Origin of the sequence: Phytobacter palmae (genome assembly GCF_039409775.1) — a bacterium.
GTDB lineage: Bacteria > Pseudomonadota > Gammaproteobacteria > Enterobacterales > Enterobacteriaceae > Phytobacter > Phytobacter palmae.
Window position 1 is genome coordinate 1 of sequence record NZ_JBCIVJ010000029.1, and the last position, 46,264, is coordinate 46,264.

The 46,264-nt window shown below is 53.3% G+C and carries 42 protein-coding genes, 2 tRNA genes and 1 pseudogene; 19 read left to right on the top strand and 26 right to left on the bottom strand.

Annotation, left to right across the window (positions count from 1 at the left end):
- Nucleotides 1-983: 983 nt before the first annotated feature.
- The 3 genes from AAIG39_RS22825 to proB all read right to left on the bottom strand — a co-directional run bounded on the left by AAIG39_RS22825 (nt 984) and on the right by proB (nt 3,545).
- A tRNA-Thr gene (locus AAIG39_RS22825) sits at nt 984-1,059 on the bottom strand.
- A gap of 117 nt (nt 1,060-1,176) precedes the next feature.
- Nucleotides 1,177-2,430, bottom strand: coding sequence for a glutamate-5-semialdehyde dehydrogenase (gene proA, locus AAIG39_RS22830; protein ID WP_343194788.1), 1,254 nt, complete (start codon nt 2,428-2,430; stop codon nt 1,177-1,179).
- An 11-nt stretch (nt 2,431-2,441) separates the two neighbouring features.
- Nucleotides 2,442-3,545: a glutamate 5-kinase gene (proB, locus tag AAIG39_RS22835; RefSeq protein ID WP_090082850.1), complete on the bottom strand. Its 1,104-nt coding sequence runs from the start codon at nt 3,543-3,545 to the stop codon at nt 2,442-2,444.
- A 297-nt stretch (nt 3,546-3,842) separates the two neighbouring features.
- Here proB and AAIG39_RS22840 point away from each other — a divergent pair, with 297 nt between their 5' ends.
- Nucleotides 3,843-4,922, top strand: a complete 1,080-nt coding sequence (locus AAIG39_RS22840) for a porin (RefSeq protein WP_090082853.1) — start codon at nt 3,843-3,845, stop codon at nt 4,920-4,922.
- A gap of 155 nt (nt 4,923-5,077) precedes the next feature.
- Here AAIG39_RS22840 and AAIG39_RS22845 read toward each other — a convergent pair whose 3' ends face one another.
- From AAIG39_RS22845 to AAIG39_RS22870, 6 genes are all read right to left on the bottom strand, one after another.
- Nucleotides 5,078-6,349: an alanine racemase gene (locus tag AAIG39_RS22845; RefSeq protein ID WP_249572538.1), complete on the bottom strand. Its 1,272-nt coding sequence runs from the start codon at nt 6,347-6,349 to the stop codon at nt 5,078-5,080.
- Nucleotides 6,350-6,360: 11 nt separating this feature from the next.
- On the bottom strand, nt 6,361-7,098 hold the full coding sequence (locus tag AAIG39_RS22850; RefSeq protein ID WP_090082858.1) for an amino acid ABC transporter ATP-binding protein: 738 nt from the start codon (nt 7,096-7,098) through the stop codon (nt 6,361-6,363).
- Nucleotides 7,095-7,739, bottom strand: a complete 645-nt coding sequence (locus tag AAIG39_RS22855) for an amino acid ABC transporter permease (RefSeq protein WP_343194789.1) — start codon at nt 7,737-7,739, stop codon at nt 7,095-7,097. The genes AAIG39_RS22850 and AAIG39_RS22855 overlap by 4 nt, the downstream gene beginning before the upstream one ends.
- The gene (locus AAIG39_RS22860) at nt 7,736-8,473 is read right to left on the bottom strand and encodes an amino acid ABC transporter permease (protein ID WP_343194790.1); all 738 of its coding nucleotides are present in this window, start codon (nt 8,471-8,473) and stop codon (nt 7,736-7,738) included. The genes AAIG39_RS22855 and AAIG39_RS22860 overlap by 4 nt, the downstream gene beginning before the upstream one ends.
- Before the next feature lie 54 nt (nt 8,474-8,527).
- Nucleotides 8,528-9,352, bottom strand: coding sequence for an ABC transporter substrate-binding protein (locus AAIG39_RS22865; protein WP_090082864.1), 825 nt, complete (start codon nt 9,350-9,352; stop codon nt 8,528-8,530).
- Nucleotides 9,353-9,463: 111 nt separating this feature from the next.
- Entirely contained in the window at nt 9,464-9,856 is a 393-nt protein-coding gene (locus AAIG39_RS22870) for a RidA family protein (protein ID WP_047371700.1), read from the bottom strand.
- A gap of 414 nt (nt 9,857-10,270) precedes the next feature.
- On the opposite strand from AAIG39_RS22870, the gene AAIG39_RS22875 reads away from it, so the two are divergent.
- Complete coding sequence (locus tag AAIG39_RS22875) at nt 10,271-11,023, top strand: IclR family transcriptional regulator (RefSeq protein WP_090082867.1); 753 nt, start codon at nt 10,271-10,273, stop codon at nt 11,021-11,023.
- 141 nt (nt 11,024-11,164) lie between these two features.
- Here the strand turns inward: AAIG39_RS22875 and crl are convergent, their stop codons facing one another.
- The 3 genes from crl to gpt all read right to left on the bottom strand — a co-directional run bounded on the left by crl (nt 11,165) and on the right by gpt (nt 13,432).
- Complete coding sequence (gene crl / locus AAIG39_RS22880; protein ID WP_090082868.1) at nt 11,165-11,563, bottom strand: sigma factor-binding protein Crl; 399 nt, start codon at nt 11,561-11,563, stop codon at nt 11,165-11,167.
- A 57-nt stretch (nt 11,564-11,620) separates the two neighbouring features.
- Nucleotides 11,621-12,865, bottom strand: coding sequence for an esterase FrsA (gene frsA / locus AAIG39_RS22885; protein WP_343194791.1), 1,245 nt, complete (start codon nt 12,863-12,865; stop codon nt 11,621-11,623).
- 108 nt (nt 12,866-12,973) lie between these two features.
- Nucleotides 12,974-13,432, bottom strand: a complete 459-nt coding sequence (gene gpt, locus AAIG39_RS22890) for a xanthine phosphoribosyltransferase (RefSeq protein ID WP_041852629.1) — start codon at nt 13,430-13,432, stop codon at nt 12,974-12,976.
- A gap of 258 nt (nt 13,433-13,690) precedes the next feature.
- On the opposite strand from gpt, the gene pepD reads away from it, so the two are divergent.
- Entirely contained in the window at nt 13,691-15,148 is a 1,458-nt protein-coding gene (gene pepD, locus AAIG39_RS22895) for a cytosol nonspecific dipeptidase (RefSeq protein WP_343194792.1), read from the top strand.
- 78 nt (nt 15,149-15,226) lie between these two features.
- Here the strand turns inward: pepD and dinB are convergent, their stop codons facing one another.
- Complete coding sequence (gene dinB / locus AAIG39_RS22900; RefSeq protein ID WP_090082876.1) at nt 15,227-16,285, bottom strand: DNA polymerase IV; 1,059 nt, start codon at nt 16,283-16,285, stop codon at nt 15,227-15,229.
- A 304-nt stretch (nt 16,286-16,589) separates the two neighbouring features.
- Here dinB and dpaA point away from each other — a divergent pair, with 304 nt between their 5' ends.
- Nucleotides 16,590-17,330 carry a peptidoglycan meso-diaminopimelic acid protein amidase gene (gene dpaA, locus AAIG39_RS22905; protein WP_041852632.1) on the top strand — a complete coding sequence of 247 codons (741 nt, stop codon included), beginning with the start codon at nt 16,590-16,592 and terminating at the stop codon, nt 17,328-17,330.
- On the opposite strand, the gene AAIG39_RS22910 is transcribed toward dpaA, so the two are convergent.
- A complete protein-coding gene (locus AAIG39_RS22910; protein WP_090082878.1) occupies nt 17,301-18,068 on the bottom strand; it encodes a class II glutamine amidotransferase in 768 nt (255 codons plus the stop codon). The genes dpaA and AAIG39_RS22910 overlap by 30 nt on opposite strands.
- A 47-nt stretch (nt 18,069-18,115) precedes the next feature.
- Nucleotides 18,116-18,697: a D-sedoheptulose 7-phosphate isomerase gene (lpcA, locus tag AAIG39_RS22915; RefSeq protein WP_090082881.1), complete on the bottom strand. Its 582-nt coding sequence runs from the start codon at nt 18,695-18,697 to the stop codon at nt 18,116-18,118.
- A gap of 250 nt (nt 18,698-18,947) precedes the next feature.
- Between lpcA and fadE the strand changes: the two genes are divergently transcribed.
- Together fadE and AAIG39_RS22925 are read left to right on the top strand one after the other, a co-directional pair.
- Nucleotides 18,948-21,392, top strand: coding sequence for an acyl-CoA dehydrogenase FadE (gene fadE / locus AAIG39_RS22920; RefSeq protein WP_090082884.1), 2,445 nt, complete (start codon nt 18,948-18,950; stop codon nt 21,390-21,392).
- Nucleotides 21,393-21,502: 110 nt separating this feature from the next.
- On the top strand, nt 21,503-22,273 hold the full coding sequence (locus AAIG39_RS22925) for an amidohydrolase (RefSeq protein WP_249572541.1): 771 nt from the start codon (nt 21,503-21,505) through the stop codon (nt 22,271-22,273).
- 220 nt (nt 22,274-22,493) lie between these two features.
- Here AAIG39_RS22925 and hpxK read toward each other — a convergent pair whose 3' ends face one another.
- The 3 genes from hpxK to AAIG39_RS22940 all read right to left on the bottom strand — a co-directional run bounded on the left by hpxK (nt 22,494) and on the right by AAIG39_RS22940 (nt 26,015).
- Nucleotides 22,494-23,738, bottom strand: a complete 1,245-nt coding sequence (gene hpxK / locus AAIG39_RS22930; protein WP_343194793.1) for an allantoate amidohydrolase — start codon at nt 23,736-23,738, stop codon at nt 22,494-22,496.
- Entirely contained in the window at nt 23,735-24,973 is a 1,239-nt protein-coding gene (locus AAIG39_RS22935; protein ID WP_343194794.1) for a pyridoxal-phosphate-dependent aminotransferase family protein, read from the bottom strand. The genes hpxK and AAIG39_RS22935 overlap by 4 nt, the downstream gene beginning before the upstream one ends.
- Nucleotides 24,974-25,175: 202 nt before the next feature.
- Complete coding sequence (locus tag AAIG39_RS22940) at nt 25,176-26,015, bottom strand: MurR/RpiR family transcriptional regulator (protein WP_090082892.1); 840 nt, start codon at nt 26,013-26,015, stop codon at nt 25,176-25,178.
- 114 nt (nt 26,016-26,129) lie between these two features.
- Between AAIG39_RS22940 and AAIG39_RS22945 the strand changes: the two genes are divergently transcribed.
- The 4 genes from AAIG39_RS22945 to hpxZ are packed head-to-tail and all read left to right on the top strand — an operon-like array spanning nt 26,130 to nt 29,664.
- Complete coding sequence (locus tag AAIG39_RS22945) at nt 26,130-27,713, top strand: gamma-glutamyltransferase family protein (RefSeq protein WP_343194803.1); 1,584 nt, start codon at nt 26,130-26,132, stop codon at nt 27,711-27,713.
- A gap of 9 nt (nt 27,714-27,722) precedes the next feature.
- Nucleotides 27,723-27,911 (top strand): oxalurate catabolism protein HpxX, encoded by a 189-nt coding sequence (gene hpxX / locus AAIG39_RS22950; RefSeq protein WP_090082894.1) that lies wholly within the window; start codon nt 27,723-27,725, stop codon nt 27,909-27,911.
- On the top strand, nt 27,908-29,281 hold the full coding sequence (locus AAIG39_RS22955) for an AtzE family amidohydrolase (protein ID WP_343194795.1): 1,374 nt from the start codon (nt 27,908-27,910) through the stop codon (nt 29,279-29,281). Before hpxX ends, AAIG39_RS22955 begins: the two co-directional genes overlap by 4 nt.
- On the top strand, nt 29,281-29,664 hold the full coding sequence (hpxZ, locus tag AAIG39_RS22960) for an oxalurate catabolism protein HpxZ (RefSeq protein WP_343194796.1): 384 nt from the start codon (nt 29,281-29,283) through the stop codon (nt 29,662-29,664). The genes AAIG39_RS22955 and hpxZ overlap by 1 nt, the downstream gene beginning before the upstream one ends.
- 77 nt (nt 29,665-29,741) lie before the next feature.
- Here the strand turns inward: hpxZ and puuE are convergent, their stop codons facing one another.
- From puuE to AAIG39_RS22975, 3 genes are read right to left on the bottom strand one after another with little or no spacing between them, the layout of a single operon-like run.
- Entirely contained in the window at nt 29,742-30,686 is a 945-nt protein-coding gene (gene puuE / locus AAIG39_RS22965; protein WP_343194797.1) for an allantoinase PuuE, read from the bottom strand.
- A gap of 29 nt (nt 30,687-30,715) precedes the next feature.
- The gene (locus tag AAIG39_RS22970) at nt 30,716-31,453 is read right to left on the bottom strand and encodes an aspartate/glutamate racemase family protein (RefSeq protein ID WP_343194798.1); all 738 of its coding nucleotides are present in this window, start codon (nt 31,451-31,453) and stop codon (nt 30,716-30,718) included.
- Nucleotides 31,450-32,169, bottom strand: coding sequence for a GntR family transcriptional regulator (locus AAIG39_RS22975; RefSeq protein WP_090082908.1), 720 nt, complete (start codon nt 32,167-32,169; stop codon nt 31,450-31,452). The genes AAIG39_RS22970 and AAIG39_RS22975 overlap by 4 nt, the downstream gene beginning before the upstream one ends.
- 146 nt (nt 32,170-32,315) lie before the next feature.
- Between AAIG39_RS22975 and AAIG39_RS22980 the strand changes: the two genes are divergently transcribed.
- Entirely contained in the window at nt 32,316-33,788 is a 1,473-nt protein-coding gene (locus AAIG39_RS22980) for an NCS1 family nucleobase:cation symporter-1 (RefSeq protein ID WP_090082910.1), read from the top strand.
- Between the two features lie 605 nt (nt 33,789-34,393).
- Here AAIG39_RS22980 and AAIG39_RS22985 read toward each other — a convergent pair.
- Both AAIG39_RS22985 and dnaQ read right to left on the bottom strand, forming a co-directional pair.
- A tRNA-Asp gene (locus tag AAIG39_RS22985) sits at nt 34,394-34,470 on the bottom strand.
- A gap of 132 nt (nt 34,471-34,602) precedes the next feature.
- Nucleotides 34,603-35,334, bottom strand: coding sequence for a DNA polymerase III subunit epsilon (gene dnaQ / locus AAIG39_RS22990; RefSeq protein WP_090082919.1), 732 nt, complete (start codon nt 35,332-35,334; stop codon nt 34,603-34,605).
- On the opposite strand from dnaQ, the pseudogene rnhA reads away from it, so the two are divergent.
- Nucleotides 35,288-35,870 (top strand): annotated as a pseudogene (rnhA, locus tag AAIG39_RS22995) (ribonuclease HI). The gene dnaQ and the pseudogene rnhA overlap by 47 nt on opposite strands.
- On the opposite strand, the gene AAIG39_RS23000 reads toward rnhA, so the two are convergent.
- On the bottom strand, nt 35,861-36,577 hold the full coding sequence (locus AAIG39_RS23000) for a class I SAM-dependent methyltransferase (protein WP_343194799.1): 717 nt from the start codon (nt 36,575-36,577) through the stop codon (nt 35,861-35,863). The pseudogene rnhA and the gene AAIG39_RS23000 sit on opposite strands and share 10 nt — an antisense overlap.
- A gap of 32 nt (nt 36,578-36,609) precedes the next feature.
- Between AAIG39_RS23000 and gloB the strand changes: the two genes are divergently transcribed.
- A complete protein-coding gene (gene gloB, locus AAIG39_RS23005; RefSeq protein WP_343194800.1) occupies nt 36,610-37,365 on the top strand; it encodes a hydroxyacylglutathione hydrolase in 756 nt (251 codons plus the stop codon).
- A 71-nt stretch (nt 37,366-37,436) separates the two neighbouring features.
- On the top strand, nt 37,437-38,804 hold the full coding sequence (gene mltD / locus AAIG39_RS23010) for a murein transglycosylase D (RefSeq protein WP_090082928.1): 1,368 nt from the start codon (nt 37,437-37,439) through the stop codon (nt 38,802-38,804).
- A gap of 46 nt (nt 38,805-38,850) precedes the next feature.
- Here the strand turns inward: mltD and AAIG39_RS23015 are convergent, their stop codons facing one another.
- Together AAIG39_RS23015 and AAIG39_RS23020 are read right to left on the bottom strand one after the other, a co-directional pair.
- Nucleotides 38,851-39,621, bottom strand: coding sequence for a class I SAM-dependent methyltransferase (locus AAIG39_RS23015; RefSeq protein ID WP_343194801.1), 771 nt, complete (start codon nt 39,619-39,621; stop codon nt 38,851-38,853).
- A gap of 78 nt (nt 39,622-39,699) precedes the next feature.
- The gene (locus AAIG39_RS23020) at nt 39,700-40,500 is read right to left on the bottom strand and encodes an endonuclease/exonuclease/phosphatase family protein (protein ID WP_090082932.1); all 801 of its coding nucleotides are present in this window, start codon (nt 40,498-40,500) and stop codon (nt 39,700-39,702) included.
- 229 nt (nt 40,501-40,729) lie between these two features.
- Between AAIG39_RS23020 and yafC the strand changes: the two genes are divergently transcribed.
- The 5 genes from yafC (at nt 40,730) to fabF (ending at nt 46,200) form a co-directional block, all read left to right on the top strand.
- Nucleotides 40,730-41,614 (top strand): DNA-binding transcriptional regulator YafC, encoded by an 885-nt coding sequence (yafC, locus tag AAIG39_RS23025; RefSeq protein WP_090082934.1) that lies wholly within the window; start codon nt 40,730-40,732, stop codon nt 41,612-41,614.
- A gap of 144 nt (nt 41,615-41,758) precedes the next feature.
- Entirely contained in the window at nt 41,759-42,310 is a 552-nt protein-coding gene (locus tag AAIG39_RS23030; RefSeq protein ID WP_090082937.1) for a winged helix-turn-helix transcriptional regulator, read from the top strand.
- Nucleotides 42,300-43,343: an HlyD family secretion protein gene (locus AAIG39_RS23035; protein ID WP_343194802.1), complete on the top strand. Its 1,044-nt coding sequence runs from the start codon at nt 42,300-42,302 to the stop codon at nt 43,341-43,343. The genes AAIG39_RS23030 and AAIG39_RS23035 overlap by 11 nt, the downstream gene beginning before the upstream one ends.
- Nucleotides 43,340-44,899 carry a DHA2 family efflux MFS transporter permease subunit gene (locus AAIG39_RS23040; protein WP_090082940.1) on the top strand — a complete coding sequence of 520 codons (1,560 nt, stop codon included), beginning with the start codon at nt 43,340-43,342 and terminating at the stop codon, nt 44,897-44,899. Before AAIG39_RS23035 ends, AAIG39_RS23040 begins: the two co-directional genes overlap by 4 nt.
- 23 nt (nt 44,900-44,922) lie before the next feature.
- Nucleotides 44,923-46,200, top strand: coding sequence for a beta-ketoacyl-ACP synthase II (fabF, locus tag AAIG39_RS23045; protein WP_249572555.1), 1,278 nt, complete (start codon nt 44,923-44,925; stop codon nt 46,198-46,200).
- The last annotated feature ends 64 nt before the right edge of the window (nt 46,201-46,264 follow it).

Genomic DNA, 46,264 nt, shown 5'->3' on the forward strand with positions numbered 1-46,264 from the left:
AGGGCGTATTGTGCTCCAAAATCATTGTTATCAATCAGAACGCAAATCAGGCCGGACACAGCAGCACCGATGAAATTATTACCAGCGATATTAAATCCGTAAGATAACAGCAAAGAGATCCCTCGCCATTCTGTTGCACCACCATTGCAACGTATATCAGCACCGAAAATACAACCGTCAATAATGTTTTTGATGTTGAAGCAGTAGTTAAGACAATTATACTGTCCGCCACTTACCTGTAATCCACTTTCCGCAGTATCAGAGATCTACCTTACGCCTTGTTTGACACCCCCATCCACAGCACAGTTTGTGAGATAAACACCTTCGGTGTAGATGGACAGGACAATGCCAGCATCACCATAGAAAAATTCACACTCTGTGAAATAAAACCACCGCAAACCTGCGAGTTAGTTCCATCAAGTTGATTCAACCTGGCATAAAAACCAATGCCATTACCATTTTGCAGACTATTAAAATATCGGCAACGGCTTTGAAAAACATACGTTGTATTAATTAAATTAACATCACGTGCAAAACATTGTGTCAAGCCGCTTTCACCACGGAATGTTACACGGTCGAGATATGTTCCGCGAGTAGGCCTTCCGGTCAGCGCCCCCGTTTATTATTAAACCATACCCGGCGTTTGCCGGGTCAGTAACCACCAACATACCACAAAAAGTAACAGAGTTAGCCGACGATGCGTCTATCCACCACCCGCTTCTGGTATAGGTGAAATTAAACAGGCTGTTTGTGCCAGTGACGCTGGTTTTAAGTTGGGTAATGTCGGTTCACTGCCCCTCAAAACGAAGCCCCTGTAATCCAGTCAGGGTTGTAGTAACAGTGTTTGTACCATATACCCCTTTACCGTGTGGCATTACAATCGTTGCACCATATGGAAGAGTCAGCGCAACATTTACAGCAGATTACAATGCTGCCCAATACAGAGAATCAGAACGAGATGTTACAAAAGGGAATAGATAGGATGGTGCCGATAATAGGAGTCGAACCTACGACCTTCGCATTACGAATGCGCTGCTCTACCAACTGAGCTATATCGGCCCTGAAAGGACGGGATTCACGTCGGTGAACCACGGTGCAAAAGGTTAGATCTAACGAGGTGATGCGTCAATGCCCTTTGGAATCAAACGGCTACTTTTGCATCACCCTCGTTGTTATTTACGCACGAATCGTATCGTCGCCAAAGCCGATCCACTTGTAGGTCGTCAGGGCTTCAAGGCCCATCGGCCCGCGCGCATGCAGTTTTTGCGTGCTCACCGCCACTTCCGCGCCAAGGCCAAACTGACCGCCGTCGGTGAAACGCGTTGAGGCATTAACATAAACGGCAGAAGAGTCGACTTCGTTGACAAAACGGTTCGCATTGCTGAGGGTACGCGTCAGGATAGCATCTGAATGCTGCGTGCCGTGCTCACGGATATGGGCGATAGCATCGTCCAGGTCGGCAACGATTTTCACATTCAGATCCAGCGACAGAAACTCATTGTCGTACTCTTCCGCTTTAACCGGCACAACCACTGCCGGGCCAGATTGCAGCGCCGTCAGCGACCGGGCATCCGCATGCAAGGTGACGCCGCTTTCCGCCATCTGCTTACTCAACGCAGGCAGGAAGGTATCCGCAATATCCTGGTGAACCAGCAGCGTTTCGACGGTGTTACAGGTACTCGGACGCTGGGTTTTCGCATTCACGATAATTTTCAGCGCAGGCGCAAATTCGGCAGTGTTATCAACGAAAATGTGACAGACGCCGATGCCCCCGGTGATCACAGGAATAGTGGACTGTTCGCGGCACAGCTTGTGCAGACCAGCGCCACCGCGGGGGATCAGCATGTCGATGTATTTATCCATCTTAAGCATTTCATTGACTAGCGCGCGATCCGGGCTTTCAATCGCCTGTACCGCACCGGCAGGTAAACCGCACTCTTCCAGCGCCTGCTGAATCACTTTTACCGTTGCCGCATTGGTGCGCCAGGTCTCTTTACCGCCGCGCAGAATCGCCGCGTTGCCGGTTTTCAGGCACAGGGAAGCCACATCCACGGTGACATTTGGGCGTGCTTCGTAAATGACGCCAATCACGCCGAGCGGCACACGGCGACGCTCAATGCGCAGTCCGCTGTCCAGCAGACCACCATCAATCACCTGCCCTACCGGGTCAGCCAGCTTACATACCTGGCGAACATCGTCAGCAATCGCTTTCAAACGCGCTGTCGTCAACGCAAGGCGATCAAGCAGCGCTTCGCTCAGTCCATTACGGCGAGCCTCCAGAACGTCCTGTTCGTTGGCGAGAATAATCTCGTCGGACTGCGCTTCAAGGTAATCGGCGATTTTTTCCAGCACGCGATTTTTTTCACGGCTGGAGAGCAATGCCAGCTTGTATGACGCTGCTTTTGCAGCGATGCCCATCTGTTCCAGCATACATCTGCTCCTTAACGGATGATCATATCGTCGCGATGCACGGCGACCGGGCCATATTCATAGCCGAGAATGGAATCAATTTGCTGCGAATGATGGCCGGCAATGCGACGCAGCGCGTCACTGTTATAGCGGGTAACGCCATGTGCAATATCGCGACCTTCGAGGTTACGGATGCGGATCACTTCACCACGGGAAAAGTTGCCTGTCACGCTTTTAATCCCTTTTGGCAGTAAGGAGCTACCGCGTTCCAGGATAGCGGCAGTCGCGCCTTCATCAACGGTAATTTCACCAGCCGGAGGCGCGCCAAAAATCCAGCGTTTACGGTTTTCCAGTGGTGAAGCCTGTGCATGGAAAAGCGTCCCAACCTGAACCCCTTCCATCACATCGCCAATTACCCCCGGCCTGCTGCCTGCAGCAATGATGGTATCGATACCCGCACGGCAGGCGACATCCGCCGCCTGTAATTTGGTTCCCATACCGCCGGTGCCCAGGCCTGATACGCTGTCACCCGCAATAGCGCGCAATGCGTCATCAATACCGTAGACATCTTTGATTAATTCAGCGTCCGGGTTGTTACGCGGGTCAGCGGTAAAAAGACCTTGCTGATCGGTAAGAAGAAGGAGTTTGTCTGCGCCCGCCAGGATAGCGGCCAGCGCCGATAAATTGTCATTGTCGCCAACTTTGATTTCCGCCGTCGCAACGGCGTCATTTTCGTTAATGACCGGCACAATATTGTTGTCGAGGAGCGCACGCAGGGTGTCACGCGCATTAAGGAAACGCTCACGGTCTTCCATATCTGCGCGGGTTAGCAGCATTTGCCCAACGTGGATACCGTAAATCGAGAACAGCTGTTCCCATAACTGGATCAGACGGCTTTGCCCGACAGCGGCAAGAAGTTGTTTCGATGCGATGGTGGCGGGCAACTCCGGGTAGCCCAGATGCTCGCGCCCGGCGGCAATAGCGCCAGAAGTCACAATAACAATACGATGCCCTGCTGCATGCAGCTGTGCGCACTGGCGCACGAGTTCAACAATGTGGGCGCGGTTCAGGCGGCGGGATCCGCCCGTTAAAACACTGGTGCCGAGTTTCACTACCAGCGTCTGGCTGTCGCTCATGATTTCTGCCGTTCAACGTAGAAGAAAAAAATTAAACAGTCTTTGTAACAGGATCAGAGCCAACTTCCAACTGTGAGTTTTAACAGCTTAAGAAAATCCTTGAAGGCAATCAGAAAACCTACTTACAAAACTTGACGTTTTCATGACACGACCTGTAAAACCTGCTTTGTAAAAAAATAAATAAGAATTGTCATAAAACTTTAATTCGCAGACGTTAAAACCCTACGTGAATTTTTCACTTGAGCGGCGACGTTCAGCGATCTAAAGCGCGTTAATTACAATTAATCAGGAAACATAATGAAAAAAACTACTTTGGCATTAATGATGATCGGCCTTGGTGTTGTTTCTGCTTCTTCCAACGCTGCGGAAATCTACAACAAAAATGGTAACAAACTGGATCTGTACGGCAAAATCAAAGCCATGCACTACTTCAGCGATGATACCACTCAGGATGGCGACAAAACTTACGTGCGTCTGGGCTTCAAAGGCGAAACTCAGATTAACGATCAGTTGACCGGTTTCGGTCGCTGGGAATCTGAATTCGCGGGCAACACCGACGAAAGCAGCTCCACCCAGAAAACCCGTCTGGCGTTCGCCGGCCTGAAAGCAAAAACCTACGGTTCTATCGACTACGGTCGTAACCTGGGCATCCTGTACGATGCAGCGTCTGTAACCGATATGTTCCCGGAATTCGGCGGCGACTCTCTGACCCGCACCGATAACTTCATGACCAAACGTACCACTGGCGTGGCTACCTACCGTAATACCGACTTCTTCGGTGCGGTCAATGGTCTGAACCTGGGTCTGCAGTATCAGGGTAAAAACGAAGCTGGTCGTGTTGCTTCCAAACAGAATGGCGACGGCTTCGGCACCTCCCTGTCTTACAACTTCGGCGGTAGCCCGGTTACTCTGATCGCTGCCTACGCAAAATCAGACCGCACCGATCTGCAGAACACTCAGGCTCTGGGTAAAGGCGCTAACGCGGAAGCGTGGATCAGTGGCGTGAAATACGACGCTAACAACATCTACCTGGCGGCTATGTACAGCATCGCGCAGAACATGACGCCAATCGGCAGCCGTGGTTTTGCTAACAAATCTGAAAACTTCGAAGCCGTTGCTCAGTACCAGTTCGACTTCGGTCTGCGTCCGTCCATTGGTTACGTACAGACCAAAGGTAAAGACCTGGAAAACGGTTGGGGCGATCAGGACCTGGTTAAATATGTTGACGTGGGCGCAACCTACTACTTCAACAAAAACTTCTCTGCAATGGTCGATTACAAAATCAACCAACTGGACAAAGGTGATTTCGCGACTTACGTAGGTTCCAGCTACGTTACCGACGACATCGTTGCTGTTGGCGTGACTTACCAGTTCTAAGTCTTAAACGCACGTTGACTTAAGTACTGAATATAAAGCACCGAACGATAACCTCGTCGGTGCTTTCTTTTTTCGTCAGTGCGCGCAACAAAACGCAAGAATGGGAAGTATGGAAAAGCCTTTTAAGCAGTCGCCGTTATGACTCAATGCTTTACTCAGAATGCTGTTTCCAGTGAATCAGTGACGCAATAATCATCATCCACCAGTGGCAAATAGCGCCACTTATCAAACGCAGTACAGGGATGTGAAATGCCACAGCCCACCCAGTCGCCGGGCTTTAACGCATCATCTTCTGGCAGCAACAAATAGGCATGTTGATCGTTCACCTCACTGATACGCATGCCAGAAGCGGCACGAGGGGCGCTACCATCCACATTTCGCACCCACAATGGGTTTGGCAAATCCTGATCAAAGGGCACATCGCGGCGGCCGAAATCAACAAACGCCAGGCCTGGCTCAGGTCGTGATAATACCCTACCCCAGATCTCCAGCGCGGGTTCAAAATGATGCCGGGCGCCCGGTTGAGCAAACGGGGCGATGCGGGCATATAACCCGTTATCGTGTGCCATATAGGCACCTGATCGAATCAACGGTGTGATCGGGAGCGGCAGCTGCGCCCCGGTAAAACAGGCGCTGACCACATCAAACCATGCGCCGCCGCCAGCGCTGAGAATAATGGTCTCGCTGCTGAATAGCTCTTTCTCAGCCAACAGTGCAGCCGTAGCGATTATCATCTGGCAATAATCGCGCACCCTGGCGATACCGGCTGCATCACGCCCCGCCCCCAGTGCGCCTTCATAGCCTGCCACCCCTACCAGTTGCAGAACCGGACTTGCCGCAACCGCCTCGGCAATTTCCAGAGCTTGCGAGGATGAACGACAGCCAGTTCGCCCGCCGCTAACCGACATTTCCAGCAGTACCGCAATGTGGCTGTCGCCAAGATGCTGTTCCAGCAAACGAACTCCCTGCACCGAATCAACGTAGCAAAGGAAGCCGTGGTCAGGATGTTGCTTTTGCCACTCTCCTGTCCAGCGAATGCCAGCAGGATCAACCAGTTGATTAGCGAGAAAGACGTTACGAATACCAAACTGACGCAACGCGCGAACCTGTGCAGGGGTTGCTGCACTCAATCCCCAGGCGCCGCCTTCGGTGATGGCACGACGCAGGATCGCCGCAGACATTGAGGTCTTGCCGTGTGCCGCCAGCATTACGCCCTGTTCACGGCAAAAATCTGCCAGTTGGCGCAGGTTATTCTCCAGCGCCGATTGCTTCATTAGCATCAGTGGGGAAAACACGCTATTGCTGGCCAGGACCGGGGTACCAGGCGGTAATGGCGCATCGCCACGGCCTGCAACAGATTTAAAGCGCGGCGCAGGTTGCAGCGCATCCAATAACCCATCGGCCACCAACGGAAAATGAATCGACATAACGCCTCCGGTCAATGTTCAAGAACACGCGATAAAAACTGCTGGGTGCGCGGATTTTGTGGATTCACGAAAATCTGCTCAGGCGATCCTTGTTCAGCAATCACCCCCTGATCCATAAACACCACACGGTCTGCGGTTTTGCGCGCAAACCCCATCTCATGGGTGACCACGACCATAGTCATCCCTTCACGCGCCAGGCTGCGCATCACCTCCATGACTTCACCGACCAGTTCGGGATCGAGCGCGGAGGTGGCTTCATCAAAAAACATAATTTTCGGTTCTACCGCCAGCGCCCTGGCGATCGCCACTCGCTGCTGCTGACCGCCGGAAAGTTGTGCCGGGTAATAGTGTGCACGCTCAGCCAGCCCAACGCGAGTCAGGGCTGCCATGCCGCGTTTATTGGCTTCGGCCTCAGACAGTTTCTGCGCTTTTATCAGCGCCAGCGTCACGTTACCGAGCGCGGTTTTGTGGGGGAACAGGTTGAACTGCTGGAATACCATCCCGACATGACCACAAATTTCGCGGCTGCGTTTATGGTCGTGCAAAGGCACATTGTTGACCCAGATTTCGCCCCCGTCGGCCGTTTCCAGCCCGCTCATGATGCGTAACACGGTACTTTTGCCGGAACCTGATGCGCCAATCAGCACCAGTACTTCGCCGGGCGAAACATCAAGGCTGATCTCTTTGAGCACCTGGGTGCTACCAAACGATTTGGTAATACGGCTCAGCGTAATGGCGGATTTGCTCATAAGGCCTGGCTCCTGGTTTGATGATGTTGAACCCAACGGGAAAGCGGAAAGCAGACAACGAAGTACAGCACGGCCACCAGCGCATAAATCACCACCGGCTGGCCGATACGATCAACGATCGCCTGGCCCTGGTGCATCAGTTCCGACATGCCAATCATGCTGACGATGGAGGTATCCTTAATCAGAGAAAGATACTGCCCCACCAGCGGCGGCAGTACGATGCCGCGCGTCTGAGGCAGGATCACGTTAAGAAAGGTCTGGCGTTTTGACAGCCCGAGGATCCACGACACTTCCCATTGTCCTTTGGGGACCGCTTCAATTCCGGCGCGAAACACTTCGGCGATATATGCGCCCTGGTAGATACTCAAACCGAGAATACCGGCGGCAAACAAATTTATTTCATAGCCAAAATAGGCCACGCCAAAGTAGATAAACATCAAAGTGATCAATACTGGCGTACCGCGAAACAGCTCAGTGTAAAGCACGGCAATATGGCTGGCCCCCGAGATACGGCTGGTACGTAACACGGCGGCGAGCAGACCGAGAAGCGTACTGCCAATGATGGCAGCGGCTGAAAGCAGCAGAGTGATCCATAGCCCCTCCAGCAGCAACGGTAATGAACTGGTGATCATATTGCTCATAGCGCATTCTCCCGTTTCAGTGAACTAGTCAGCCATTTTTTTGCCCACCACCGGGCGGACTTTTTTACCGGAGTGACCAGTTGCGGATGAAACAAACGGCTTCCCACCAGGTTACCGAGCCAGGAAAAGAGATTACTCATCAGCAGATAGACCAGTGCTACCACGCTGAACGTCTGGATATAAAGCAGCGTGCGGGCGTTTATCACGGTGGCGGTGCCGGTCAGTTCCGGCAGCGCAATAGCTGACAATAGCGACGTACCCAGCAACAACTGAATCAGGTTGTTAATAATGGCAGGCCATACGGCGCGCGCAGCCTGGGGCAACACAACACTTAAAAAGACCTGGCGGCGTGAAATACCTAAAATCCATGCGGCTTCCAGTTGTCCTTTGGGCACTGACTGTATTCCGGCGCGAAAGGTCTCCGACAGATAAGCGCCGACATTAATGCCCAGCGCCAGCACCCCTGCGGTAAAGGCGCTCATGGTGATGCCGAGGGAAGGCAGACCGAAAAAAATAATGAAAATTTGCAGCAACACCGGTGTATTGCGGATGAATTCAACATAACAGTGGCTCAGCCAGCGTAGCGGCGCTACCGCAGAGGCTTTCGCCAGCGCTGCCAGCACCCCGAGTGCGACGGCCAGCATAAAAGCGAGAAGTGTGACCTGTAGCGTCAGCCAGGCGGCGGCCAGGAAGGTCTCGCCGTAACTCCACAGGGTTAGCCATTGATAACTCATGAATGGACTCCTTCCTGCGGTGCAGCAGAGCAAATATTGCTACACCGCAGGCAATCAGAATTGCGGATTCAGTGGGTAACGCGGCTTATCACCAAACCATTTTTGATACAGCGTGGCGTTCTCACCGGAGGCGTTGATCTCAAACAGGAATTCATTGAGGTAGTTCAGCCATACCTGGTCACCCTGCTTCACGCCAAAGGCGTTATATTCCAGCGGCACCAGCGCTTCGTTAGTGACAGTCAGGGTCGGATCAAGTTTGGCCTGATAAGCGAGGAAGTTGTTATCCTCAATCATTGCATCAGCCTGTCCCTGTTTCACCGCCAGAATGGCTGCCTGTGAGGAGTCGTACTCCTGAATTTTGACCTCGATGCCCATGCTGCGCACTTCATCTCCGTTGGTAGACCCTTTCACCGTGGCGATGGTTTTACCGGCCATGTCATGGGCTGATTTGATGCCGCTCTCTTTACGAACCAACATCGCTTCACTCGCCACAACGTACGGATTGGTGAAGCCGATCTCTTTGGCGCGTTCCAGGTTGCGAGTGAAGTTACAGAACACCACGTCCACTTTGTTAGTTTGCAGATTAGGGATACGGTTGGCGCTGGTGGTGTTGACCATTTCCAGTTTTACGCCCATCTTGCTGGCCAGCGCTTTCGCCAAATCGACGTCATAACCATCGGGTTTGCCGTCTTTATCGTAAAAACCGAAGGGAGCGAAACTCAGGCAGTCACCCACGCGTAACGTGCCGCGTTGCAATACGGTTTGCAGTGTCGATTGCGGGGCCGCGCCCGCCACTTGCTTCTCTTCCGTGGGGGTACAACCGGCAACAGCCAGCAGAGCCAGCGCTCCGGCGATGATTTTTAACGAAGTTGCATTCATTGTTTTGCTCGCTTATTAAATGGAGACGACATAAAAAGCATCAATTATTTACGGGCAGCCCTGGTGTGGGCGAATAAATAAAAATGTCAGTGTGTTATCAGATAAAAAATATTATTTCCGATCGGCGCGAAAGCATTTCATATCCACTTCCACTTTGCAGTCGACAACTAAATCCTGCACGCTACAAATACGTGCCGGGGGATTTCCGGTAAATATCTCGCTGAAAACTTTATTAAAGGAACTGAAGTAACGAGCGTCAGTTAATACTGCCGTGACGTGTACAACATCCTCCACCCTGTACCCCGCCTCGCGCATAATGGACAGGCAGTTATCAAACGCCAGGCGGGTCTGCTCAATGATCCCTCCTTCCACCACCTCGCCCTCGCGCATCGGCGTCTGGCCTGAGATATACAGCCAGCCATCCGCCTCTACGGCGCGTGCGAACGGCAGTTTCTGCCCACCCGTACCGGTGCCGCCTTCAATGCCATAACGCTTAATCGTCATGCAATGCTGCTCCTTTTTGTTCAGAGAATTGCCATGAGTACTGCATCATCAATGTCTGATATACCGGACAACCATCTGCAATACCGGATAGAGCAAGATTTGCACAGCTTTTTTATTTTTGCAATATATCCGGAACAATTTAATTTTTTATGGTGTTGTCGCGATCGCAAAATAAAAATTAAAGGGAGGTAATTCCTGAATGGAAATGTTATCCCGATCGTGATTTTAAAAAATTAATTTGCACCTTATGCGCTAAAATGAGGCCCCAAAATAGAACAAAGAAATAGAAATGCTGGCAGGAAAATTTTAATTAACGGGGATGGGTTAACGGCGACGCTGGGTGTATCATGCTTTTCTTTTTTATTGTCTTTACTGTCTGGCGCGACTGCCCGACTGCATCAGGAGAATTTGCTTATGCCGGACGAGAAGCCATCGCGAGCGCGCGGTGTTGACCGGGTTATCGACATTTTTCACCAGTTGCACATCGCCCGTCAGCCCATGACGATGCGCGATTTGATCGACGCCACCGGTGCGCCGCGTTCCAGTGTATATGAGCTCGTCAGCCTCCTCACTGAGGCCGGGCTACTTGAAGTGGATGCCGACGGTGCGGTGTTCTTTGGCCGCGAAATGCACTACTACGGTGCAGATTACATGGCGCATAACGATCTCATCCGTCGCTCACATCAGTTAATGGTTGAACTCGTCGCCCGTCATGGCGAGACGGTGCAGCTCTGTATGCTGGAGGGGAATAAATACACCGTCGTGCTGTCGGAAAGTAATGCCCACCCGTTCAAAATCACGTCTGATATCGGCGTGCGGGTTCCGATTACCTGGACTGCCACTGGACGGCTGTTGCTCAGTAATTGGTCGGACAGTGCCATTCTCGATCTTATTCCCGAAGAAGATTACCGTCTGGCGAACGGGCAAGTCCTTGATAAGCAGGCCTTCCTGGAAGACATTCATCGCGCCGGACAGCAGGGTTATTGTCTGACTGAGGGGTTGTCGGAGAGTTTTACCTGTTGTATGGCGGCGCCGATTCGTTCTCGTAGCGGGCAGGCGGTGGCGGCTATCTGCTTTATGGTGAGTCGCGATACACCGGAGGATCGCCGCCAGATGTTGCTCAAAGAGTTGATCGTTTCTGGCCAAAAATTATCGGATTTCACCTGAATCCGGGCTATTTTTCCCCTGCTTCGGCACGCAGAAAAGCCAACATCACAGCGACATCCCCGGGGTGTTCAGACATAAAAAATCCGGAATCAGAGGGCTGAATCCGGATTGTCTCTTGTCGGGCGAATCTTTTGACTGCGCTTAAACCGTCAGATTAATTTCGTCGGTGAAATTTTCCGCAGGTTCCAGTTTCAGCTCCAGCGCCGCAAGGACCTCGCGGGCGCGACCATGAAATTCACGCAGCGTATACTCCAGCCGGTCCGTCACTTCTGAATCTTTTATTGCAGTTTCTTTCCAGTTCCCGTCTTTATCGTATAGCCCAAAATGGTAGCTATAGGTAAAACGGTTTTGCTGCGCTTCCATTTCCATCCACCAGCCCCAAAACTCACGCTTCTCCGGCGCGGGCTTTACATTGACGCATACGGCCAGGCAATCAAAAAAGAAGCGATTATCGGCACACTGTTCTTCCCGAATATACGGGCCTAGCGCGGTAAACCTTTTAATGAGTTTGCTCTTCGGATGTCCACTCGGTAACGTCATTGCGATCTCCTTATGTGATGCAACTGTTTTACCAAATCAATCAAAATTAGCAATCCATTAACGCAATCTATAATTGATCCAGTCCGTAATGTCCCGCAGCGCCTTATCAAAATTGCGATAAACCGGATTAAACGGGATTTCCAGTAATTTACCATCGGCGGATGACGAAGTGATTAAACGCGACTCTTCTTCCGGGCTGAATGGATCGTTTCGCCAGAAACCAGACAACATCGGTGTCGGACAACGTCGCCCCAGCAACCCCTGCGTTTTTAGCGAGTATCGATTCAGCTCAACATAGAGTGACTCGTCCGAGGCATTATGCATGCCGAGTCGACTGGCGAGCACATCCATATACATCTCCGGCACACGCCACAGTTGCAGAGGGTTAGCCAGCAGCGCATGCACGATCGGCCCGAGACAGGCCACCGCTTTCAGGCGCGGAGACTCCAGATAACCAAGGCGCACCGCCACGTTGGCACCAAAGCGAAAACCAAACGCCGCAACGCGTGTATGGTCAATCCACGGAATGTTCGGCAGCGCTTTCAGCGCATGCTGATGCAGCAGGCTAGAGTCCTGAGTTAGTTTCCATTTTGAGGAGAATCCCACAGATGGCATATCCAGCGTCAGCATGGCGATGCCTTTCGGCGCAAAATAGCGTTCATACAGACTGTAGTAGTCGCTTTGCAGACCATCCAGCTCGCCGCACATCAGGATGGTAGGAAAAGGTCCCTCTCCTTTAGGCATATGTAAGAAACCAATCACCGGCGAACCGCCGGGAATTGAAAATTCCATCTCTTTCATTGTGCCAGGCAGACGCTGCGCCGCCTCTTCATAGGCGCGATTCGCCAGCGCCTGTGCCTGCTCTGCCAGGACATCCCCTTTAATATGCGGATAAGCGGCAATGCTATAGAGGTTTGACGCGTGCAGCCAGTGCTGGCCACTGAGGGCGGTATCCTCCTCCTGGCTGGCTTTTTGCTGCCACTGCATAGCCTGAGTGGACCATTCGTAGATCCAGTTGCCGCCGCGATAGCCCACTACCGTATCGTAAAGTTCAGGGTCGGTATGTTCCGACGTGCTCATGGCGATCCGCGCCTGTACGTCCAGGATCTCTTTCGGATCGACGCCGCGCCAGATCCACATCAATCGGTTGATCATGCGATACCAGTGGGGCTTATTGTTACCATCCAGGGTGGATTCGACAGGCGGCAGTTTATTATGGGTAAGGCGACGCACCAGCGTTGAGGTTTCCGGGTGCTTGAAACGGGGTTTGAACAGGGTTTCGCTGAGGTTAGCTTGTGGCATTACGCGCAGCCTCCATCAATACGTCAATGACGGTATTGTAACCTGGCGGATGTGAAAAAAAACAACGCCCGGCAATGCCAGGCGTTGTAAATAATCATAAAGAAAGGATTAACGACCAGAGATAGGCGGAACAAAGACCACGCCCATATCCCACGGCTGTTCAATCCAGGTATCCTGAGGGATGTCAATCACGTAATCGTCAACCAGTGGACGACCAGCCGGTTTAGCAAAAATGGTGACGAAGTGCGCTTTTGGGTACATTTCGCGGATAGCCACCGCGGTACCGCCGGTATCGACCAGATCATCAATAACGATGAAACCTTCACCATCACCCTCTGCGCGTTTGATAATTTTCATTTCGCGCTGGTTGTCGTGGTCATAGCTGGAAATGCAAACGGTATCGACATGGCGAATACCCAGTTCACGTGCCAGTAATGCGCCCGGAACCAGACCACCACGGCTAACGGCAATAATGCCTTTCCATTGTTCAGAAGGCATCAGGCGGTTTGCCAGTTTGCGTGCGTGAATCTGCAACATGTCCCAGGTGACGACGTATTTTTCGCTCATGTGAAGTGTCCCAGCCTGTGTATCTACGGCTTAAAAAGTGTTCTACGGGGAAATAGGTTGCGCGAGATTATAGAGATCTGTCGCGCTAAAAACCAGTATTACCGGGCATCGCTGGCGCTTTTTACGCGACGCGTACTAACAGAGGGACAATAAAGTGGTATTCTCAAGTCCATCTCGCAATCCGGCTTTGTGATTGTTCTGTAGTTTAACCCTCGGACCTGCAAAATATGCTGGCAGGCCTTTTAAAGGAGACTCATCGTGTCTGAATTGTCTCAACTATCGCCACAACCGCTGTGGGATATTTTTGCCAAAATCTGCTCAATCCCTCATCCGTCTTACCATGAAGAAGAACTCGCCGCGCACATCATGAGCTGGGCGAAAGAAAAAGGCTTACATGCGGAGCGCGATCAGGTTGGCAATATTCTGCTGCGCAAACCGGCAACGGCAGGTATGGAAAACCGCAAACCGGTTGTGCTGCAGGCGCACCTGGATATGGTGCCGCAGAAAAATAACGACACCGTGCACGACTTTACTAAAGACCCGATTCAGCCGTACATCGATGGCGAATGGGTAAAAGCGCGCGGCACCACGCTGGGGGCAGATAACGGTATTGGTATGGCTTCTGCGCTGGCAGTGCTGGCGGATGACAGCGTTGAGCATGGCCCGCTTGAAGTGCTGCTGACCATGACCGAAGAGTCCGGCATGGATGGCGCGTTTGGTTTGCAGGCTGGCTGGTTGCAGGCTGATATTCTGATCAACACGGACTCAGAAGAAGAAGGCGAAATCTATATGGGTTGCGCCGGTGGTATTGATTTCATTACTACTCTGCCGCTCTCCCGTGAAGCGGTACCTGCGGGTTACCAGACGTTCAAACTGACCCTGAAAGGACTGAAAGGCGGCCACTCCGGCGGCGATATTCATCTGGGCCTCGGTAACGCCAATAAATTGCTGGCGCGCTTCCTGGCTGGCCACGCGGCGGAGCTGGACCTGCGTCTGGCCGATTTCAACGGCGGTACTCTGCGTAACGCTATTCCTCGTGAAGCGTTCGCCACTTTCGCCGTTCCGGCAGATAAAGCTGAACAGGTGAAAAACCTGGCCGCAACCTATCAGGAAATCCTGAAAAACGAGCTGGCGATGAAAGAGAAAAACCTGGTTGTGCTGCTGGAGTCTGTCTCCACGAACAAACAGGCGTTGACGGCATCTTCCCGTGATGCATTTGTTGGCCTGCTGAACGCCACTCCAAACGGCGTGATCCGTAACTCCGACGTTGCCAAAGGCGTGGTCGAAACCTCTCTGAATGTCGGCGTGGTAACCATGCAGGACGACAATGCGGAAATTGTCTGCCTGATCCGCTCCTTAATCGACAGCGGTAAAGATTACGTAGTAAGCATGCTGGAATCGCTGGGTAAACTGGCTGGCGCGAAAACGGCACCGAAAGGCGGCTACCCAGGCTGGCAGCCGGATGCGAACTCACCGGTGATGCATCTGGTGCGTGAAACCTACCAGCGTCTGTTTAACAAGACGCCGAATATTCAGGTTATCCACGCTGGTCTGGAATGTGGTCTGTTCAAAAAACCGTATCCGGACATGGACATGGTTTCTATTGGCCCAACCATCACCGGTCCGCACTCCCCGGATGAGCAGGTACATATCGAGAGCGTAGGCCACTACTGGACGCTGCTGACCGAGCTGCTGAAAGCCATTCCGGCGAAATAAGTCGTGCTGTCCGCACCTTTTTGCAGGTGCGGACAATTTCTCTTCTGTCTTCCCGGTACTTTCATCTTTTCACCATTATCACAGCCCCAGCACCAGCTGACGCTCTAATTGCGGATCGAGCAGCGTCACATGCAAACCCACTAAACGTACGCCGCGTCCGCTGCGCCGCTCATTCCAGGTTTTTCGCGCCGTCGCCAGCAAATCGTCTTTATTTAAGCGTGGCCAGACATGCTCCTGGGTGGTGAGCTGAAAATCGGCAAACTTGAGCTTGACCCCCTGTCGGGCAATAAGCAGGTCTGGTTTTATCTTCGACAGGCGCCGTTCCAGTTCCGGATAAAGCTGTTGGTTGATAATGGCTTCACACTCTTCCCACTCATGAATGTCTTCTATCAGCGTCCGCTCCACGCCCACCGATTTGCGTAGCCTGTCGCTACTGATATGCCGCTCATCAATACCCTGACTACGCTCCCATAACACGCGGCCAAATTTGCCAAAGCGTTTTAGCAGCATCGCCAGGTCACTGTTCTGCACATCTTCGCAGGTACGCAGCCCGAGGGTTTCCAGTTTTGCCGCTGACACCTTGCCAACGCCCGGGATTTTACTCAGCGGAAGCGTACGTAAAAATGCTGGCACATCCGCGGGCGCAATCACATATTGCCCGTCAGGTTTGTTCAGATCGGAGGCAATTTTCGCCAGGAACTTCACCGGTGCGATGCCGGCCGATGCGGTCAGTTGTGTTTCACGAAATATGGTCCGGCGAATCTCTTGCGCCATGAGCGTTGCCGAACCATGGCAATGGGGGCTGTCGGTCACATCCAGATACGCTTCATCCAGAGACAGAGGTTCAATGAGGGTTGTATAACGGGAAAAAATTTCACGGATCTGATGAGAGGCTTCCCGGTAGGCTTCAAAGCGACCCGGTAATAAGGTGAGATGCGGGCAGAGTTTTAACGCCATTGCCGTGGGCATGGCGCTGCGTACGCCGTATTTGCGTGCCGGATAATTGGCCGTGCTGATGACACCGCGCTCAACCCGGCTGCCGCCGATAGCGATAGGGATATCCCGCAGAGCCGGGTTATCACGCATCTCCACCGCAGCAAAAAAGCAGTCCATATCGACATGTATGATTTTGCGCATACGCTCACCTTATCAGACACTGGATAAGTATACAGCATTATTTCCTGAGATGAGAAGAGAAGAAAAAAATGAGCGCGCCGTGAAAAAAAACGCCCAATATCGCTGTTATTTCTGGGGTTTTCATCGGACAATATTTAACAGGGGGATCGCTGCAAAAAACTAATTTGTAAACTCAGCGATCCGGGCTTGCGAAAAAATACCGTGATGCTACTGTGGGCGCACCCAATGCAGATTAATCTGAATTTGTGGGATTCTTTTGCCGTCCTGGCAATGTGGTAACCGTTTTATCAAGGAAACAAGCAGTATGCGCAAAATCGCATTTTTTCTTGCGATGCTTCTGATGCCGTGCGTCTCGTTTGCCAGCTTATTAAGCAGCAATGGTTCAACAACGCCGATCAGCAAAGAATATAAGCAGCAGTTGATGGGGTCGCCGGTATATATCCAGATCTTCAAAGAAGAGCGAACCCTGGATCTGTACGTCAAAATGGGTGAGCAGTATCAGCTCCTCAATAGTTACAAAATTTGTAACTACTCTGGCGGCCTGGGTCCGAAACAGCGTCAGGGCGATTTCAAAAGTCCGGAAGGTTTCTATTCCATTCAGCGTAGCCAGCTAAAACCGGACAGCCGTTTTTATAAAGCCATCAATATTGGTTTTCCTAACGCCTATGACCGTGCTCACGGTTATGAAGGGAAATACCTGATGATTCATGGCGCATGCGTGTCCATTGGCTGCTATGCCATGACCGATTCGCAAATTGACGAGATTTTCCAGTTTGTCACCGCAGCGCTGGTGTTTGGTCAGGAAAGCGTACAACTGAGTATCTATCCGTTCCGTATGACCGACGCGAATATGCAGCGCCACAAATATTCGACCTATGCGAAATTCTGGGAACAGTTAAAACCGGGTTATGACTTCTTCCAGCAGACACAGAAACCGCCTGTAGTCTCCGTTGTTGACGGGAACTACGTGGTCAGCAAACCGCTGAGCCACGAAGTTATTCACCCGCAGCTGGCGTCAAACTATACGCTCCCCGAGACAAAATAATGCCCATTCGCCTGGCATAATTTTTTGCCAGGTCTCATTGCCCGTTAGCGGCTGGGTGGCAATCACGGTAACCACATCGTCAGGTGTGGTTTCCCGCTGAAAATCAATTTCCACATCCTGATCCAGCAGTTTTGCCACGCCAAACGGTGCCCGACGGGTAATGCAGAACAGATTGGTTGAGCAGAACGCCATCACGTAGCGTCCATCTGACAGCAACATATTAAAAACACCCTTCTCGCGCAGCTCCGTCGCCAGCGTAGCGATGTATTTAAATACTGCTGCCATATTGCCCGGCGTTCGCGGATAGCGCGTGGTGAGCTTATGCAGCAGCCAGCAGAAGGCTTTTTCGCTGTCGGTTTCCCCGACCGGACGGAAGTTGCCTGTCTCCAGTGACTTATAACCGGTTAACTGCCCGTTATGGGCGTAGGTCCAGTTGCGTCCCCAGAGTTCGCGGGTAAAAGGATGGGTGTTTTCCAGCGCCACTTCGCCACGGTTCGCCTGACGAATATGGGCCACCACCGAACAGGACTTTATCGGGTAATCCTGAACCAGACGGGCAATCGGAGAGTTGAAACTGGGTTGCGGGTCTTTAAACGTACGACAGCCTTTGCCTTCGTAGAAGGTGATACCCCAGCCATCTTTATGCGGCCCGGTTCCCCCACCGCGCTGAACAAGCCCGGTAAAACTAAAGCAAATATCGGTTGGCACATTGGCGCTCATCCCGAGCAGTTCGCACATACAACACCCCCACAACAAAAACGGGGCGGTTAACGCCCCGGAAGGACTTATGCTTTTACCATCTCTTTTTCGATCAGCATAATCAGGATATGGATCACTTTAATGTGGATTTCCTGAATGCGGTCGGCGTAACCAAAATGCGGTACACGGATTTCAACATCGGCAGTACCTGCCATTTTACCGCCGTCTTTACCGGTCAGGGTGATGACTTTCATCCCCTGCGCGCGCGCCGCGTCAATCGCTTTAATGACATTACCAGAATTACCGGAAGTGGAAATACCTAACAGTACATCGCCCGGGCGACCAACGGCTTCAACGTAGCGAGAGAAAACATAGTCGTAACCAAAGTCGTTACTGACACAGGAGAGATGGCTCACGTCGGAGATCGCAATACCCGGATAACCCGGACGGTTCTCACGGTAACGCCCGGTCAACTCTTCTGCAAAGTGCATCGCATCACAGTGGGAACCACCATTACCGCAGGACAATACCTTACCGCCTGCCTTGAAGCTGTCAGCCAGCAGAACCGCCGCGCGCTGAATGGCGTGGATATTGGCATCATCTTTTAAAAAGTTTGCCAGCGTTTCCGCTGCTTCGTTCAGTTCGTTACGAATCAGATCCTGGTACATGAGGATATCCTTCAGTATGAATGCAGTATGAATGTAAATTCTCGCGCGCAGTTTACCGGATAGCATGGCAAGCGAGAAGCTAAAGCCATGGTGATCGTCGGGGGTTTTCGTTTTTCGTGCCCCATTCCTCCCCAACAATGTGAACCAGGTTGTAATTATTTTGTAAACACATTGCTAAAAGAAATAACATCCACTACAACCATATCATCACAAGTGGTCAGACCTCCTACAAGCAAGGGAGCTTTTCTCTATGATGATTTTGAGTCTACTCGCAACTGTTGTGCTGCTCGGCGCGTTGTTTTATCACCGGGTGAGTCTGCTGCTCAGCAGCGTAATCCTGCTGGCATGGACTGCCGCCCTTGGCGCTACGGGTCTGTGGTCAATCTGGGTACTGGTACCGTTAGCCATTATCCTTGTGCCTTTCAACTTTGTGCCGATGCGTAAATCGCTGATCTCCGCCCCGGTATTCCGCGGCTTTCGTAAAGTGATGCCGCCAATGTCACGCACGGAAAAAGAAGCCATTGACGCCGGTACGACCTGGTGGGAAGGCGATCTGTTCCGCGGTAATCCTGACTGGAAAAAACTGCACAACTACCCGCAGCCGCGGCTGACCGCCGAAGAACAGGCCTTTATTGATGGTCCGGTGGAAGAGGCTTGCCGTATGGCTAACGACTTTCAGATTACCCATGAAATGGCCGACTTACCGCCAGAACTATGGGCTTTCCTGAAAGAACATCGCTTCTTCGCGATGATCATTAAAAAAGAGTACGGCGGCCTGGAATTCTCCGCTTACGCCCAGTCCCGCGTACTGCAAAAACTCTCCGGTGTTTCCGGCATTCTGGCGATCACGGTCGGCGTTCCTAACTCCTTAGGGCCGGGCGAATTGTTGCAGCATTACGGCACCGAAGAGCAGAAAAATCATTATTTACCCCGCCTGGCGCGCGGTCAGGAAATTCCGTGTTTCGCGCTGACCAGCCCGGAAGCCGGCTCCGATGCGGGCGCAATTCCGGATACGGGCGTCGTCTGTATGGGCGACTGGCAGGGTGAACAGGTGCTCGGTATGCGCCTGACCTGGAACAAACGCTATATCACGCTGGCCCCTATCGCTACCGTACTGGGCCTGGCGTTTAAACTCTCTGACCCGGAAAAACTGCTGGGTGGAGAAGAAGATCTCGGTATCACCTGTGCGCTAATCCCCACCAATACCCCCGGCGTTGAAATTGGCCGTCGCCACTTCCCGCTGAACGTCCCGTTCCAGAACGGTCCTACGCGTGGTCAGGATATCTTCGTACCGATTGATTACATCATCGGTGGCCCGAAAATGGCCGGACAAGGCTGGCGTATGCTGGTGGAATGTCTGTCCGTGGGTCGCGGTATCACGCTGCCGTCCAACTCTACGGGCGGCCTGAAATCGGTGGCCATGGGGATCGGCGCTTATGCGCACATCCGTCGTCAGTTCAAAGTCGCCATCGGTAAGATGGAAGGGATCGAAGAGCCGCTGGCACGCATCGCGGGTAACGCCTATGTGATGGACGCTGCTGCCGCGCTGATTACTTACGGCATTATGCTCGGTGAAAAACCAGCGGTGCTCTCTGCCATCGTGAAATATCACTGTACTCATCGTGGTCAGCAGTCAATCATTGACGCAATGGATATCGCTGGCGGTAAAGGCATTATGCTCGGCACCGGCAACTTCCTGGCGCGTGCCTATCAGGGCGCACCGATCGCCATCACGGTTGAAGGGGCCAATATTCTGACCCGCAGTATGATGATCTTCGGTCAGGGCGCGATTCGCTGCCATCCGTACGTGCTGGATGAAATGGCCGCCGCGCAAAACAATGACGTGGATGCGTTCGATAAACTGTTGTTTAAACATATCGGGCACGTGGGCAGCAATAAAATGCGTAGCTTCTGGCTGGGGCTGACGCGCGGGCTGACCAGTTCTGCGCCCACCAGCGACTCAACAAAACGCTACTATCAGCATATCAACCGCTTAAGCGCCAACCTCGCGCTGCTTTCGGATGTGTCGATGGCGGTTCTGGGTGGTAGCCTGAAACGTCGTGAACGTATCTCAGCGCGTCTTGGGGATATTTTAAGCCAGGTGTTCCTCGCCTCTGCGGTGTTGAAACGCTATGACGATGAAGGGCGTCACGAGATGGATCTGCCGCTGGTGCACTGGGGCGTTCAGGACGCCTTGTACCAGGCTGAACAGGCAATGGATGATCTACTCTCCAACTTCCCGAACCGTGTAGTCGCAGGTCTGTTGCGGGTGGTGATTTTCCCGACTGGTCGTCACTATCTGGCCCCGTCCGATAAACTGGATCACCAGGTCGCTAAAATTCTGCAAACGCCGTGCGCAACCCGTTCGCGTATTGGTCGTGGTCAGTACCTGACCCCGACTGAACATAACCCGGTCGGTCTGCTGGAAGAGGCGCTGCTTGATGTGATGGCCGCCGACCCGATTCATCAGCGTATTTGTAAAGAGCTGGGTAAAAACCTGCCGTTCACACGCCTGGACGTGCTGGCAAAAGAGGCGCTGGCCGGCGGGCTTATCAATCAGGATGAAGCGGAGATCCTGACAAAAGCCGAAATCAGCCGTCTGCGCAGTATTAATGTCGATGACTTCGAACCGGAAGAGCTGGCTACACAGCCGGTAAAACCGCAGGAAAAAGTGCGTAAGCCTCAGGCTGCATAACGCACACCTCAAGAGACCCTTACCCCGCTTCGTGCGGGGTTTTTTATTACCACAAATTCCCTTTTTCTCGTGCTAAAGTGTAAAAATGCTGTTTTAGGGGAGCTTAAATCGTGCCTGGCTTAAAAATTACGCTATTGCAACAACCTTTAGTCTGGATGGACGGTCCGGCCAATTTGCGCCATTTCGATCGCCAGCTTGAAGATATTACCGGGCGTGATGTGATAGTCCTGCCGGAAATGTTTACCACCGGTTTTGCGATGGAGGCGGCAAAGCAGTCGCTGCCGCAAGAAGAGGTGGTCGCATGGATGCAAACCAAAGCCCAACAGACAAACGCGCTGGTTGCGGGCAGCGCCGCTCTGCAAACGGAACGTGGTCCGGTTAACCGCTTCCTGCTGGTCGAACCGGAAGGGGCCGTTCATTTCTATGATAAACGCCATTTGTTCCGTATGGCCGATGAGCATCATCATTACGAAGCCGGTAATGAGCGCGTGGTGTTTGAGTGGCGTGGCTGGCGTATTTTACCGCTGGTCTGTTATGACCTGCGCTTCCCGGTCTGGTCGCGCAATCGCGATGATTACGATCTGGCCTTGTATGTCGCCAACTGGCCTGCGCCGCGTTCACTACACTGGCAATCGCTATTGGTGGCGCGCGCTATTGAAAACCTGGCCTATGTCGCGGGTTGTAACCGTGTGGGTACCGACGGCAACGGGCACCATTACCGTGGCGACAGCCGGGTCATTAACCCGCAGGGCGAGGTTATCGCCACCGCCGAGCCGCACCAGGCTATCCGCATTGATGCCGAGTTGTCGATGGCCGCCTTAAAAGAGTATCGCGAGAAGTTTCCCGCCTGGCAGGACGCCGATCCGTTTACGCTTGGGTGATATGATGTTCCCCTCCACCCAAAGGTGCGAGGGGCTGTCTTGTGTGGTCTGGAAATAAAATACCCAATTCCTCCCTCGCCCTTAGCTTCTTGTCCACGAACAGGCGCTTGCGCCGCCATCCGGCAATTGCCCCCGATGGCGCGACGCTTACCGGGGCTACGGAGCGCTTTTTCTTCCTTCCAGAGGGAGGAGCGGCGTGAGGCTAACCGGGCGCACTAAATCATATTAAAGCTCGCACCGCCTCGCTGTATGCCCGCAACGCCTGAGCCACATCCTGCTGCTGTACACTCTCTGCCGGATGATGGCTGATCCCTCTGTCACAACGCACAAATAACATGGCCGATGGCCAACGTTCCGCAATAGCGATAGCGTCATGCCCGGCACCGCTTGGCAGCAACAGTACACGTCCCTGAACCGCCTCAACGGCACCGGCCAGCACATGACGCAACCGTGTATCACAAGGCGTTGCCGCGATGGTGTAAAAAATATCAGAGCTAAAGGCGACACCACGCGCCTGACCGATACGTACTGCCTCATCCAGCAAGGCGTTTAACAACGTCTCGCGCAGACCATCGTTCGGGCTGCGGATATCCAGCGTCAGCGTTACCGCCCCCGGAATCACATTCACCGCACCCGGCTCGCACTGCAGCGTACCCACTGTTGCCACCAGCTCCGGGCCGGACTCCCGCGTTTTTTGTTCAACAAACCCGATCCACTGGGCGGCGGCGGTTAATGCATCATGGCGATGGCTCATCGGCACGGTACCCGCATGCCCTGCTTCCCCGCTAAACCGACAGGTCAACCTGCGGGCACCATTAATCGCCGTGACCACGCCAAGCGGCAGATCTTCCTGTTCAAGAACTGGCCCCTGCTCAATGTGCAGTTCCAGATACGCCGAGAAATCCTCGCGGGCACGTTCCGCTGTGGCAATACGTGTGGGATCCAGACCGGCGTTGACCATCGCCTGTGCCACGCTTACTCCTTGCGCATCTTCGCAATCCAGCCAGCCCTGCGGCCAGGTGCCGGTCAGACCACGGCTTCCCAGCAGCGTGATGTTAAAGCGCGTGCCCTCTTCATCAGCAAACCCGACGATTTCAATGGCCTGTGAGCCACGGAGATTCTGGCGGTGCAGCCAGTCCACCACTTCGATGGCGGTCAGCACGCCGAGCATGCCGTCGTAGCGTCCGGCGTCGCGCACGGTGTCCAGATGCGACCCGAGCAACACCGCCTGCGCGCCTTCGCTTGCCGCGTCGTAGCGTCCGCAAATATTGCCTACCGCATCCTGCCAGGTGAGCATTCCCGCATCCTGCATCCATTGCGCCACCTGCGCATTCGCCCGCAGATGTTCGCAAGAGAGATAAACCCGGGTCAGTTGACCTGGCGTTTCACTGATCTCTGCCAGCGCATCACAACGCGCCATCACCCGGCGAGCAGCGCGATCAGCCTCATCGGCAGTCATCATCATGCCACCCCTTCGTAAACATCCCAGGCGGCCTGCATTCCCGCGCCCTGTACGGTGCGAAAGCCCAGACGGTTAAGCACCGCTTCCAGAGCGGTAAGGGTTTGCAGCACGCAATCTTTTCGCGCGTTATAGCCCATGGTGCCAATACGCCAGATTTTGCCCTGCAACGGGCCAAACGAGGTACCGATTTCAATATGGAAGTCATCCAGCAGGCGCTTGCGAACCTCTTCACCATGCACAACCGACGGGATCATCACCCCCAGCACGTTGTTCATCTTATGACTAATGTCGCCAAACACCTCCAGCCCCATTCCCTGGATCCCCGCCAGCATGGCGCGACCGTGTAATTCGTGGCGGGCAATCAGCGCGTCCATTCCCTCTTCCAGCATGATGCGTGCGCACTCACGGGCGGCGAATAACATGCTGGTAGCTTCGGTATGGTGGTTCAGGCGTTCCGGCCCCCAGTAGTCCATCACCATGCCGAGATCGAAATAGTTGGAGTAGATCATCTCGTCATCGCCGTCCTGGTGGGTATCGGTACGGATCCCCTGCTCCACGCATTTGCGTGCGCGAATGGCCTCTTCCATTTGCGGGCTGAGGGTGATGGGGGAACTGCCCGACGGGCCACCCAGACATTTCTGCAAACCGGCAGAGACCGCATCCAGCCCCCATGCATCGGTTTCAAGCGCGTTGCCGCCGAGCGATGCGGTGGCGTCGGTATAAAACAACACGCCATGACGGCGACAGATTTCGCCCAGATTTTCCAGCGGCTGCAACAGCGTGGTGGAGGTATCGCCCTGCACCGTCAGTAACAGTCGCGGCTTCACGCGCCTGATGGCATCTTCAATTTGATCGGGCGTAAAGACTTCCCCCCAGGGCACTTCGATGGTGTGTACTTCCGCGCGACAACGACGGGCGATTTCGCACAGCAGATGCCCGAAACGGCCAAAGATCGGTACCAGCACCTTGTCGCCGGGGCGGATCGCAGAGACGAGAATCGCTTCGATCCCGGCGCGAGAAGTGCCATCCACCAGCATGGTCCAGCGGTTTTGCGTACGGAATACCTCGCGGTAGAGGGCCATTACCTCATTCATATAGCCGGTCATGACCGGGTCATATTGCCCCACCAGTTGGCTCGCCATAGCACGTAAGACACGCGGGTCGGCATTGATAGGACCGGGCCCCATCAGTAAACGATGCGGCGGGTTAATTTGCGCAGATTGCTGAACGTCAAACATGGACACATCCTTTGGTATACAAAAGTGATCGTCATGAAACAAAAGATTCTTGTTAATACTTTCTGCAACTAATGTGCCACAGAGAAAATGAAGACACCAGCCTGCTATCGCGCTGATTTAGTACTTTTTCAGGAGAGATAAATGCTTCCCGGTTGCGCCATCAGGATCCCCTGAACTGGTGCAAAAGCACCAAACTGGTGCGTTACCTTTGCTCCAGTTCGTCGAGGTCTGTATACAGCGATGCGATGTTATGGATACGCTGACGTCCTTCGGTCAGGGCGCTATGCAGTAACGCGTTCGCCAGTAAATTGACCAGACTCATGGCACTGCTGTAGCTGTCGAACGCCGATACACTGTCGAGCGGCAGGCCAAAGTGCCAGCGGGCAAGCGTGGTAATACCCGCCGCCTGCGGTTCGCAGATGGCAACGGTCGGTACGCCCTGTTTGTGTAGCGCCTCCAGTACCGGACGGATCACCCGCGGACGGCGGCGAAAAGCGACCACCACCACCACATCCTGCACAGTGATATCCACTAACTCTTCCGCCAGCGTCTGCCCTGGCTGGGGCATCAGCAAGACCTGACCACGGATTTGCATCAGTTGCTGGCGCAGATGCAGAGCCACCGGCGCACTGTTGCGCAGGCCAACAATAAAGACGCGCCGGGCCGCGCCCAGCGCCTGCACCACATCGGCAAACTGCACGGCATCCAGCGCATTTACCCACTGGGTCAGGTTTGCCATCTCCTGCTTATAATGCCTTGCCAGCAGGGTGTTGCCCTGTACGGCGTCGCGGTTTTCCGTAAGCGGCATTCCGCTCTGGCGCAGCGTTCGCACCTCATCGCGCATCTCTTTGAAACGATCATAGCCAAGCCGTTTAAACAGGCGGCTAACAGTGGCTTTTGATACACCGCTCAGGCGGGCCAGTTCGGCACTGTTATAGCTCATCAGATCATCAAAATGATCCATGATAAATGAGGCAACCCTTTGTTCTTGCGGTGATAATTCGTTATAGCACTCACGTAAGCGCGTATCTAACTGCTGCATAGACCCTCCTGCAACTTTTGTTTCACAATAAGCTGACACAGTGAAACGCTTGCCGTCAATCTGGAACAGCTCTTGCTTAGCTCTCTGACTTATCCGAACAAAGAGAGCGTGACGATGCAAAGTAATATTGCCCCTTCCGGTATGGCGGTAACGCCCCACCACCTTGCCAGTGAATCGGCATTATCGGTGTTGCGCCACGGCGGCGATGCGATTGAGGCGATGATCGCCGCAGCGGCCACCATTGCGGTGGTCTATCCCCATATGAATGGTATCGGCGGCGATGGTTTCTGGCTGATTGTGCCCCCCGAAGGCGAACCCCTCGCCATTGACGCCAGCGGCGCCGCCGGGCAACTGGCGACACGGGAGTTTTACGCAGAACACAACCGGATTCCCCATCGTGGTCCGCTGGCGGCACTGACGGTTCCCGGCACGCTGAGCGGCTGGGACGAGGCGCTGAAAGTATCGGCATCGATGGGCGGCGGGCAGTTGCCGCTCTCACGCCTGCTGGCTGATGCCATTCGTTACGCCAGCGAAGGGATCCCGGTGACGCAATCGCAGGCCAGCGCCACGCAAAGTAAATACCCGGAACTGGTCGATGTGCCGGGCTTTAACGAAACCTTTCTCGTTCAGGGAGAAGTTCCACAGGCGGGTAGCCGTTTCTGCCAGCCGCACCTGGCACGCACATTAACCCGTCTCGCCACCGACGGACTGGACAGTTTCTATCGCGGAGCGCTCGCCAATCAGATGGCGGCGGAAATGAGTGCGCTCGGCCTGCCGCTGACCTCCCAGGATCTGGCTGCTCATCGCGCTCACCGCCGGGTACCGCTTCGCCTGTCCCACAGCCAGGGAGACGTCTTTAATATGACGCCACCGACGCAAGGGCTGGTATCGCTGGCCATCCTTGGCATTACCGACCATCTGGATATGGCACAGGCCAGTGAAGTTCAGACCATCCACCGCATTGTCGAAGCCACTAAGCAGGCCTTTGGCTTACGTGACCGCTATATCACCGATCCGCGCCACGTTACGCTGCCGGTACAAACGTTGCTGGAACAGGTGCCGCTGCAACGGCTGGCGGCCAGTATCGACGATGAGCGTGCCGCCCCCTGGGGTCAGGGGAAAGGACCGGGCGATACCGTCTGGATGGGCGTGATGGATAAAAACGGTCTGGCGGTGTCGTTTATTCAGAGCATTTATCACGAGTTTGGCAGCGGCGTGGTGCTGCCCGAAAGCGGCGTACTGTTACAAAACCGGGGCGCGGCATTCAGTCTCGACCCGGATCATTTGCTGGCACTGGTGCCCGGTAAACAACCGTTCCACACTCTTAACCCGGCAGCGGCACGGCTGAAAGATGGGCGCACCATGGTCTACGGCACGATGGGTGGCGACGGGCAACCGCAAACACAGGCCGCCATATTTACCCGTCACGTGATGCAAAACATGCCACTTCAGGAAGCCGTAAGCGCTCCCCGTTGGTTGCTGGGCCGCACCTGGGGACAGACATCCGATAGCCTGAAACTGGAGGGGCGATTCAGCGAGGCCACGTATCAGGCGCTGCGAGACCTGGGCCATGACGTGGAATGGCTGCCGGGACTGAGCGAAGCCACCGGGCACGCGGGGGCGATTGTGCGTCATCCCAACGGCATGCTCGAAGGGGCATTTGATCCACGCAGTAACGGCAGTGCGGCCGGTTTTTAAGGAGTCATCATGAGCGATAACACGTTTGACTGGCCGACATATATCCGGCTGATGGAACAATTACTGGCAGTGCCGCTGAACGACGAACGTCGGGCAGAACTGGAAGTTCAGCTCACCCGCATTGCAGCTATGGCGCAACCGCTGATGGCTTTCCCACTGCCGCATCGCCAGGAAGGCGCAGGAGAATATCGGCTATGAGCTTATCCATTCGGGACATTCAGCAAGGACTGCGTAGCAAAACGTTTAGCGCACGCGAACTGGCACAGCAATCACTGGCGTTGATTGAGCAGGCAAATCCTGGCATCAACGCCTTTACCGGTGTAACGGCGACACGCATGCTCACCGAAGCTGCGCATATCGATGCCCGACGGGCTGCGGGCGAAACATTGCCTGCGCTGGCAGGCGTACCCTATGCGGTAAAAAACCTGTTCGATGTGGAGGGGGTCACCACGCTGGCGGGGGCAAAACTGTTCAGCACTCAGCCCCCCGCAACAAAAGATGCTTTCGCCATTCGCCAGTTGATGAACGCGGGCGCAACCCTGGCCGGCACGCTCAATATGGATGCCTATGCCTATGGTTTCACCACCGAAAACAGCCACTATGGCGCGACGCGTAACCCGCGGGATACGTCGCGTGTGGCGGGCGGTTCTTCGGGTGGCTCAGCGGCGGCCGTTGCTGCCGGAATGGTCAATTTTGCTCTGGGTACCGACACCAACGGTTCTATCCGGGTTCCCGCCTCGCTGTGCGGCGTACTGGGGTTAAAACCCACGTTTGGGCGCTTATCACGCAGCGGCAGCCATCCGTTTGTCGCAAGCCTGGACCACATTGGCCCGCTGGCGCGTAACGTGGAAGATTTGGCCTGCGTTTATGACGCGCTCCAGGGACACGACGGGGAAGACAACTGGCAATCATCACGCGAGCCGGCCGCCACCCTGCCAGCGTTATCCTCGACAGGGGCGCTACGCTGTGCCGTGCTGGAGGGCTATTTTACAACCTGGTGTACGGCAGATGCCCGCGCCGCCGTCAACGCGGTAGCACAGGCTCTTGGAGCTAACCAGACGCAGGTATTGCCGGAAGCGGAGCTGGCACGTTCAGCCGCGTTCTTGCTTTCTGCGGCAGAAGGGGGTAACCATTACCTTCCTGCGCTACGAACGGATGCCGATACGTTTGAACTTAACTCCCGCGAGCGTTTGCTGGCAGGCGCAATGACCCCCTCGGCCTGGTATACCCAGGCACAGCGTTTCCGGGCCTGGTTTCGCGATAAAACGCTGCCGCTGTTTAACGATGTGGATCTGCTTCTGGCCCCGGCGACGCCCTGTAGTGCAACGCCGATTGGCGAGAGCACCATGCGCATTAACCATACCGATTTACCGATTAAAGCCAGTATGGGGATGCTGACGCAGCCCATCTCGTTTCTGGGCCTGCCCGTTGTCACCGTACCGGTGAAAACCGCTTCGGGATTACCCATTGGCGTACAGATTATTGCTGCCCCCTGGCAGGAGTCGCGCTGTCTCCAGGCGGCGTGGCGACTGGAGCAAGCGGGCATTCTTTACCCACAGGAAGCATGATGAACAGAGAACATATTGATCATCCGACAATATTGAATGAGGTCACCGCCGCGTTTTATCGTTATGAACAGGCGCTTATCAGTAATGATGTGGCAGTGCTGGATGAACTTTTCTGGGCGGACCCGCGCACAGTGCGCTACGGCGCAACAGAGAATTTGTATGGCATTGAGGCGATTCGCGAGTTTCGTAATGCGCGTCCGTCCGCCGGGCTGGACAGGCTGCTGCGTAACACCACGATCACCACCTACGGCGAGGATATGGCGGTGGCGAGTACGGAATTTACGCGCGAGAACAGTGAACGGGTGGGCCGCCAGATGCAGACCTGGGTGAAGTTTCCGTATGGCTGGCGGATTGTGGCGGCGCATGTCAGTTTGATGGGGTGATGCGTTTCCCCTCCCCCGGAAGGGGTGAGGGGGAGTGCCTGCGCCCTCTCCCCTTTAGAGAGAGCGGGGGTAAAAACTCACACTGGCGTATACGGATGGGTCTTTACCCAATGCCCGGCAATATCCTGACGGCGGCAAATCCACACATCTTCGTGGCTCTGCACATAGTCCAGAAAACGCTGCAATGCGCGGAAACGGCCGGGGCGGCCCAGTAACCGACAGTGCATACCAATCGACATCATCTTCGGCGATGTCTCACCCTCTTCATACAGCACATCGAAACTGTCTTTCAGGTAGGTATAAAACTGCTCGGCGGTATTAAAGCCCTGTGCGGTGGCAAAGCGCATATCGTTCGCATCCAGCGTATAGGGCACAATCAGGTGGGGTTTCTGATCGACCGTCGTCCAGAACGGCAGATCGTCGCCATAGTAATCACTGTCATAGAGCAGACCACCCTGCTCCACCACCAGCTTACGGGTGTTCGGGCTATCGCGGCCGGTGTACCAGCCGAGCGGTGCTTTGCCAAACAGTGCGGTGAGGATCTCCAGTGCCTGTTGCATATGCTGGCGCTCGGTCTGGATATCCATATTTTGATAGTGGATCCAACGCCAGCCGTGGCTCACCACATCATAATCCGCCGCTTTGATCGCCGCGACAATCTCCGGGTTACGCGCCAGCGCCATCGCGATACCAAACACCGTCAACGGCAGGCCGCGCTTCTGGAATTCATTGTGGATACGCCAGAAACCTGCGCGGGAACCGTATTCATACAGCGAGTCCATGGACATATGTATTGCCGGGTAACTCGCCGCGCCAATAATATCTGACAAAAACTGTTCAGAACCGGCGTCGCCATGCAGGACATGATTCTCACCGCCTTCTTCGAAATTCAGGACAAACTGCACGGCTATGCGCGCCCCGCCTGGCCACTGGGCATGAGGAGGTTTCCCGGCGTACCCCGCCATATCGCGCGGGTAGTCATCGGTAAAGTGCCATATAGGCTTGTCCGTATCTGAATGCATGCTGATTCGACCTCTCTTTGGGGCCGCTTTCAGCTCAGTATTTCAAAGCATCCTGAAAGCGGCTTTTTATTGGGATACGCCAGATCGCCGTACTTGCTGGTACCAAGCCCCAGTGCCAGGAGAGATTCCACCATTTTCACCGCGGCAGTGACGCCATCGATCACCGGAATACCCAGCTCCTGCGTCAGCTCGCTGGCAAGGTTCGCCATCCCGCCACAGCCGAGAACAATAGCGCCGCTATTATCTTCCCGTCTGGCTTGTATACAACGCTCGCGTACTTTCTGTTGAGCAAGACCCGTGCCATCTTCTAACGCCAGCACCGGTAAATCGATCGCATGCAGTGCGGCGCAGTGATGCCCGAAGCCATATTGCTGCAATAAATGGCGGGCGATAATCACCGTGCGCGGTAAGGTGGTAACGATAGAAAAACGGGTCGCAACCACCGTGGCGACATGCATTGCCGCTTCGGCAATCCCTACCACCGGCCCGGTTGCCAGCTCACGAGCCGCCAGAAGCCCCGGATCGCCAAAGCAGGCAATCACATGACCTTGCGCCCCCTGCGCCATGCCTTTTTTTATCTGTTCCAGCACGCCAATGGCGGCGATTGCCTCATCAAAATGCCCTTCAATCGACGCCACACCCTGGGTCGGACAGCTGGCGAGGATCGTCGTACCTGGCGCAGCGACACTACGGGCCGCGCTGGCAATGGTGTGTGTCATTTCAGGACTGGTATTAGGGTTGATCACCTGTATACAGAATTGCGTCATGCCTGTTCTCCTTGAGTGCCAAACAGCCGCGCAAAATCGGGAAGGATATCGCCGCCACGCTCAAAGCTGAGGCTCGAGACAATATGATCAAAGTGATGCGCCATGGCGTGACTCAGCGCAGCGCCATCTTTTTTACGCAGTAGTTCGATGAGCTTGTCGTGGTCATCGCAGCGGCAACCACGCTGCCAGGGCGCGCCCCAGGCGGCAATCACCAGCGACGAACGTTGCGCCAGTGTGGTCACAATATCGGTCACCACCGCGTTGCCAGAGATAGCCTGCAGCTGGATATGAAATGCTGCGGAATAACGAATCGCTGCCGCGCCGTCATGGTTCTGATGCGCCTCTTCTTCCTGCGCGATGATTTTTTCCAGTCCGACAATATGTGGCGGCTGCAAATGCTCAAGCACCTGCGGCAGGTTGGCGCACTCGATCATTTTGCGGGTGGAGAAGATCGATTTCGATTCATCTATATCCGGTTTGGCGACGAATGCACCACGTCTGGGCGTCATGGTGACCATTTGCACCGTCGCAAGGCGCGTCAGGACCTTGCGGATCCCCGTGCGGCTAACGCCAAACACGTCGGCCAGGGCTTCTTCGGGTAATTTGCTGCCTGGTGGCAGTTGATGTTCGACGATGGCGGTCATCAGCGACTGCCAGATGAAATTTTCTTTATCTTCCAGGTCTGCTGGGGTCTGTAGCCCCGTTGGCTGCTTCATTGGGAAATTCCTTTGTTACGCATTTCTTATCTCTTTGTATACATCATTAAGATATTTTGTATACATAAAATTAAAACCTGGCCTGGTTCATGCAATACAGGATGGCAGACATAACGTCACAATCTGTATTCAGAGGAGCAGATTCCATGCCAAACCTTGAACCAAATTACAAAGACAGTTACAGCCCAAGACTCACTAACAACGATTTGGCCCCGACGCGCGACCAGAACTGGACGTGGTACAACATCTTCTCTTTCTGGATGTCCGACGTACATAGCATGGGCGGATACGTGGTCGCGGCCAGCTTTTTCGCACTCGGCCTTGCCAGCTGGCAGGTATTACTGTGCCTGTTGCTGGGCATCTGTATTGTGCAGTTGTGCGCAAACCTTGTCGCCAAACCAAGCCAAATGGCTGGCGTGCCCTATGCGGTGATCTGTCGCCAGGCATTTGGCGTGTTCGGTGCCAATATTCCTGCCGTCATTCGTGGCCTTATCGCCTTCGCCTGGTATGGTATACAAACCTATCTGGCGGCCAACGCATTAATGCTGGTGATGTTGAAATTCTGGCCTTCTCTGGCCCCCATGACCGAAGGACATTTCCTTGGCCTGTCACATTTAGGCTGGGTCTGCTTCGGCATTATGTGGGTATTGCAGGCGCTGGTGTTCTGGCACGGAATGAGCGCGATTAAACGCTTTATTGATATCGCAGGCCCGGCAGTCTACGTGGTGATGCTGGCGCTGGCAGTGTGGATCCTGTCGCAAACCGGCTTTAGCGGCATCTCATTTACCCTTGCCAGCAAAGAGTTGACCGCGGGCGAGCAAACCTGGCAGATGATTACCGCGACGGCGCTGGTGGTCTCTTATTTCTCCGGGCCACTGCTGAATTTTGGCGACTTCTCTCGCTACGGCAAAAGCATGCAGGAGATTCGTCGCGGTAACCGCTGGGGTCTGCCGTTCAACTTCCTGCTGTTCTCCATCGTTACCGTGGTCATCGTGTCGGGTACACAGTCGCTGTTCGGCAAAATGATCACTGACCCAATCGAAACCGTCAGCCACGTAGGCAACAGCCTGGCGATGGCGATTGGCCTGCTGACCATGATCATTGCCACCATCGGGATAAACATTGTGGCGAACTTCGTCTCCCCGGCGTTCGATTTCTCTAACTGCTCACCGCAGAAAATCAGCTTCCGCACCGGCGGAATGATCGCGGCTGTCGGCTCCGTGTTGCTGACGCCGTGGAACCTGTTCCAGTCACCGGAACTGATCCATTATACGCTGGATGTTCTGGGCTCCTTTATCGGGCCGCTGTTCGGTATCCTGCTGGCCGATTTTTACCTGATTAAGCGCGGAAAGGTATTTGTCGACGATCTGTTTACCGTCTCCCCGAACGGACGCTACTGGTACAAAAACGGTATCAACCCGAAAGCGGTTGCCGCGCTGGTGCCATCGGTCGCCGTGTGCCTGATCATTAGCTTTATTCCGTCACTGCACGAAGTGGCGAACTTTAGCTGGTTTATCGGCGTATTCCTGGGCGCAGGCAGCTACCGCTGGATTGCGCGCCACGATCGTGAAGGCGTTAGCGAAGGGTTTGCTCCGCGTCGCGCAACGGCGAAAGAGTAAATGTAAAAAGGCCCGGACTGGGGTGGTCCGGGCCTGATGCATCAATTTTCGTTTATTTTTAAGCAAAACAAATCGATGCGTAAAAAGTGGAGAAGCCTTTTGGGTTTCGTCATGGACTTTCGTCTTCCGGATTTTAAGCTCAGAAGTCCTTTCTGGCCTGTCTTTTTATAGACATTGACCCAGTGCCGAAAAACAGCTTCATTTGAGATATTAAACCGTGCCACAACCTCGCGCATTGAAAGTTCTTCACTGGGAACAGTCAGCAGGAACGCCGGAGAATGACGGTCATTTTTCCAGGTGATGCCATCAATACCATGCAACTACAATAATTTCATATCTACGCGAGATATACATATTGAGAGTTGATAAAAACCTGTACTCATCGTATCAGGTATATGTAATAGCTCGATAAAACAGAATGAATTGAGCTAAAAGACATGAAGGTTTATGACCGAGAATGAGATAAAAATTATTCAGGCAGATTATATAAAATCCGTAGCGAGACTCAGAGAGGAAGATATCAACAGACGAAAAAAAACCGCATTCGTTTTACAACGGTGCGGTTTTCTTACTTATCAGATGTCACCGACACCTGAACTAAATGTTGGCGGAACGGACGGGACTCGAACCCGCGACCCCCTGCGTGACAGGCAGGTATTCTAACCGACTGAACTACCGCTCCGCGATGTTCCCGTTGGGGAACGAGGCGCATATTACGGATTGTGCTTAGAGCCGTCAACGCTTTTTCTGATGATTTGTATCGTTTGCTGCAAAAATCACCCAAAGCGCCATTTTATCATCAAAAGTTAAGGGGTTACGCGCGCCAGAGACAGCTTCCGCCCTTTTTTTGCACCAGGTCCAGGCGAGACTCATGCGCCGCCAGCTCTTCATCACTGGCTAAAACAACCCGTAACTTATTTGCCTGACGGACAATGCGCTGAATACTGGTTTCCCCCTGCTGCTGTTGCCCCTCACCTTCCATTGAAAAAGCCATTGAAGTTTGACCACCGGTCATCAGCAGATATACATCAGCCAGAATCTGGGAGTCGAGTAACGCCCCGTGCAGAGTACGTTTACTGTTATCGATTTCATAACGTGAGCAAAGCGCATCCAGACTATTACGCTTGCCGGGAAACATACGCCGCGCCAGCGCCAGACTATCGGTGACCTTGCAGAACGTCTCAGTCTTTGGAATGCCGCGATTTAGTTTGCTGAATTCATAATCAAGAAAGCCGATGTCGAACGATGCGTTATGAATGACGAGCTCAGCACCGCGCACATATTCGATAAACTCATCAGCAATGTCGCCAAACGTTGGTTTATCAAGCAAAAATTCATCCGCAATACCGTGAACGCCAAATGCTTCTGGATCAACCAGACGATCGGGCTTGAGATAGATGTGGAAGTTATTCCCCGTCAGGCGACGGTTAATCACTTCGACGGCACCGATCTCAATGATTTTGTGCCCTTCATAGTGTGCGCCGATCTGGTTCATACCGGTGGTTTCGGTATCGAGGACGATCTGTCGAGTAATTGCAGTGCTCATAGCGGTCATTTATGTCAGACTTGTCGTTTTACAGTTCGATTTCAATTACAGGAAGTCTACCAGAGATGCTCAAGCAGGTAGAAATTTTCACCGATGGCTCTTGCCTGGGTAACCCAGGGCCCGGTGGCTATGGCGCGATTCTACGCTTTCGCGGCCGCGAAAAAACATTCAGCGAAGGTTATCGTCTGACCACTAACAACCGCATGGAGCTGATGGCCGCGATTGTCGCGCTGGAAGCCCTCAAAGAACATTGCGAAGTCATTCTTAGCACCGACAGCCAGTATGTTCGCCAGGGGATCACCCAGTGGATCCACAACTGGAAAAAGCGCGGCTGGAAAACCGCAGAAAAAAAACCGGTGAAAAACGTCGATCTCTGGCAACGCCTGGATGCCGCTCTCGGCGAGCATAAAATCCGTTGGGAATGGGTAAAAGGCCACGCCGGGCACCCGGAAAATGAACGCTGTGATGAACTTGCTCGCGCCGCAGCATTGAAGCCAACGCAGGAGGATATCGGCTATCTGGCCGATCAGGGTTGACGTGTCTGGCGGGTTGCACTAACGGTCTGGCGTACGCTGGGTTTTGCCCGGCGCATCTTCATTGGATTGAGCGTTAACGGGATCGTGCGTTTACGCGCCACTATTAATTGCATGCAACCCAATGCGGGCAGATGGGTGTTTAACAATTTCCCCCCCTGTTTCGTCCAGGGAATGACCCGAAAACGGCTATAATGAAGCACCTCAAAATTCAGCAGAGATAGCCAGTCAAGCTGGCGCATCAGGGTAAACATACGGCTGCTGATTGCAGGCGAACGGCGTACAAACGGAATAGCTTTCCCTATTCCCAGCAGGCTGACAGGATTGAAACCGCTAATCACCAACCAGCCATCATCGATCAGCACACGATCGACCTCCTGTAGCAGGCGATGCGGATCAGGACACCAGGCTAGCGTGTGGCCCAGCAGGCAGGCATCGACGGATTTCGCCGCAAAAGGAAGGTGCAATGGATCAGCGCGAACGTGAACAGGGTCGCCGGTGAGTGAAACATTAACCTGATGGGAAATAGCGCAACTTTCAGCATTGATTTCTGCGCTGAGATTGCCAATCTTAAGCAGATGAAATCCATACATTTTTGCAAACCATGGTCTGAGCTCTTTCTCCAGTGCTTCACGGTAATACTCGCCCTTAGGCAACTCAGCCCAATGTGTCGGTGCTATGTACTTACGGGGAGTCCTTGCCGGTTTCATCACAACCTTCCATTAAGCTTTAAGAGGTAACTATGAATCTTACCAGTATTCCCGCATTTCAGGACAATTACATCTGGGTGTTAAGTGAAGATGACGGCCACTGCCTGATTGTTGATCCCGGCGAGGCAGCCCCCGTCTTAAAAGCTCTCGAAGAGAATCACTGGCAGCCCGCTGCAATTCTGCTCACGCATCATCATAACGATCATGTTGGCGGCGTGCAGGAACTGCGCCAGAAATTTCCGAATATTGTGGTTTATGGACCGGCAGAGACACAACATAAGGGAGCGACAAAAATCGTCGGTGAGGGCGATCGGCTGCAGATTCTAGGACATGAATTCAGCGTATTTCACACGCCAGGTCACACTTTAGGACATATCTGTTACTTTAGCGCACCTTATCTTTTTTGTGGCGATACGATGTTTTCTGGCGGATGCGGAAGACTCTTCGAAGGCACGGCAGATCAGATGTTTGCCTCTTTTTGTAAGATTGATGCGCTTCCTGACGATACGCTTATTTGTTGCGCACATGAGTATACTTTAGGAAATATTAAGTTTGCTCTTAGTCTCTTACCCCACGATCCTGACCTTAACGAATATTATCGAAAAGTTAATGAGTTACGTGCAAAAAATCAAAAAACACTCCCCACAACTCTGAAAATTGAGCGTCGCATTAATGTTTTTTTACGCACACAAGATCCTGATTTAATTGAAGTAATAAATAAAGAAACAACGTTGCAACAAGCTAATGAGCGTTTTGCCTGGTTAAGGTCAAAGAAAGATAACTTCTGACAATTGCGGGTTGCCTTTTTAAAACTTCGCCGTTATGATCGCTCGTCTTTTAAGCAACTATTGACACACACATGAAGGCAAAAGCGATATTATTCGCCTCTGTCCTGCTTGTGGGGTGCCAGGCGTCTAAGAACGATGGTACCGTACAACAGCACGCACAGAGCCTTTCTGCAGCTGGTCAAGGGGAAGCAGGGAAGTTTACAAGTCAGGCGCGGTGGATGGACGATGGAACATTCGCCGGGCAGGAGCAAGACTTGTGGGCTTCCATAAGCGACGAGCTAAAGATGGGAATTCCGGAAAATACCCGGATTCGCGAACAGAAACTAAAGTATTTAAGCAATAAGAGCTATCTCCACGATGTAACTTTACGGGCAGAGCCGTATATGTACTGGATAGCAGGGCAAGTTAAAAAACGTAACATGCCCATGGAACTGGTACTACTACCCATAGTGGAGAGCGCTTTTGACCCACATGCAACGTCTGGTCGCAATGCCGCAGGCATTTGGCAGATCATTCCAAGCACGGGTCGTAACTATGGTTTAAAACAGACTCGCAGCTACGATGCGCGTCGTGACGTGGTGGCATCCACAACGGCTGCCCTCGACATGATGCAGCGTTTGAACCGTATGTTTGATGGCGACTGGTTATTAACCGTTGCCGCCTATAACAGCGGTGAAGGGCGAGTACTGAAGGCAATGAAAGTGAATAAGGCGCGGGGGAAACCCACGGACTTCTGGTCACTTTCACTGCCACAGGAAACCAAAATTTATGTGCCAAAAATGCTGGCATTGAGTGACATACTCAAGAACAGCAAACGGTACGGTGTGAGTCTGCCAACGTCAGACGAAAGCCGTGCACTGGCGCGTGTCAGGTTGAGCAATCCGGTGGAGCTGGATCAACTGGCGGATATGGCGGGTATTTCGGTCAGCAAACTTAAGACCTTCAACGCAGGCGTTAAAGGATCAACCTTAGGTGAAAGCGGGCCGCAATATGTCATGGTGCCTCAGAAACATGCGGATCAGTTGCGTGAGTCTCTTGCGTCAGGTGAAATCGCCGCCGTTCAGCCAACGCTGGTTGCGGAAAATACGCCGCTTGCCAGTCGCAGCTATAAAGTGCGCTCAGGTGATACTATTTCGGGTATTGCGTCACGTCTTGGCGTGACGACAAAAGATCTCCAGCAGTGGAATAACCTGCGTGGAGCAAACCTGAAAGTGGGTCAGAACCTGACGGTTGGCGCAGGCAGCAGTGCGACGCGTCTTGCGAACAATAGCGATAGTATTACCTATCGCGTACGCAAAGGAGATTCGCTATCCAGCATTGCTAAACGCCACGGCGTTAATATCCGTGACGTCATGCGATGGAACAGCGATACCGACAATCTGAAACCAGGCGATCAGCTGACGTTGTTTGTGAAAAACAGCACGTCGCCAGACTCCTGAAGCAAGAAATATCAAAAAGGCACCGTTTCCCCCGGTGCCTTTTTTGTTATGCGCTTTTCTGCGCTTCGGCCATGATGGTGTCACTGGTAAAAGAGCCGTTCTCTGTCAATTCGAAGTAGTGCTTCACCTCCTGCGATGCACTTTGCTGATACAGCCTGATGGCTTCGCTCAGCGCCGGTGGCGTACGCATACGCGCAATCCACGAACCGTATTCTAATGGCAAGCGATCGGTGATGAGATTACACGTCGTCAGGCCTGCATCATTAAGCAGCGAAAGCCATTCGCCGCTGGAATAATTGCGTACGTGTGAAGTATCGCGTAACGCTTCGACCGTCTGCAGCCAGATGTCCCGCACCGGATGTCCTGGAGACATCACGTCCATAATAATGACCCTTCCACCGGGCTTAAGCACACGCTTCACTTCGCGCAGCGCCTGCCCAACATCATGCCAGTGGTGGGCAGAATAACGACTGATCACCACATCAAACGAGCTGTCATCAAAGGGCAGAATCTCAGCATAACCCTGACATGTCGTCACATTGTCCAGGCCGCGTTCTTTTGCTGCTTTGGCCACCACGTCCAGCATCTGGCTGGAAAGGTCGTATGCCGTTACCTGTGCAACCTGACCCACGGCCACAAAACTGGCATGCCCTGCTCCACAGCCTAAATCCAGCACCCTGGCCTCCGGAAATGCACTAAGCCGTTCCGCCAGCCGTTGTAAATCACGGCCAGAAGCATGTACTGCGCTGGTTAAATAGGCACTAGCTTGTGCACCAAACTGCTTTTCGACGTTGTCATGATGGGAACCTGTGGTCATTGTGTTGTCCTTAATTGAGTTGAAATAAAGGGCAGCACCTCGGATCAGGCCTGCCCGACGGCAGACCTGACATAACCATTACTGATCAGGCTTGCCGGGACTGAATTCTACTAGTAGCGGGTTGTGGTCGGATGCGCGCGTAACCAGCACGGAGGCTTCCTGCACGTTCAGACCACGATAAAAGACAAAATCCAGAGGGCGACCAAACGCCCGACGGCGATTGTCATCCGTAAAGCGTACCTGACGCAGTGACATCTCACGCGAGAAGCGATAAAGCGCATTCATACGTGGACGACTCCAGGCGTTGAAATCGCCGGCCATGATAACCGGGCCATTGTGACGCAGGATTTGATCACCAATTGGCAGAAGCTGTTTACTGTAAACATCGACGCCAAGGCTGAAATTCACCGCATGCACGTTCACCACCATCAGGTTTCGCATATCCGGCAATGGATAAACCGTCACCAGCGCTGATTTGGCAAGGCGCAGGATCGGCTCTCGCTCTCGCAACGGACAGCAATAGACCGGATGAGCGGAAGAGAGCGTCATCACACCGGAGGGATGTTGAGGCAAAACAAATGCGGGAACCTGATCGGCGGCGAGATAGTTAGTGGTCGCAAACCTGACCAGTTCAGGCGTAGTTTGCGCTTCCTGCAATAAAACCAAATGCGCGTCTTTGCCAAAACTCTGCAAAACGGAGAGCCACTCGGCGCGCTGCTGTTTGAAGATATTCCATACCAGAACCCGGATTTTGTCATCACTGCTCAGGGGGGCACCCGCTGGCAATGCCTTACCAATACTCGCGAAGGACCCCGGCGGCATAATGCGCTCCGCAGGTTGTCCGGCAACATATCGCATGGCATAGGTATTTTTGGGCACTTTCGGTTTTAAACCTCTTCGTTTTAAACCCCGGAACAACAATAGGGGTCATTCAGTTATAGGGATTTTAGCGCAGAGTTTCAACGACAATGGGCAGAAAAGCCTCAAGTAAAAGTGAGTAAGCGCTCAATCACATCAATGAATAAATAGAGTATGGCAGGGAAGCTGGCAGGATGATTTAATAGCCAGACGATTATAATAGAGATCAACTATTGCTACAGGCGCAACAATGAAAGCCACCTCAGAAGAAATGATGATATTTGTCGCCGTTGTGGAAAGCGGCAGCTTTAGCCGTGCCGCAGAACGCCTGGGCCAGGCTAATTCAGCTATCAGCCGGGCAATAAAAAAACTGGAGAGTAAACTGGGGGTTAACCTGCTTAATCGCACAACTCGTCAGTTGAGCCTTACAGAAGAAGGCGAGCGCTATTTTCGTCGGATTCAGGGCGTGCTGCAGGAGATGGCAGCCGCAGAGACCGAGGTAATGGAGGCCAAACTGACACCCCGCGGCGTTTTACGCATTGATGCCGCTACGCCTGTGATGCTGCATTTTGTGATGCCGATGATTAGGCCCTTTCGCGAACGCTACCCGGAAATAACATTGTCGCTGGTTTCCAGTGAAACTTTTATCAATTTAATCGAACGAAAAGTAGATGTCGCGATCCGCGTGGGTAAGCTGACCGACTCCAGTCTGCGGGCCCGACCAATTTTTACCAGCTACCGCAAACTGATTGCATCACCGGATTATCTCGACCGCTGCGGTATACCCGAAACTGCAGAAGATTTAAAAAATCATACCTGTCTCGGGTTTACCGAACCTGTCTCGCTGAATACCTGGCCCGTTGCCGCCCAGGATGGCCAACTTTATGAAATCGACTGCAGCATTTCTTCTAACAGCGGTGAGACGCTTAAACATCTCTGCCTGAGCGGTAACGGTATCGCCAGCCTGTCTGATTTTATGATCGCAAAAGAGCTGGAAAGCGGCGAGCTGGTGGAAGTCCTGGCGAGCAAGCGTTTACCGGTTGAGACACCATTCAGCGCGGTCTACTACAGCGACCGGGCTGTCAGTACACGCATACGAGCGTTTATTGATTTCATTAGCGAATATCATTCCTGATACTCCTCTGGTTCGCCTCGCGCGTGCTTTCAAACTCTTTATCTCATTTCACTCTGTGCAGAGTAAATCGACTCAATCATAGTAACTTGCATTTTGATAGTTACTATGAGAATGTGCTTTCCAGATAAGTTCTGGAGAGAAGAAATGAAAAACGAACCGCTTTGCGAAGCCCCTTGCCCCATCGCCAGGAGTCTGGGCCGCATTGGTGATAGCTGGAGCATAATAATTCTGCGTGATGCTTTCGCAGGCTTTACCCGTTTCGATGAATTTCAAAAAAGCGCAAACGTGGCGCCCAATATTCTTTCACGACGCCTGAAGGAGTTGGTGGACGACGGTTTACTGGAAAAAGTCTGTTACAGCAGTACGCCCCCTCGCTACGAGTACCATTTAACCGAGCGTGGACGTGATTTTCGCCCGGTAATCATCGCGCTTGCCGAATGGGGCAATCGTCATTTTGCAACGGAAGGCCGTCAGATCCAGTTGGTCGAGAAAGAGACCCAGCGTCTGGTTCACGCCATAATGGTCGATGCCGAAACCGGCCATCCCCTTACGCCCGAGAAATACGCTTTGGTTCCAGGCCCCGCCGCTTCTCCCATGATTCGTTATCGCCATGACTATCTGCAACGCAAACGTGCTGGTGACAACACACAAAAATTCGCGCCGCAATTACATCTGGATCAGCATCATGAATCTTAAGAGTAAAAAACGCGCCGTTACCTTATCGTTATCCGGGATCGCTGTATTAGGTGCAGTAGGTTATGGTGCCTGGTGGTATACAAATGCCCGTTTTTTGCAGTCGACGGACGATGCTTACGTTGGTGGAGATATCAGCGCCATTTCGGCGAAAGTCTCTGGTTATATTCAGGAGATCGCCATAAAAGACAATATGCCAGTGAAAAAAGGTGAGTTACTTGTTCGCCTTGATGCAAGGGACTATCAGGCGGCACTGGCAAAAGCGGAAGGTGAAGTTGCTGCTCAACAAGCGGCGATGGCTGACCTTATTGCCACCCGACAATTGCAACTGGCGACCATCGAAGGTTCGGCTGCCAGCCTGGGGGCCGCACAAGCAACCACGCTGAAAACGGCGGGCGACAGCCGCCGCTACAATGCGCTGGCGCAGACGGTAGCTATCTCAGCACAGGTGCGAGAAAACGCCGAGGCAGATTACCATCGAGCCAGGGCAGAAGAAGGCAAAGCCCGGGCAGATAAAGCTGTTGCCGAACGCCAGCTATTGGTGCTTGATGCACGGGAAAAACAAACTCGCGCAGCCCTCGCTCAGGCACAGGCAGGACTGGATATGGCCCGTCTCAATCTCAGCTATACAGAGATCCGCGCTCCTTTTGATGGCGTTGTTGGCAATAGACGCGCATGGTCTGGCTCATTCGTGAGTAGCGGTACGCAGTTGCTTTCTCTGGTCCCCAGTCACGATTTATGGGTAGACGCCAACTTCAAAGAAAATCAGCTGGCGAATATGCGCCCCGGCCAGCCAGCGACAGTGGTCGCAGATGTTATGCCAGGACATACCTTTACCGGACATGTCTTGAGCCTTTCTCCTGCAACCGGTTCCCGCTTCAGTCTTCTGCCTGCTGAAAACGCAACCGGTAATTTCACCAAAATTGTTCAGCGCATCCCGGTTCGCATAGCTCTGGATGGCGAAGCGTCAAAATTAGGACTTCTGCGCCCTGGTTTGTCTGTCTCTGTTACCGTGGATGAAAAGAGTCGCCAATGAGTACTGCAATTGCCCCAGCGCAGCTGCAGGGCACGGCGCTGCCAATGAACCAAAAGCTCTTTGCTTTCGCCACTATGTGCCTCGGAATGTTCATTGCATTGCTGGATATTCAAATCGTCTCGGCATCTCTACGTGATATCGGCGGCGGTCTTTCTGCTGGCGATGATGAAACAGTGTGGGTGCAAACCAGCTATCTGATCGCAGAGATCATTATCATTCCCCTGTCAGGATGGCTTGCCAGGGTGATGTCGACCCGCTGGCTTTTTGCCGCGTCGGCTGCTGGTTTTACGCTGATGAGCCTGCTGTGTGGATGGGCGTGGAATATCCAGAGCATGATTACTTTTCGTGCGTTGCAGGGGCTGGCCGGAGGCTCAATGATCCCGCTGGTATTCACGACTGCATTTGCATTTTTTCAGGGCAAACAGCGTGTTATCGCCGCTGCCACGATTGGCGGTCTTGCTTCGCTGGCACCGACGCTGGGTCCTACGGTAGGGGGCTGGATCACTGAAAATTTCAGCTGGCACTGGTTGTTTTTTATCAACATATTGCCAGGCACTTATATTGCGATAACAGTACCTTTGCTGGTTAATATTGATGCGCCAGGCCCTGGGTTATTGCGCGGCGCGGACTACCTCAGCATCGTACTTTTAGCAGTGTCCCTGGGTTGTCTGGAGTATACGCTTGAGGAAGGACCACGCTGGGGCTGGTTTGATGACAGCACCCTGACCATCACGGGTTGGCTGGCGTTGTTGTGCGGGATAGCTTTTGTCATACGGACACTGCGCCATTCCCAGCCAGTCATGGATCTACGCGCGCTTTCCGATCGTACATTCACTCTGGGCTGTTACTTTTCATTTATGGCCGGGGTCGGGATCTTCTCCACTATCTATCTGACGCCACTTTTTCTGGGTATGGTCCGAGGTTTTAGCGCACTGGATATCGGCCTTGCTATCTTCTCCACTGGCTTGTTCCAGGTACTTTCGATCCCTTTTTATTCCTGGCTTGCCAACAAAGTGGACTTGCGTTGGCTACTCATGGCCGGACTGCTGGGATTTGCCTTCTCAATGTACAGCTTTATTCCACTCACCCACGACTGGGGAGCGAAAGAACTCCTGTTGCCTCAGGCGTTTCGCGGTCTCGCACAGCAATTCGCCGTTGCCCCGACTGTCACGCTTACGCTTGGCAGTTTGCCTCCCGCACGTCTAAAACTAGCATCAGGGCTGTTTAACTTAATGCGTAATCTGGGTGGTGCTATTGGTATCGCGCTTTGCGGTACCGTTATCAACGATCGTACAAATCTTCATTACAGTCGCCTTGCCGATCATCTTAACAGTACAAACCTCAACTTAAGCGATTTTGTACAGACTCGCGCCGCAGTATTAATGAATCAGGGGATGGACACCAGTTCAGCACAGACAGCCGCCCTGAAAAATCTGGCTGCATTAGCACTAAGAGAAGCAAGGACGCAGGCATTTGCCGACGCGTTCTATTTGATCATGATCGGATTCTTAATTGCCGCTGCGCTGGTCCCTTTTATGAAGAAGCCGCAGGCATAGCATGACAACATCAGGAGAGATTTATGAGTAGTCTACAAAGACGCATTGTCGTGACAGGGATGGGCATTGTCAGCCCGCTGGGTTGCGGCGTCCAACATGTCTGGCAATCGCTGCTGGAAGGGAAGTCGGGTATCCGATCACTGCCTGAATCGGTCGTCGAAGATATCGCCTGTAAAGTGGCAGGCCAGGTTCCCACAATTGAAGAAGATCCCCGGCACGGTTTTGATCCACTATCCGCTATTCCGGCAAAAGAGCGCAAGAAGATGGATCGCTTCATTGAATTTGCTCTGGTGGCAGCACAGGAAGCACTTCATCAGGCGAACTGGTTTCCACAAGAGCAGGCGCTAAAAGATCGTACTGCGACCATCATTGCGACAGGTATTGGTGGCTTTAGTCAAATAGCCGAGGCAGTACAGACAACCGAACATCGCGGTCCACGCAAATTATCCCCTTTCACGATCCCCTCTTTCCTGGCAAACCTGGCAGCAGGCCATGTTTCTATCGCGCATGGTTTTCGCGGCCCCATAGGTGCGCCGGTTACTGCCTGTGCAGCCGGCGCACAGGCTATCGGAGATGCTGCAAGGTTAATACGGGCCGGTGAAGCAGACATTGCACTGTGTGGAGGCAGCGAGGCCGCAATCCATCGTGTTAGTCTGGCGGGTTTCGCTGCGGCCAGGGCGCTTTCGAGTGGATTTAATGATAATCCAGCCGAGGCATCGCGACCATTTGATCAGGACAGAGATGGCTTCGTGATGGGAGAAGGCGCAGGTCTTCTGGTGATTGAGTCGCTCGAACATGCACTCGCTCGTGGAGCGACACCGCTGGCAGAACTGGTGGGGTATGGTACCAGCGCCGACGCCTATCACCTTACGGCAGGGCCGGAAGATGGCAATGGCGCACGACGTGCAATGGAAGCTGCATTGCAGCAGGCGGGGATCGTGCCGGATCAGGTGCAACATATCAATGCGCATGCCACATCAACGCAGGTTGGAGATAAAGGCGAACTGGCGGCAATACGTGCGCTCTTTGCTGAACATCCGGTTGCCATTACATCAACAAAATCTGCCACCGGACATTTACTGGGTGCGGCAGGGGGTATTGAAGCGATCTTCACCATCCAGGCGTTGCGTGATCAAATAGCACCACCTACCCTGAATCTGCATAATCCGGATATTGCTGCAACTGGCATGCGCCTTGTGGCGCTAGCAGCACAGCCGCTAACGATGGAATATGCGCTTTCAAACGGATTTGGTTTTGGCGGTGTGAATGCCAGCCTGCTGCTAAAACGGTGGGATGACTGACAGTAATAATGAGACAAAGGGCCTTGCGCCCTTTGTTTCGCCTGCTTTGCGATAAATGAGCAGA

Excerpts from the sequence above, each read along its gene's own strand:
- proA (WP_343194788.1), bottom strand. The coding sequence starts at position 2,430 with ATGCTGGAACAGATGGGCATCGCTGCAAAAGCAGCGTCATACAAGCTG.
- proB (WP_090082850.1), bottom strand. The coding sequence starts at position 3,545 with ATGAGCGACAGCCAGACGCTGGTAGTGAAACTCGGCACCAGTGTTTTA.
- AAIG39_RS22840 (WP_090082853.1), top strand. The coding sequence starts at position 3,843 with ATGAAAAAAACTACTTTGGCATTAATGATGATCGGCCTTGGTGTTGTT.
- AAIG39_RS22845 (WP_249572538.1), bottom strand. The coding sequence starts at position 6,349 with ATGTCGATTCATTTTCCGTTGGTGGCCGATGGGTTATTGGATGCGCTG.
- AAIG39_RS22850 (WP_090082858.1), bottom strand. The coding sequence starts at position 7,098 with ATGAGCAAATCCGCCATTACGCTGAGCCGTATTACCAAATCGTTTGGT.
- AAIG39_RS22855 (WP_343194789.1), bottom strand. The coding sequence starts at position 7,739 with ATGAGCAATATGATCACCAGTTCATTACCGTTGCTGCTGGAGGGGCTA.
- AAIG39_RS22860 (WP_343194790.1), bottom strand. The coding sequence starts at position 8,473 with ATGAGTTATCAATGGCTAACCCTGTGGAGTTACGGCGAGACCTTCCTG.
- AAIG39_RS22865 (WP_090082864.1), bottom strand. The coding sequence starts at position 9,352 with ATGAATGCAACTTCGTTAAAAATCATCGCCGGAGCGCTGGCTCTGCTG.
- AAIG39_RS22870 (WP_047371700.1), bottom strand. The coding sequence starts at position 9,856 with ATGACGATTAAGCGTTATGGCATTGAAGGCGGCACCGGTACGGGTGGG.
- AAIG39_RS22875 (WP_090082867.1), top strand. The coding sequence starts at position 10,271 with ATGCCGGACGAGAAGCCATCGCGAGCGCGCGGTGTTGACCGGGTTATC.
- crl (WP_090082868.1), bottom strand. The coding sequence starts at position 11,563 with ATGACGTTACCGAGTGGACATCCGAAGAGCAAACTCATTAAAAGGTTT.
- frsA (WP_343194791.1), bottom strand. The coding sequence starts at position 12,865 with ATGCCACAAGCTAACCTCAGCGAAACCCTGTTCAAACCCCGTTTCAAG.
- gpt (WP_041852629.1), bottom strand. The coding sequence starts at position 13,432 with ATGAGCGAAAAATACGTCGTCACCTGGGACATGTTGCAGATTCACGCA.
- dinB (WP_090082876.1), bottom strand. The coding sequence starts at position 16,285 with ATGCGCAAAATCATACATGTCGATATGGACTGCTTTTTTGCTGCGGTG.
- dpaA (WP_041852632.1), top strand. The coding sequence starts at position 16,590 with ATGCGCAAAATCGCATTTTTTCTTGCGATGCTTCTGATGCCGTGCGTC.
- AAIG39_RS22910 (WP_090082878.1), bottom strand. The coding sequence starts at position 18,068 with ATGTGCGAACTGCTCGGGATGAGCGCCAATGTGCCAACCGATATTTGC.
- lpcA (WP_090082881.1), bottom strand. The coding sequence starts at position 18,697 with ATGTACCAGGATCTGATTCGTAACGAACTGAACGAAGCAGCGGAAACG.
- fadE (WP_090082884.1), top strand. The coding sequence starts at position 18,948 with ATGATGATTTTGAGTCTACTCGCAACTGTTGTGCTGCTCGGCGCGTTG.
- hpxK (WP_343194793.1), bottom strand. The coding sequence starts at position 23,738 with ATGATGATGACTGCCGATGAGGCTGATCGCGCTGCTCGCCGGGTGATG.
- AAIG39_RS22935 (WP_343194794.1), bottom strand. The coding sequence starts at position 24,973 with ATGTTTGACGTTCAGCAATCTGCGCAAATTAACCCGCCGCATCGTTTA.
- AAIG39_RS22940 (WP_090082892.1), bottom strand. The coding sequence starts at position 26,015 with ATGCAGCAGTTAGATACGCGCTTACGTGAGTGCTATAACGAATTATCA.
- AAIG39_RS22945 (WP_343194803.1), top strand. The coding sequence starts at position 26,130 with ATGCAAAGTAATATTGCCCCTTCCGGTATGGCGGTAACGCCCCACCAC.
- hpxX (WP_090082894.1), top strand. The coding sequence starts at position 27,723 with ATGAGCGATAACACGTTTGACTGGCCGACATATATCCGGCTGATGGAA.
- AAIG39_RS22955 (WP_343194795.1), top strand. The coding sequence starts at position 27,908 with ATGAGCTTATCCATTCGGGACATTCAGCAAGGACTGCGTAGCAAAACG.
- hpxZ (WP_343194796.1), top strand. The coding sequence starts at position 29,281 with ATGAACAGAGAACATATTGATCATCCGACAATATTGAATGAGGTCACC.
- puuE (WP_343194797.1), bottom strand. The coding sequence starts at position 30,686 with ATGCATTCAGATACGGACAAGCCTATATGGCACTTTACCGATGACTAC.
- AAIG39_RS22970 (WP_343194798.1), bottom strand. The coding sequence starts at position 31,453 with ATGACGCAATTCTGTATACAGGTGATCAACCCTAATACCAGTCCTGAA.
- AAIG39_RS22975 (WP_090082908.1), bottom strand. The coding sequence starts at position 32,169 with ATGAAGCAGCCAACGGGGCTACAGACCCCAGCAGACCTGGAAGATAAA.
- AAIG39_RS22980 (WP_090082910.1), top strand. The coding sequence starts at position 32,316 with ATGCCAAACCTTGAACCAAATTACAAAGACAGTTACAGCCCAAGACTC.
- dnaQ (WP_090082919.1), bottom strand. The coding sequence starts at position 35,334 with ATGAGCACTGCAATTACTCGACAGATCGTCCTCGATACCGAAACCACC.
- AAIG39_RS23000 (WP_343194799.1), bottom strand. The coding sequence starts at position 36,577 with ATGAAACCGGCAAGGACTCCCCGTAAGTACATAGCACCGACACATTGG.
- gloB (WP_343194800.1), top strand. The coding sequence starts at position 36,610 with ATGAATCTTACCAGTATTCCCGCATTTCAGGACAATTACATCTGGGTG.
- mltD (WP_090082928.1), top strand. The coding sequence starts at position 37,437 with ATGAAGGCAAAAGCGATATTATTCGCCTCTGTCCTGCTTGTGGGGTGC.
- AAIG39_RS23015 (WP_343194801.1), bottom strand. The coding sequence starts at position 39,621 with ATGACCACAGGTTCCCATCATGACAACGTCGAAAAGCAGTTTGGTGCA.
- yafC (WP_090082934.1), top strand. The coding sequence starts at position 40,730 with ATGAAAGCCACCTCAGAAGAAATGATGATATTTGTCGCCGTTGTGGAA.
- AAIG39_RS23030 (WP_090082937.1), top strand. The coding sequence starts at position 41,759 with ATGAAAAACGAACCGCTTTGCGAAGCCCCTTGCCCCATCGCCAGGAGT.
- AAIG39_RS23035 (WP_343194802.1), top strand. The coding sequence starts at position 42,300 with ATGAATCTTAAGAGTAAAAAACGCGCCGTTACCTTATCGTTATCCGGG.
- AAIG39_RS23040 (WP_090082940.1), top strand. The coding sequence starts at position 43,340 with ATGAGTACTGCAATTGCCCCAGCGCAGCTGCAGGGCACGGCGCTGCCA.
- fabF (WP_249572555.1), top strand. The coding sequence starts at position 44,923 with ATGAGTAGTCTACAAAGACGCATTGTCGTGACAGGGATGGGCATTGTC.